Origin of the sequence: Hyphomicrobium sp. (assembly GCF_036780825.1) — a bacterium.
In the GTDB taxonomy this organism is placed as follows: Bacteria; Pseudomonadota; Alphaproteobacteria; order Rhizobiales; family Hyphomicrobiaceae; genus Hyphomicrobium_C.
Map to the genome: position 1 here is coordinate 160,762 of NZ_DAIQCD010000001.1, position 47,061 is coordinate 207,822.

31 protein-coding genes are annotated in these 47,061 nt (G+C 63.7%); 18 read left to right on the top strand and 13 right to left on the bottom strand.

What is annotated here, in order from left to right; genetic code table 11:
* Nucleotides 1–111: 111 nt before the first annotated feature.
* Complete coding sequence (locus V7P99_RS00705) at nucleotides 112–6,597, bottom strand: type I polyketide synthase (RefSeq protein ID WP_333792892.1); 6,486 nt, start codon at nucleotides 6,595–6,597, stop codon at nucleotides 112–114.
* Nucleotides 6,598–7,088: 491 nt separating this feature from the next.
* Here V7P99_RS00705 and V7P99_RS00710 point away from each other — a divergent pair, with 491 nt between their 5' ends.
* Complete coding sequence (locus tag V7P99_RS00710; RefSeq protein ID WP_333792893.1) at nucleotides 7,089–7,784, top strand: WecB/TagA/CpsF family glycosyltransferase; 696 nt, start codon at nucleotides 7,089–7,091, stop codon at nucleotides 7,782–7,784.
* Between the two features lie 51 nt (nucleotides 7,785–7,835).
* On the opposite strand, the gene V7P99_RS00715 is transcribed toward V7P99_RS00710, so the two are convergent.
* From V7P99_RS00715 to V7P99_RS00725, 3 genes are all read right to left on the bottom strand, one after another.
* Nucleotides 7,836–9,170: an undecaprenyl-phosphate glucose phosphotransferase gene (locus tag V7P99_RS00715; protein WP_333792894.1), complete on the bottom strand. Its 1,335-nt coding sequence runs from the start codon at nucleotides 9,168–9,170 to the stop codon at nucleotides 7,836–7,838.
* 379 nt (nucleotides 9,171–9,549) lie between these two features.
* Nucleotides 9,550–10,761: a glycosyltransferase family 2 protein gene (locus tag V7P99_RS00720; protein WP_333792895.1), complete on the bottom strand. Its 1,212-nt coding sequence runs from the start codon at nucleotides 10,759–10,761 to the stop codon at nucleotides 9,550–9,552.
* A 21-nt stretch (nucleotides 10,762–10,782) separates the two neighbouring features.
* Nucleotides 10,783–11,961 (bottom strand): hypothetical protein, encoded by a 1,179-nt coding sequence (locus V7P99_RS00725; RefSeq protein WP_333792896.1) that lies wholly within the window; start codon nucleotides 11,959–11,961, stop codon nucleotides 10,783–10,785.
* A gap of 252 nt (nucleotides 11,962–12,213) precedes the next feature.
* Between V7P99_RS00725 and V7P99_RS00730 the strand changes: the two genes are divergently transcribed.
* Entirely contained in the window at nucleotides 12,214–13,692 is a 1,479-nt protein-coding gene (locus V7P99_RS00730; RefSeq protein ID WP_333792897.1) for an O-antigen ligase family protein, read from the top strand.
* Nucleotides 13,689–15,059, top strand: a complete 1,371-nt coding sequence (locus V7P99_RS00735; RefSeq protein WP_333792898.1) for an oligosaccharide flippase family protein — start codon at nucleotides 13,689–13,691, stop codon at nucleotides 15,057–15,059. The genes V7P99_RS00730 and V7P99_RS00735 overlap by 4 nt, the downstream gene beginning before the upstream one ends.
* Nucleotides 15,060–15,106: 47 nt before the next feature.
* Here V7P99_RS00735 and V7P99_RS00740 read toward each other — a convergent pair whose 3' ends face one another.
* Nucleotides 15,107–16,174, bottom strand: coding sequence for a glycosyltransferase family 4 protein (locus tag V7P99_RS00740; RefSeq protein ID WP_333792899.1), 1,068 nt, complete (start codon nucleotides 16,172–16,174; stop codon nucleotides 15,107–15,109).
* Between the two features lie 226 nt (nucleotides 16,175–16,400).
* Nucleotides 16,401–17,870, bottom strand: a complete 1,470-nt coding sequence (locus tag V7P99_RS00745) for a polysaccharide biosynthesis/export family protein (RefSeq protein WP_333792900.1) — start codon at nucleotides 17,868–17,870, stop codon at nucleotides 16,401–16,403.
* A 515-nt stretch (nucleotides 17,871–18,385) separates the two neighbouring features.
* Here V7P99_RS00745 and V7P99_RS00750 point away from each other — a divergent pair.
* A complete protein-coding gene (locus V7P99_RS00750) occupies nucleotides 18,386–19,378 on the top strand; it encodes a glycosyltransferase family 2 protein (RefSeq protein WP_333792901.1) in 993 nt (330 codons plus the stop codon).
* Between the two features lie 18 nt (nucleotides 19,379–19,396).
* Nucleotides 19,397–20,422 (top strand): glycosyltransferase, encoded by a 1,026-nt coding sequence (locus V7P99_RS00755; RefSeq protein ID WP_333792902.1) that lies wholly within the window; start codon nucleotides 19,397–19,399, stop codon nucleotides 20,420–20,422.
* Between the two features lie 46 nt (nucleotides 20,423–20,468).
* On the opposite strand, the gene V7P99_RS00760 is transcribed toward V7P99_RS00755, so the two are convergent.
* The 4 genes from V7P99_RS00760 to V7P99_RS00775 form a co-directional block, all read right to left on the bottom strand.
* On the bottom strand, nucleotides 20,469–22,493 hold the full coding sequence (locus tag V7P99_RS00760) for a hypothetical protein (protein WP_333792903.1): 2,025 nt from the start codon (nucleotides 22,491–22,493) through the stop codon (nucleotides 20,469–20,471).
* Nucleotides 22,494–22,539: 46 nt separating this feature from the next.
* Nucleotides 22,540–23,685 (bottom strand): hypothetical protein, encoded by a 1,146-nt coding sequence (locus V7P99_RS00765; RefSeq protein WP_333792904.1) that lies wholly within the window; start codon nucleotides 23,683–23,685, stop codon nucleotides 22,540–22,542.
* A gap of 3 nt (nucleotides 23,686–23,688) precedes the next feature.
* Nucleotides 23,689–24,351: a hypothetical protein gene (locus V7P99_RS00770; protein ID WP_333792905.1), complete on the bottom strand. Its 663-nt coding sequence runs from the start codon at nucleotides 24,349–24,351 to the stop codon at nucleotides 23,689–23,691.
* 219 nt (nucleotides 24,352–24,570) lie between these two features.
* Complete coding sequence (locus tag V7P99_RS00775) at nucleotides 24,571–25,113, bottom strand: flavin reductase family protein (protein ID WP_333792906.1); 543 nt, start codon at nucleotides 25,111–25,113, stop codon at nucleotides 24,571–24,573.
* Between the two features lie 267 nt (nucleotides 25,114–25,380).
* Here V7P99_RS00775 and rfbC point away from each other — a divergent pair, with 267 nt between their 5' ends.
* The 7 genes from rfbC (at nucleotide 25,381) to aceF (ending at nucleotide 33,989) form a co-directional block, all read left to right on the top strand.
* Nucleotides 25,381–25,935, top strand: coding sequence for a dTDP-4-dehydrorhamnose 3,5-epimerase (gene rfbC, locus V7P99_RS00780; RefSeq protein WP_333792907.1), 555 nt, complete (start codon nucleotides 25,381–25,383; stop codon nucleotides 25,933–25,935).
* Nucleotides 25,936–25,962: 27 nt separating this feature from the next.
* Nucleotides 25,963–27,021, top strand: a complete 1,059-nt coding sequence (gene rfbB, locus V7P99_RS00785; protein WP_333792908.1) for a dTDP-glucose 4,6-dehydratase — start codon at nucleotides 25,963–25,965, stop codon at nucleotides 27,019–27,021.
* A gap of 12 nt (nucleotides 27,022–27,033) precedes the next feature.
* Nucleotides 27,034–27,912: a dTDP-4-dehydrorhamnose reductase gene (gene rfbD / locus V7P99_RS00790; RefSeq protein ID WP_333792909.1), complete on the top strand. Its 879-nt coding sequence runs from the start codon at nucleotides 27,034–27,036 to the stop codon at nucleotides 27,910–27,912.
* Nucleotides 27,913–27,949: 37 nt separating this feature from the next.
* Nucleotides 27,950–28,858 carry a glucose-1-phosphate thymidylyltransferase RfbA gene (gene rfbA / locus V7P99_RS00795; RefSeq protein ID WP_333792910.1) on the top strand — a complete coding sequence of 303 codons (909 nt, stop codon included), beginning with the start codon at nucleotides 27,950–27,952 and terminating at the stop codon, nucleotides 28,856–28,858.
* Nucleotides 28,859–28,922: 64 nt separating this feature from the next.
* Complete coding sequence (locus V7P99_RS00800; protein WP_333792911.1) at nucleotides 28,923–29,636, top strand: 4'-phosphopantetheinyl transferase family protein; 714 nt, start codon at nucleotides 28,923–28,925, stop codon at nucleotides 29,634–29,636.
* A gap of 351 nt (nucleotides 29,637–29,987) precedes the next feature.
* Nucleotides 29,988–32,678: a pyruvate dehydrogenase (acetyl-transferring), homodimeric type gene (aceE, locus tag V7P99_RS00805; RefSeq protein WP_333792912.1), complete on the top strand. Its 2,691-nt coding sequence runs from the start codon at nucleotides 29,988–29,990 to the stop codon at nucleotides 32,676–32,678.
* Nucleotides 32,679–32,690: 12 nt separating this feature from the next.
* Nucleotides 32,691–33,989, top strand: coding sequence for a dihydrolipoyllysine-residue acetyltransferase (gene aceF / locus V7P99_RS00810; protein ID WP_333792913.1), 1,299 nt, complete (start codon nucleotides 32,691–32,693; stop codon nucleotides 33,987–33,989).
* Nucleotides 33,990–34,113: 124 nt separating this feature from the next.
* On the opposite strand, the gene V7P99_RS00815 is transcribed toward aceF, so the two are convergent.
* Complete coding sequence (locus V7P99_RS00815) at nucleotides 34,114–34,638, bottom strand: PRC-barrel domain-containing protein (protein ID WP_333792914.1); 525 nt, start codon at nucleotides 34,636–34,638, stop codon at nucleotides 34,114–34,116.
* Between the two features lie 499 nt (nucleotides 34,639–35,137).
* Between V7P99_RS00815 and V7P99_RS00820 the strand changes: the two genes are divergently transcribed.
* The 6 genes from V7P99_RS00820 to V7P99_RS00845 all read left to right on the top strand — a co-directional run bounded on the left by V7P99_RS00820 (nucleotide 35,138) and on the right by V7P99_RS00845 (nucleotide 42,492).
* On the top strand, nucleotides 35,138–36,970 hold the full coding sequence (locus V7P99_RS00820) for a glycoside hydrolase family 15 protein (RefSeq protein ID WP_333792915.1): 1,833 nt from the start codon (nucleotides 35,138–35,140) through the stop codon (nucleotides 36,968–36,970).
* 107 nt (nucleotides 36,971–37,077) lie between these two features.
* Nucleotides 37,078–38,556 carry an alpha,alpha-trehalose-phosphate synthase (UDP-forming) gene (locus V7P99_RS00825; protein WP_333792916.1) on the top strand — a complete coding sequence of 493 codons (1,479 nt, stop codon included), beginning with the start codon at nucleotides 37,078–37,080 and terminating at the stop codon, nucleotides 38,554–38,556.
* Between the two features lie 83 nt (nucleotides 38,557–38,639).
* Nucleotides 38,640–39,707: a carbohydrate kinase family protein gene (locus V7P99_RS00830; RefSeq protein ID WP_333792917.1), complete on the top strand. Its 1,068-nt coding sequence runs from the start codon at nucleotides 38,640–38,642 to the stop codon at nucleotides 39,705–39,707.
* Between the two features lie 146 nt (nucleotides 39,708–39,853).
* Nucleotides 39,854–40,666: a trehalose-phosphatase gene (gene otsB / locus V7P99_RS00835; RefSeq protein WP_333792918.1), complete on the top strand. Its 813-nt coding sequence runs from the start codon at nucleotides 39,854–39,856 to the stop codon at nucleotides 40,664–40,666.
* 378 nt (nucleotides 40,667–41,044) lie between these two features.
* Nucleotides 41,045–41,818: a matrixin family metalloprotease gene (locus V7P99_RS00840; RefSeq protein WP_333792919.1), complete on the top strand. Its 774-nt coding sequence runs from the start codon at nucleotides 41,045–41,047 to the stop codon at nucleotides 41,816–41,818.
* Nucleotides 41,819–42,009: 191 nt separating this feature from the next.
* On the top strand, nucleotides 42,010–42,492 hold the full coding sequence (locus V7P99_RS00845; RefSeq protein WP_333792920.1) for a PRC-barrel domain-containing protein: 483 nt from the start codon (nucleotides 42,010–42,012) through the stop codon (nucleotides 42,490–42,492).
* A gap of 49 nt (nucleotides 42,493–42,541) precedes the next feature.
* On the opposite strand, the gene V7P99_RS00850 is transcribed toward V7P99_RS00845, so the two are convergent.
* The gene (locus V7P99_RS00850) at nucleotides 42,542–43,687 is read right to left on the bottom strand and encodes an HWE histidine kinase domain-containing protein (protein WP_333792921.1); all 1,146 of its coding nucleotides are present in this window, start codon (nucleotides 43,685–43,687) and stop codon (nucleotides 42,542–42,544) included.
* Between the two features lie 29 nt (nucleotides 43,688–43,716).
* On the bottom strand, nucleotides 43,717–47,061 hold a 3,345-nt coding region (locus tag V7P99_RS00855), incomplete at its 5' end, for a response regulator (RefSeq protein WP_333792922.1).

Sequence of the window (47,061 nt, forward strand, 5' to 3'; positions counted from 1 at the left end):
CTTTTTGGGAGCGTGCTTCTTATCGGAAAACCGGTACCCACTTTTCCGGAAGCGCTTTTTGGGAGGGTGCTTCTTATCGGAAAACCGGTACCCACTTTTCCGGAAGCACGCTTATTCCGCGGCAACCCGTCTCGTGCGCGCGGAGCCTTGGTCGGCCCGCGATAGCTCGGCGCGAAGGTATCCGGCTAGAACGCGGACGTCCGGCTCCAGCACCATGCTGTCATGGTCTCCGGGAACTTCGCGGATCGTGAGATCGGAGACGTACGGCGACCAGCCGTTGTCAGACCGCAACAGGCAGCGGTCGCGGTTGAGCTCACGTCCGCCCGTGATCCTGTAGGCCACGTCCAGCTTCGGACGCGTGAGGAGCACGGCGCCGTCATACGGCCGGCCACGATAGCGCGCAAGCGCACGGCGGAACGCGGCCTCGATCTTCTCATTATGAAACTGCTCGGCGGAGAGCGGCACATCGCCCTCACGGAACTGCCGCCGGTTGCGCTCCCAGGCGATGCGGTTGCGCACCCAGGTCTCGAAATAGGAAAGACCATCGCGGCGCAAATCCTCGATCTTCATCAGGGTGCGATCCTTGATGGAGAGGACGGGATTATCGGGATAAGGCGTATCGAGCAGGACGACGAGGGCCGTCTCTTCGCCATCGGCGCGGAGTTGCTGCGCCAGCTCGTAGGCCACGAGCCCGCCGCCTGAGAATCCGCCGAGCAGATAGGGGCCGTGCGGCTGCACCGTCCGCATTTCGGCGAGATAGGCGCGCGCCATCTCCTCGAAGGTCTCGTGCGGCTCCTCTCCGCCGTAGATGCCGCGAGCTTGCAGGCCGTAGACCGGCCGGTCGGCGCCGATCTGCACGGCGAGATGGCGCAGGTTCAGGATGTTGCCGAACATGCCCGCGCAGAGAAAGAACGGCGTGCGGCGCCGATCCTTGCCGCCATCCATACGCACCAGATGCCGGAGGCGCGGCCGATCGAGCGGCGTGATGGTCGCGCTTCCCGCCTCGGGTGCGCTGGCGGGTGCTGACGCTGCCGCCGCCTCTTCGATCAGCGCCGCGCACTGTGCGACGGTTGGCGCCTCGAACAGTGTCGATATGGGGAAGTCGACGGCATAGGCCGCCTTGATCATGCGGAAGAGGCGCACGGCGATCAGCGAATGACCGCCGAGATCGAAGAAGCTGTCGTGAATGCCGATCCGCTTGACGCCGAGCAGCTCGCTCCAGAAACCGGCAAGCGCGATCTCGTAGACTGTTTGAGGCTCGACGAAATCGACCTCGAGCTCCGGGCGCTCGAAGGCCGCCGTATCGGCTTGCGGCGCCTCGATCCGCGACGCGGTACGCTGAAGGGCGGAAAGATCCATGGAGCTCACGATGACCTGCGGCTTGCCGGCTCCCACGGCGCGCAGAAGCGCCTCGCATCCCTCCTCCGGAAGAATGCCCTGATCGACCTGCGCCGCGAGGCGCGCGAGTGCGGGCGATAACTCGGCCGCTCCCGCCGCAACGGAGCGCGCAGACGCCGTATCCCGCTCGCTCTCGGAAAGCGACGCGGCAAGATCGGCCCCCGCCGGGAGCTGCTTCAGGGTGAAGCCCTGCACTTCGAGCAGGACGCGGCCCGCTTCGTCGGCAATCGTGACGTCGAACGTCGCGTAGCCGGAGCCGAACCCTTTCGAGCGGTCGAGGCGCACATGGCTCCACACGCTCGCCGGCAACGGCGCATGAATGCGTAGCCGGGCATAGCTCATCGGCACCCACAGCCCGGCAGCGGGATCGTAGCCGCCGATAAGCTGCATGGCGTAGCCGGTGGCAATGTCGAGCAGCGCCGGATGCAGCCGGAAGCCGCTATCCACGTCTTGGGTGAACGCTTCCGCCAGCGTGAGCTTCGCCATTGCCTCGCCGTTGCCGAAGGCGGCGGAGCGCAGCACCTTCCAGCGCGGGCCGAACCGCAAGTGATCCTCTTGGGCTGATCGCAGCGGCTCGCAGCCGTTTTCGACAGTCGTATCGCGGCAGCGGGCGAGAATGCCTTTGATGTCGTAATCGTCTCGCCGGCCAGGACGCGCGGTTCGGACGGTCGCTTCCGCATGGCGGGATCGGCCCGCCGGCGTCTCGCTGTCGATGGCGACACGATAGCCTTCCTCGTCGGGCGCGAGTGTCACGCGCACGGCGCGCGCTTCGCCATCCGGGACATGGAGGGGGCGCAGAAAGGCCAGATCCTCGATCTCGTAGGAATGCTCGAAGCCCTCCTCCGCAAGCGCCTCGGCGATGAGCTCGATGTAGCCCGTCCCCGGCCAGATGGCGTGGCCCGATGCCAGGCGATGCTCGTCAAGCACCCAGTGGCGGGCGCTTTCCAGGCGCGTTTCGAGCCAGCTCTCTTTCTCGCCGCGCAGATAGCGGTCGAAGAGCGGCGTCCGGGCAGGCACGACTTCGCGAGGCGTGTCGCCGCGTTCGGCGCCGGCGATGGCGCGGGCGGCAAGGCCGACGTCTTTCCAAACGCCCCAGTGAACGGCGACGGTGCGCACCGGCGATCCGGTACGACTTTCCGCAAACGCATTAAGGAAGGCGTTGGCGGCGACATAATCGACCTGACCAGCAGGTGCGGTATCGGTGCTGGTCGAGGAGAACAGCACCAGGAGATCGAGCGCCTCTTCCGCGATCACATCCGCAAGCACCAGCGTGCCGAGAACTTTTGGCGCGAAAACCTCTTCGATATCCGACGGCGCCTTGAGCGCAATCAGGTCATCCCGGACCACGCCGGCTGCATGCAGGACACCATGGATGGTGCCGAAGCGGGCCTTGGCCGCATCGATTACCGAGCGCATCGCTTCGGAATTGGTGATGTCGGCCTCGACGAGCATGACCTCGCCGCCCGCTGCCTCGATCCTCAGCAGAGCGGCAATGGCGCGGCCGATGCGATCCTTATCTCCGTAGGCGGCAAGGTAGCCGTGCCACTCGACGCGCTCCGGAAGAGCCGTCCGGCCGACGAGCACAAGCCGCGCCTTGAAGCGGCGCGCCAGATCTTCGGCAATGGCCGTGGCCAGCTCGCCGAGGCCGCCGGTGATCAGGTAGACGCCGCGCTCGCGGAACGCCGCCTCGCCCTCGGCCGCTTTGTCCAAAGGCAGCGCCTCGTAGGCGCGGCTCCAGCGGCGGCCGTTCCGATAGGCGACGATCTCGCTGCCCGGCGTGGCGAGCAACTCGTCCCAAAGGCGGTCGAGGATCGGCTCCTCAGCATGCCCGGGGGCATTCTCGCCAAGCAGCTGATGCGCAAGTCGTATGCGCTGGCGCTCGAAGAACGTCCCGGCGGATCGCTGGTGCATCGGGATATCGACAACCCGCACCGACACGTTCGGCATCTCGCGCGGCAGCACCTGGGCAGGTCCCAGAACCGTGGCCTTCTCTGGATAGGGTAGCGGCTCATCGCCGACGCGCTGCATGCCGTTGGTCACAACGGTAATGTGCAGGGCCTCTGTGTGATCCGCTTCTGTAAGAGCCTGAGCAAGGAAGAAGAGGCTATTGAAGCCACGCTCCTGATTGCGGTGGAAGAAGCTCGATCCGGGGCGGAAGCTCTCGTCGTGCGTCGTGAGCCAGAGGTGCACGATGCGCTGCGGCATTCTCCCGTCGGCCGCCAGTTGCTTGATCAGCGCGTCGTAGCCATCGCGGCCGTGCTCCGGACACAGCACGTAAGCGTCAGGTCCGGCGGCGCCGAACGCATCGCCGAGCATGACTGTCGCAACGCTGTGGCCGCGCTCGCGAAGGCGCGCGACGATACTTTCTCCCATGGGGCTGCCGTCAAGAAAGATCAGCCAGGAGCGCGCCTCCTCATCGGCACCGAGGCGAACGTCAGCTGACGATTGCCGCCAGACCGGCTGCCAGCCCCAGCTTTCCATAGCGGGCAGCTTCGTCGGCGCGTCTTCCTCTTCATGGACGCCGGATGGCGCGATGCGATCGAGGAAATAGGGCTGGTGCTGGAACGCATACGTCGGGAGATTGACGCGGCGGGGATCCGCTGACTGATAGAGCCGCTCGAGCGGGACCGATAAGCCTGTTGCCCACGCCCGACCAAGCGACGTCAGAAAATGCAGCCTGTCGTCCACACGCTCGTCCGCGTGCGGCAGGCTGTTGATCACCTGATTTGTGGATATCTCGTGCGCCTTGGCAAGGGAGCCGAGGGCCCGGCCCGGCCCCACCTCGATGAAGACGTTCGACGGCGCGGCAAGACGGGCGATGCCGTCTGAAAAGCGAACCGTCGAGCGCAGGTGCGTCGTCCAATAGGCCGGATCGCGGGCCTCGGTGGAGGTGAGCCAGGTTCCGGTGAGATTGGAGACGATCGGAATGGTCGGCGCGGCGAGCGGCGCCGCGCGGAGGAACGCCTCGAACCGCTCAAGAATCGGATGCAGCATCCGCGAGTGAGCGGCAATATCGATCGGAATGCGGCTCGTCTCGATGCCATCGGCCTCGAGGGTGCGCCGGAAAGCGTCCAACGCTTCGTTGGAGCCGGAGACGACACACAGCTCTGGCGCGTTGACGGATGCTATATCGAGCGTCTCCGGTAGACGCGCTGCGAGCGCTTCGTGCGGAAGCGCGACGCTCAGCATGCCGCCCGGCGGAATCTCCTCGAACAACTCGCCCCTGAGGCGCACGAGATTGACCGCACGCTCGAAGCTCAAGACACCCGCGATGCAGGCGGCGGCGTTCTCGCCCATCGAATGGCCGATCAGCGCCTTCGGCGCGACGCCCCAGCTCATCCACAGCCGCGCGAGGGCGACCTCGACGATGAGGATCGCGGGAAGCTGGAGCGACGGGCGCAACAGGCGCTCTGCGGCATCGGAGCGTTCTTCACCCGCCGGAAGCCAGAGCTCGCGGATCTCCTCAGCGGCAGCGGCCGGCAGATAGGAAAGGCCCTCATCCACAATCTCCCGGAATGCAGGCTCGTCCCGGTAAAGACGGCGCGCCATGTGCGGATACTGCGCGCCTCCACCGGGGAAGAGAAAGACCGCCTCGGCCGTGCCGTCGACAGGCGCGTGCGTATAGGCGCGATGCGTGTCCGCTTCCGAAAGAAGCGTGATTGCGTCGTCGCGGCCCGCCACGGCCACGACACGCCGATGCTCGAAATGGCGCCGCCCCTCGAACAGCGTGCGGGCCACCTCGGCCAGGGACAGATCCGCGTCTGCCTCCATGTGCCGCGCAAGCTTACGCCCGGCGTCCTCCAGCGCCTTGCGGCTCTTGGCGGCGAGCACCAGAACCTGAGGGCCCGTGTCGGCCCGCCTGTCGGCCGTCTCGATGGCGGGCGGCTGCTCGATGACGGCATGGGCGTTGGTGCCGCCGACGCCGAGTGAGTTGACGCCAGCGCGTCGGGGCGTCGTCGTGGCGGGCCAGGGCGTCAGGCGATCGTTGACGACGAATGGGCTCGCGGCGAAATCGATCGCCGGGTTCGGCTTCTCGAACCCGAGTGTGGGCGGAATCTCGCCGTGCTTCACGGCGAGTGCAGCTTTGATCAAGCTGACGGCGCCCGCCGCCGTATCGAGATGGCCGATGTTCGATTTGACGGACCCCACACGGCAGAACCCGCGCTTATCGGTTGTCTGGCGAAAGGCCTGCGTCAGGGCTTCGATCTCGATCGGATCGCCGAGATAGGTTCCGGTGCCGTGGCATTCGACATAGCCGATGGTATCGGCCTCGATGCCCGCAAGCGTCTGCGCTTCGACGATGGCTTCCGCCTGACCGGTGACGCTCGGCGCCAGATAGCCCGCCTTGCTGGCGCCGTCGTTGTTGATCGCCGTCGCCTTGATGACGGCGTGGATGGGATCGCCGTCGGCCAGCGCATCGGCGAGGCGGCGCAGCACGACCACGCCCGCGCCGCTACCGAACACAGTGCCGGACGCGCGATGATCGAACGCGCGGCAGTGGCCATCCGTCGAAAGGATTTCGCCGTCCTGATAGAGGTAGCCTCGGCGGTGCGGCAGTTCGATGGTCACGCCTCCGGCAATGGCCATCTCGCATTCGCCGCTGAGCAGGCTCTGGCATGCGTAGTGGACCGCGACGAGCGAGGTGGAGCACGCCGTCTGCACGTTCACGCTCGGTCCGCGCAGATCGAAAGCATAGGAAACGCGCGTGGCGAGGAAGTCCTTGTCGTTGCCCGTATGGCGCAGCAGGAACACGCCGACCTGCTCTACGAGCGGACGGTGGCTCAGCACGTTGAAATAAAAATAGCTGCCCATGCCGCAGCCGGCGAATACCCCGACTGGACCGGAGACACGCTCGGGCGTGCGGGCCGCATCCTCCAACGCTTCCCAGGTGCATTCCAGGAACTGGCGATGCTGCGGATCCATGATGGCCGCTTCCTTGGGGCTCAGCCCGAAGAACTCGGCATCGAAATCTTCGAGGCCGGGAAGCTCCGCCGTGCGCGGAACATAGTTCTTGCGGTGGATGCGGTCCGCCTGCTCGCCAGCTGCAATCAACTGTTCGGGCGTTCGTGTCTCGATGGACTCTACGCCCTGGCGAAGGTTGCGCCAGAACTCCGCCACCGAGCGCGCGCCCGGAACACGCAGGGCCATACCTACGATCGCGATATCGCTTTGAGACACTCCGCTCTCAATGCTGGACATTCCTGTCGCGCCTTCCATCTAGGGAAGCACTCAAGGCCCCCGTGTATTCAAATGCGCTTCCGATCCCATCCCCGGAGGCGTTCCAGTCCTGCACGAAGCGGGCCATGCGCCCGCCTTTGCGCCACAAGGCATCGCCCGAGTCCGAATTGAATTCCCGTGCTGGACCCTTCAAGCGCAATGAGATTGAAAACACCTGCGTGATTTTAAATATAACAAGCTTTCCGCGAATGTACCCGTGACGCGGTGCCAACGTTAATCATGCCTGTAAACTCATCCATCGCTTGGCAGCAAATGCCATAGTCATTTCCAAAACGTCATATGCCCACGTGACAAATTATATACGCGCCTTTTCGGAGCGCGATGGATGGAGCTTCGATCACTGCGTGCCTGCCTTCCCAAGTCGAGATGAAACGAGCGGAACGCGTTTCTCTTCCTGCCTGACGCACCCGATTTCGGATCATTTCCCGCGTCGCCGCATTCTCGGTATTGACGTGATCGCAGCCACGGGTGCAGACGTGATTGCCGATCTGCTCGCGCGCCTGGCGGCTCGGAGCAAGACGGACGTCGCTTTTGCCAACGCGAACCTCCTCACCCACGCGAGCCGAAACACCGACGTGGCCCAAGCGCTCTCCCGCATGCTCGTCCTCAACGACGGCATCGCGCTCGACCTCGCGTCGCGCGCGCTCTACGGATGCGGTTTTCCGGAAAACCTCAACGGCACAGACTTCATGCCGCGGCTGATCGATGCCCTCCCCCGCGGCACCCGCATCTTCCTCTACGGTGCGCGGGCGCATGTCGTGGCAACGCTCGCCGGACAGCTTTCCGCCGAGGGCCGGCTCAACGTCTGCGGATGGTGCGATGGCTATACCCACTCCCCGTCCCTTCTCGACGAGATCAATGCGGCGCGTGCCGACGTGGTTCTCGTTGCCCTCGGAAATCCGCGGCAGGAGCTCTGGACGGCGGCGGCGCGCGAAGTCGTCTCCGCGCCTCTCGTCATCGGCGTGGGCGCCTTCTTCGATTTTGCAACCGGCCAGGTGCCTCGCGCCCCGCTCCTCATGCGCAAGCTGCGCATGGAATGGCTATTCCGCCTCGCAATGGAGCCGCGCCGGCTTTGGCGGCGCTATACATCGGACGCGGCGTGGTTCTTCTATCTCGTCGCCAAGCAAGCCGTTCGCACGCGAAAGTAAGCTGCGACAGGACACGGGGATCCGTTCCCGCGGAGCGACTTCCGCCTGCCTTCAATAGGCCCCTCGGAACAGCACGAACACCGTCCGCGTGATGATCTCGATATCGAGCCAGATCGACCAGTTCTCGATGTAGTAGAGATCGTGCTGCATCCGCTTTTTGACGTCCTCGGTGGTCTTCGTCTCGCCACGCCAGCCGTGGACCTGCGCCCAGCCCGTCATGCCGGGGCGTACGCGGCGGCGGCGCGAGAAGAGATCCAGCTTTCGTTCGAAGAGCTCGTCATGCGCCAAGGCATGAGGCCGAGGCCCGACGATCGACATGTCACCGGCCAGCACATTGAAAATCTGGGGCAGCTCGTCGAGGCTCGTGCGACGCAGGAAGCGCCCGACCCGCGTCACACGTGGGTCATTGCGTTCGGCCTGCTTGACGCTCGGTCCGTCCTCCGCAACCGCCATCGTGCGAAATTTGAAGATGCGAAACACACGGTTGTTGCGACCATAGCGACGCTGGCGGAAAAACACCGGGCCTGGGCTGTCGATCTTGATGGCGAGAGCCACCATCAGCAGGAGCGGCGCAAGCACGATCAGGCTCAGCACCGAAAGGACGTAGTCCAGGAGCATTTTCAGCAGGCCATGACTCTGCGAGTGCGGCACCGAGTTCACGACGCTCAACCGCACGGGGCCGAAGCTCCGGCTGCCGTGGATGGCGACCGAATGGGGATCGAGATCCGTGCACAAGAGAAGCTCGGTAGAATAGGAAGACAGCGCGTTGACGGCGGCCTGGATCCGATCTCTTTCCTCAGCCGGCATGGCGATGATAACGCTGTCGAACTCGCCAAGTCCGATGGCGTTCCTGAGATCAGAGAGCCCGCCGTAAATGGACGCGTCTTCGGCGGTGACGGCAGCCGGCTTCGCCAGATACTGCCCCGCAACCACGAACGTCGGATCGACCGTATCGATCTCTGCTCTTACGGCGGCGATGTACTGCCGGGTGCCATAAACGGCGACGCGACGGAAGAGACGGCCGGCTGATGCCATCTTCCGGATATGGCGCCTCGCCGTGACGCGAACGCCAATGAGGCCGACAGCGCTGAGTGCAAACCAGCTCAAGAACCAGCCACGGGAATACCCCTCGGCAACTTTGAAGATGTAGAGCATGCCGAGCACGATCAGCGCTGAAATGGCCAAGGCTCCCCACAGCGCGCCATAGCCTACGGCCGGCTCAAGAAACGCCCGCGGCTCATAATGGCCCGCCTGTTTCAGCAGCAAATAAAGAGTGAGGGCCAGAAGGGGAGCCGGAAGCAAATATGGCAGAATTGGCTGACCGGGGCTCAGGACGAGGTCAATATAAATGAACTTGGCCAACAATGCCGAAATAGCGACCGCCATCCCCTCGGCAATAGCGCATGCAATTATTCGGCTTTCGAATTTCGAGAGAAACGCAAGGCGGGTAGAAGATGGCCACTTTTTACTGCGCGTATCGAGATGACGCGCTTCTATGGCTGTACTGCCCAAAACCATGCTTCGACCCGACCACGCAAACGGACGATCAAGGAGGCTTCATGGATGGAATGGAAGATTTTTACCGGGTTACCCGATCGATTCCCCGGAGTCCCAAACGCCCCCGACCAAGGTGGTTGGACAATATTCCATTAGCTCATTGCTGAGTTATCTGTATCTTAAGAATTAGTTAACAGTCGTCCTCCGTTGAAGCTGATGTTTGGATGGGCCGGCCGGAGGCGAAGCCCTCCGCTCCGAGCGATCAGCCCTAATCCCGCGGCGACCTGATCCAACGGATGCGCTTGCCCCGCAAGGCGCGTGCATAAATTGGCAGCTTGGCAAGCGCATAGGCGGGCGCCATCAGCGCGAGGTCTCGGGCAGAGAGAATATCGCGGCCAACCTGGAACCAGGCCAATCCGATCGCTAGAGCGAACACGGTGGCTGCCAAGGTCGAGACGACAAGCGGCAGAACAAAGAGCGATGTCAGCAGCGCCATCCCACCGGACAGGACAATATTCGCCGCAATGGCCAGAGCGCCGAGCGCCAGCGGCGGCACCGCAGCATCAGCCGCCAGCGCCAGCAGCGCCACGTTCCGGCTGCGGATCGCCTCGACCAAGAAACCTGGGATCCGGCGCGCGATCGTCCTCAGATGGCCCGTCTCCCAGCGCTCGCGCTGCGTCTTCACGCCCTCGGCGCTTAGCGGGAACGGGCTCGTGACGCGCGCCGCGGGACAATACGAAGGAGCGTGCCCAGTGCGAGCAAGCTCGAGGCCCAAGACCAGATCCTCTGCCAGCTCGCCGGATGCGATCTCAACCTTCCGGATCGCCGGCCATGGAAAGGCCATGCCGGTGCCCATGAGCTGGCAGGGCAGCCCCATCCGCTTCAGCCCTTGCGAACGAACGTGGTTCTTGACCCTGACCGCAAACATCGCCACGCGCTGGCCAAGTGAAACAGGGCGATCGGTCGGAAGCAGGCTTTCGTTGCGTGCCTGCACGGGTCGTCCGCTCTCATGGGCGCGAAAGGCCATGGTCTCGAGGGAGCCTGGATCGAGCTTGCAGTCCGCGTCGATAACGATGAGGACATCGAACGGGTCCAAAGCCAAGTGACGAACTCCGAAATCGAGCGCGTAGCTTTTCCCCCGCCGCGCGGAATCGGTGCGGACGACGACCTCTGCACCTGCCGCTCGCGCGACCTCCGCAGTGGCATCCGTGCAATTATCCGCCACGACGACGAGACGATCCTGGGGTCCGAGCTGGCTCACAATGCCGCGCAGCGTATCCGCAATCAGGCGTTCCTCGTCATGAGCGGGAACCAGAACGGCCACGCGCGGGCGTGTCACCGGGTGCGTGCCGTCAAGCCGCTCCTGGCTCTTCCCGGCACCGATAGCAGCGAGAGCCTCGGCGAGCAGAAGCGCCGCCTGGAGCAGGGAAACCGTTCCGACGGCAGCAAGCCCGATGGCCGCGATGTCCAGAAGCACCATCCTTCGATCTCGCAATATCTGTCAGAGGCCGCAGCCGTCGGCCGTGCCCAGGACACCAGAGCGCGGATCTGCGACGACCGCCTTCCAGGCGAGGCACTGAAGCATCCCCGCAACGTCGTCGCCAATCGAGGCTGGCACCGGCAGGCCGACCGGCGACTGACGATAAAGCGTCGCAAAATGCACCAGCGATACGAAATAGATCCCGACGGCACTGAGATGGATATCATCGTGGGGGCGGCTCGGATCACGAAGCGTCAGGCCCGCTAGCACGTCTGCCGCATCTATGCTCGTCCCATCTTCTCGGGTGGGCCAGTGCACGGGCCAATCCAGATACGGATTGCCGAAGAGGTCCTTCATGGTGAGGGGTGATCCGCCCGGCAGCGACGGAACGTCGTCACGTTGCCGCGCAGCCAAGTGGTCGTGAAGAGCAACGAGCGCCTGCCCGGCCGGCACAATGAAGATGGGATCGTGGATGGTGCATCCGCCATCGCTCGTCGTCCCCCATCCAAACCGCTCGAGCCAGCCGGGCGCACGCACTTCGGGGCCTGCTGCGGCATCCGCGACCTCCTCCCAGGCCGGACGCTGAGCCAGCATCTCGTCGCGCCAGCTGAACTCGGAGAGCGGCGGAAACTTCGAATATGGGTCGTTGCCCTGGAAATTGACCCAGGTCTGGTAAAGGTACACGCGGGCCGACGGGTTAGCCTCTTTCAGAGCGCAGTAGAAGCGCCTCAGATAGTAGGCGCTGTACTCGCTTCGGGCCGCGCCTTGGATGGGCAGCGCATCCGTGGCGACGAGCGTATCGTATCGGCCGGCATTGGCCTGGAACTCTTCACGCTTGACCACCATCGCAGCGGCGTCCCGGCTGTATCCGTGTGGGCGGCCGCGCCAGAGGGCAGAAAGCGGCGATCCCCAGAGCGTATGATCGCCCATGCGATAGGCGAGCCCGCGGCTTTCCGCAAAGCGGCCGATCAGCGTCATCAAGCTGATCTCGCCCCATTCGGTGCGCGCCTTCTGCTCGACCAGGCTGTGGCCGACCCAATAGACGGCAAGATCTGACTTCGGACCGAGGCGGTCCTCAACGTTCTTGGTCTCGCTCACAACGTCCCGGTCCGGATTGGCCATGCTCTGCGTTGCCCAGACGAGGCAGAGCGGCATCGCCAGCCGTGTGACGAACCGCTTCAGCGCCGAAGACCTCTGCACTTGTGATGTCTTTCCTGCACCGGCCGCGCCCGGCCCTAAGATCGGCGGCAGCCTACCCGCGCTGCAAAAGCCGACAACGGGAGCCGAGCCTTGCAGTTAACGGCGCCGAGACGCGCCTGCGAGATTAACCAACGGACCAACGACAGCCCCGGAGAGGCCGGCGAAATCTATGCGGATGCCGGAAAATGGTATCTTTGTTGCGTGTCCGGCCGGTGACCAATCTCCGCAACGGACGATCCGAGGGAAACAACCATGGGGGCGCCTCTGGCGGCAATCGCCTACGTCTGGCTCGCACAGGCCATCGCATTCCTGCTCATGCCCTGGTCCACGCCGCTCGCCGTGCGCGTGATTAGCATCGCGTTCTGGGCGGTTGCCGCGCTGATTATCTTCACGGTTCCGAATCCGCTGACGGCCCTGTTTTTGGCGGCCGTAGCCCTGCTCGTGCTGGCGCCGCTCGCACCGGTGAAGCGCGCGGGCTTTTTCCTTGCTGTCGCTCCCGCCGTTCCCATCTTTATCTTCGCCCCCCTGCCTTTTCCGGGGATCAACTATTTAACCGACATCACCCACTACAAGCTGGCTGCGCTCATCGTCCTGGCACCGGTTCTTTTACGATCCGTGGCGCGCCCCTCGGGGGTCAGCATCACGGCTATTTTTCTCATCATCTATATTCTCTACACGGCGATCGTCATGGGCGCGGCGAGCAGCCTGACGGGAGGCCTGCGCTTTCTGGTCGATCAAATTCTGATTATCGGCGTGCCCTATTTCGCCTTTCACCGCATCATCCGCGATCAGGACGATATCGTCCTGCTCTTTCAATATTTCCTGGTTGCCTCACTGATGCTCGCCGTCGTTGCCATCGTCTCCTTCGTCGTCAACTCGGACATGTACGCGTCGTTCTCGGTCTTTCCATCGGAGTTCCGCGGCGGCCGCTTGCGGATCAACACGACCATCGGCACACACGCGCTCGCCTTCCATCTCGCGTGCGCCCTCGTGATCCTCGAATTCCTCAAACACCGCATCCGCATTTCCCGGCCGCATCTGATGGCAATCCGGCTCCTCCTGCTTGCCGGGATGGTGAGCGCGGATTCGCGCGGCGCGCTGCTCGGCCTCGCCGCAGGGGCATCCGTCTATCTGCTGATCATGATGAAAAGCGCCGCCGCCCGCACGCTTCTGCTCTCCGCCTTTTTGGCCGCGGGCGGGATCGGCGCCTGGTGGCTGCTGCAGGGCGACGTGTCCTCCTACGACGATTACGGCACGTTCTCCTACCGCCAGGAGCTGCTCCTGACGTCAGTCAAGTACATTCTCAGCCATCCCGTTTTCGGCGATCCGAATTTCGTCACGAGCGGCGCGTTCGGCCATCTGGTCCAGGGACAGGGGATCATCGACATCACAAACCTCTACCTTCAGATCGGACTGGCCTACGGCCTTCTTGGGTTGACCCTGTTCAGCATCGTTTTTGTTGTACCGTGCGTGGCCGGCGTGCTGCGGCTTCTCCGCACTGAGCGCGATGGAGACGCAGAGAGCGAAAGCTGGCGCAGCGCTCTGGCCGCAACCCTCTCCATAACGGTGGGCTGGCTGTTCCTCATCATGACGACGAGCGATGTCGGTATCACCCTGCATTTCGGTGTGGTCTTCGCGGCGCTCAGCAGCGCGCTCCGCGCCGCACAGCCGTCGACGGTCGACACCGCGTCGTCCTCTGCGCTCCTCGCGCGACGGCCCGCCGCTCCATGACCACCTTCATTCTCCGCGCCATGTCTGGAAACGGTCTCGTCGAGCGCCTCGCCCGCAGCATCGGCTGGACGGCGTTCGGGTTCCTCGGCATGCAGGCGCTCCGCCTTGTGTCGAACCTCATTCTCACCCGGCTGCTTTTCCCGGAAGCGTTCGGTCTGATGGCGCTGGTGTCCGTGTTCATGATCGGGCTCGCGATGTTCTCCGACATCGGGCTCGGCCCCTCCATCATGCAGAACCCGCGCGGCGACGAGCCCACCTTCCTAAATACGGCCTGGACCATCCAGGCCATACGCGGAGCTTGCCTATGGCTCGCCACGTGCGTGCTCGCGGGCCCTGTCGCGGCATTCTACGCGGAGCCGCAGCTGGCTCAGCTGCTTCCGGCGGCCGGACTGTCCCTTCTCATCGCGGGCTTCAACTCGACCAAGCTCGAAACCGCCAACCGGCATCTCGTTCTCGGCCGCGTCACCGCGCTTGATATCATCAGCCAGGTGGCCGGCCTGATCGTCATGATCGGTCTCGCCTGGGTGATGCGGTCGGTTTGGTCGCTGGTGATCGGCATCATCGTCACGGCGGCCGTGAAGCTCTGGCTAAGCCACGCGCTTCTTCCCGGCGCGCGCAATGCCTTCCTTATGGATCGTCTCGCCGCGGGCGAGCTTGTGCACTTCGGCAAATGGATCTTTCTGTCGACAGTGCTCGGATTTCTCATTGCGCAGGGCGACAAGATCATTTTCGGAAAGTTTCTCGAGCTCGGAATGTTCGGCGTCTACAATATCGGCTACTTTCTCGCGAGCTTTCCCATCCTGCTCGGCTCCGCCGTGATGACGCGCGTGCTCATCCCGCTCTACCGGGAGCGCCCGCCCGCTGCCTCTCAGGACAATTTTGCGAAGATCAGCCGGGCCCGATACGGGCTCTCCGCCTCTATTCTGCTGCTGCTCGCGTGCATGGCCCTGGTGGGGCCGACACTGGTCAACCTGCTCTACGATTCCCGGTTTGCCGCGGCGGGCGCCGTCGTCGTCGTCGTGTCCTGCGCGCACATCCCCTATGTGATCGGCATGACATACGAGCATGCGGCGCTCGCAGCCGGCGACTCCCGGAACGTGTTTGTCGTCATGGCGCTCAAGAGCGCCACCCAGCTCGGCCTCCTGCTCGCCGGGCTCGCATGGGGCGGGCTGGCTGGCGGCCTGGCAGGCCAGGCCCTGGCGCTCGCAATGATGCATCCGGCGCTGATACGTCTTGCGCGCCGCCACAAGGCCTGGGACCCGCGCCACGATATCGTCTTCTCTCTTGCCGGCATCGCGATTGGCGCGCTTGCCCTCACGGTCAATCAGGAGAGCCTTGCCGTGCTGAGCACATTCCACCGGCCATAGCGCGCACGCACTGTCTTCGAACGCGGAAATTTGGGTGCGCGAGCTTGCTAATGCTGGCTCAGCGCGCGTTCGAACAGGTTCGTCGCGGCGTCCCACGTGTAGGGTCCGACGCTCTCCAGAGCGGCATCGGACATGGCACGCCAGCGTCCACGCTCCAGGCCTAGGATCTGAATGAGCCTGTCTGCGATCGCCTCCGGGTTCTCCACATCGACGACGAACCCGTTGACACCATCCCGAATTACGTCCGACGCGCAGCCCGTTCTCGTGGCTACAACCGGGCAACGGCACGCTAGGGCTTCAATGATCGGCAGGCCGAAGCCTTCGGACCGGCTGCCCGTCAACCAAACGTCGCACATCGCATAGATGTCCTTCAGCCGCGTCTGATCCGGCCTTAGGAAGAACTGCGATCCGGCGGGCAGCCTCATCTGCCTGGAGACGGGCTCGGCGCCGAACGCGACAATGCGCACGGCCGGAACGCGCCGGCGCACGATCTCGAGCGCACGCAGACTTATGTCCGTTCCCTTGGGGTGCCCCCGGCCATACAGGAGACCGACCGTCGGAACGTCATTCTTCTCTCTCGGCTCGGCAAAGAACAGCTTCCGATCGACGGCATTCGGGACGAGATCGACATCAGAGTCGCCATAACGGTCTCTCATGATGTCCCTCAGCCATCCCGAGACCACGATCTTTCTCAGCGGGAGATAGTAGGTGCCGGCGGAGATGTGCACCGGCAGAAAGGGAAACACTTCGTGCCCTTGCACGAAATAGTACTTGCGGCCTTTGGCCGGCGACAGGTTCACGACCGAATAGGCCGTCTCCCACCATGTCGCGATCACCACGTCGGCGTCGGGGACATCCTGGTCGGTTATGGGCCCTCCATGATCGACGATCTTGAAGTCGGCTCGCATGCCGTCGAAGTGCGAGGTTGCGGCCGGTTTCTCGGGCCATTCCCCCCGCGCGAGGGACCTCAGCCTGGATTTCCAGCTTAGCGGGGCGTGCTTCGATGCAACCACGGTGACGCGATGCCCGCGACGCACAAGCCCGTCCGCGTGCATGGCGACCACCCGGCTGCCGCCCGAGAGATTGGCATTGGGTACGATAAACGTAATTCGCATCTTGCCGATTCTTATGACGGGGCGCCTCGCGAGCAGCATTCGATCGTCGACGCGAAGTCCACAGCCCGCTGCAGCCTGGAGCGAAGGATTAAGCGCATGATGCGCGCACGCCGGCTCGCAGTGACGCCCGTGAGCGATGCTCTCGACAAGCGATCAGGATTGTCGCTCCCATTCCCAAACGAGCGGCGCGGCTTTTCCAGCCGTGCCTCTCACGTGCTTCCGGCGATCAACGATAGCTGCCCTCGGACGTGCGATGGAGGACATGCCTGCCGGGGTCAATGGCGGCATCCTCGATCCGGCGCTGCGCCTCCTCTGCGCTCGCGTCCTTTTCTTCCCCAAGCGACGGTCGCTCCATGGCAGCGGATGCTTCGGCATCGAAGCCATCCAAATTTTCCGAAACGATCAAGACGTCGCCGGGCAGGATTTCCGTAAACACCGTCGCGGGGAACGTGCGGACCCCGGAAGCGCTCTCGCGCGAGATATGATAGCTGAGCCTCAGCACGTTCTCGGGATCGTCACCCGCAGCATGGGACGGAATGCGGGAAACCAGCTCGAGCTGGGCCACTTCGCGCTCGAGTGCGTCGATGCGCTCTCCCAGCTCGGCGCGCCGCTGCTGAGGCACCGCCACGAGTTGCTGGTCGATGCCGCTCAAACGCGCACGAGCCCGTTCGACGATCGACTTGATCTCGGAATAACGGATCTCGACCATGAGCAGATCCGACTTCTGCTGAAGATAGCGCGCATTGTTGACCAGCTTGCGCTCCTTCAGATCCTCGATGCTGGCGAGCTGAGCGCGGGTGATCTCGATCTGCTCGCGAACCGATTTCTCCTGGGCTTCCGCTCCCGCAAGCTCACGCTCCGCAGTTTCGCGTTCGCGGCGCAGGCCAACGATTTGCGCTTCCATGACGCGCCGCTGGTCGCTCAGGATATCGTTTTGCCTAGTGATGAGATTGGTCAGCGCCAACCGGCTCGTCTCAGGAACACTCTTGATCAAGGTGGTGATCCGATCGTTCGTGGCCACCACAGCGCCGCCCTCGCGCTCGGCCTTGAGGCGCGCCAGCTGGGCGAGGGCGAACGTGAGCTGAGTGCGAGACTGACGGTTCGCAACGAGGCCGGCGCCTTCGGTGCGTAGCACGCCACGTGCCAGCGAAATGGCCTGGATCACCTTGAGCCCCGGCCGCCATTCGATGGCGCCGGCTTCGGCAACGTGCCCCATGATGTAATAAGGACGGAAACGTGCGACCTCGACGGCCACGGTGATGTCCGTCCGCAACGCCGCACTGAGCTTCTCAGTGAGAATACCCTCAAGGCGGGAGAGCGTCATGCCGCCGATATCGATGCGCCCGATGCGCGGGATCGAAAGCGAATTGTCGGGATCGATCGCGTACTCGCCGCTGAGATCGCTCTGCCCCCACATGCGAACCCGGAGTCTCTCCACGCTCGACAGGTCGAACGCCGGCGGGTGACCGGCTTTCTCGGCGGCCGGTGCCTCGCTGGCGCTCACAGGCTGAAGGGCTTGCGGAGCGGCGGATGCGTCCACGCTCGCCGTCGCCAAAAATTCCGCCTTGGGCTCAAGGGCTCCCGCACTATCCGCCAGCAACGGCTCGGGAGCCATCAGCACGGCGCTGAGCGCCCCTACCACAGCGAATGCGCCACCGCGCTTCGCACGCCCAGGTTTGGCGATCCTACTCGTCACGAACTCTACCCCTCCGCGTCGATGCCTTGAGACGCATAAGCACACGGCATCGCCCGCTCCGTTGGCGGTCCAACAGCAGAAGTGTGTCAAACCGGTACGCCTAGAAACCAAAGGCTATGGAACGCCCTAGTTATGCGCAATACGAAAATTATCACTTTCTTAACGATGGTTAATTTGCTGGCGAGGATCGCAGGGCCGCCCTGAAGACGCCGGAGACAACAGGAACGCGACGGCGGATCGGAGAAGAGAAAACCTGTCGGCTAGCGGCGTGCGCGCTAGATGAGCGCTCATTCAGCCGAGAAGCGGCCTGCCCTTCCTACTGTTTGTTATTCTAGCCGACGGGCGTTTAAACCAAGCCGAGCCGAAGTTTCTCCACGCAATCCCGGGCATGCTAGAGCATCTGATGAGACTGACGGGCTACGCTTCTGACCAATGGCACGAAGCGATCATGGTCCGGGACGTCACACAACGAGCGGGCTTGCCGCGCCGAGCCTGCCGACCTCAAGGGACAGAGCATGTCTACCGATCTGAACCAGAAAGCGACCGTTTCGGTCGTTCTGGTCAACTACTGCACGCGCGATTTGACGCTCGCTTGCCTCAGCTCGCTCGCTGGCGAAATTGCAGCATGCCCCGGCTCCGAGGTGATCGTCGTCGACAACAACTCGCCGGATGGATCGGGCGCGGAGATCGCGGCTGGCATTGCGGCGAACGGCTGGGGCGGATGGGCGCGCCTTCTTGCCATGCCGCACAACGGCGGCTTCAGCTATGGCAACAACGGCGCGATCCGCGAGCTCTTGGCACGCGCCGCGCCGCCTGACTATGTCTGGCTCCTGAATACAGACACCATCGTCCGGCCTGGCGCGCTTGGCACGCTTGTCGATTTCCTGGACGCCCATCCGGATGTCGGGGCCGCGGGCAGCCGCCTTGAACATGAGGATGGCACGCGGCAATGCTCCGCCTTCCGCTTTCATTCCATCGCGGGCGAACTCGATTCCAGCCTGCGCCTCGGGATCGTCGCGAGATTGCTCAAGCGCTGGAAAGTCGCGCCTCCCCTTACCGATGAACCGTCGCGCTACGACTGGCTGTCGGGCGCGAGCCTGCTCATCCGGACGCAAGTTTTCCAGGATATCGGGCTCATGGATGAAGGATATTTCCTCTACTATGAGGAGACGGATTTCTGCCGCCGGGCGGTGCGCGCGGGCTGGTCGCACTGGTACGTGCCTCAGAGCCGCGTTGTGCATCTCGTCGGGCAAAGCACGGGCGTTACGCACGCTGGCAAACAACGCAACCGCCGCGCCAGCTACTGGTTTCAATCGCGGCGGCGCTACTTCATCAAACATCATGGGGTCGCATACGCCATGCTCGCCGATGCCGCGCTCGCGGTTGGAACGGCGCTTTCCATGGTCGCGGATTCGATCCGGGGACGTGCTCCATCAAATCCGGAACGGTTTCTTCGCGACCTCGCGCGCGAGAGCGTCGTCTTCAATCACAAAATCGACCCCGTATGACATCGACTCTGGGCCGTCATGACCACACGTGATCATACCGTCAGCTCAAACTCGAATCAGGATGTCGGGGCCGTCGTCATCGGGCGCAATGAAGGGGAGCGGCTCGACCGCTGCCTCCGGTCGCTTGCAAGAGACGTGCGCGCGCTCGTTTATGTCGATTCCGGATCAACCGACGGCTCAACCGACCTTGCCGAGCGCCTTGGCGTGCACGTGATCCGGCTTGACGCCACGCAGCCCTTTACAGCTGCGCGGGCCCGCAATAGCGGCTTTCGCTATCTCACCCAGTACGAACGCGGGCTTGCCGCTGTTCAGTTCGTGGATGGTGACTGCGAGGTGGAGGCTGGCTGGATCGAAGCTGCTCGCGCCCATCTCCTCGCGCACCCCAGAACGGCGGTGGTTTTCGGGCGGCGGCGCGAGCGGTTTCCGGAGCACTCGATCTACAATCGCCTCTTCGACTACGAATGGAGCATTCCACCGGGCGAAGCCACAAGCTGCGGCGGCGACGCTATGATGCGCTTCGATGCCCTCTGCGAGGCAGGCGGCTATCGCGATGATCTCATTGCCGGAGAAGAGCCGGAGCTCTGCGTGAGGCTGCGCCGGGCAGGTTGGAAGATCGTCTGCATCGATCATCCGATGACGCTGCATGACGCGGCAATGACGCGCTTCTCTCAATGGTGGCGCCGCACGACACGCACGGGCTACGGCTTCGCCGAGGGCTCTCACATCCATGGCGGCCCACCGGATTATCATTGGGTCATCGAAACGCGGCGGGCGCAGATCTGGGGGCTCGTCGTTCCCGCCGTGATTGCTGCCAGCGTCCTGGCGTTCGGCCCCTGGGCGCTTTTGATGGCGCTCGTCTACCCGGCGCAGGTTCTCCGGCTCTATCTCAAGCGCAGGAGAACCGAGCCGATCCCGCTCGCCTCCTCCTTCTTTCATGTGCTCGGACGATTTCCGGAAGCCGTGGGGCAGATCCGGTTTTTCCGAAACCGAATCATGGGCCGCGCGGGATCGCTGATCGAGTATAAATCGGTGGCGGACCGCTGAGGCGTTCGTTTCCCTCGGGCTCCGAGCAAGACAGACGATCGACGCCTCATTCTTGCAGAAACAGCCAGTGCGATCTGAGATCAGGCGTGAGCCGCAGCAGATATCCATCGGAGCTCACAGCCATCGGCGTGGGATGCAGCGCGCCGTCCCGATCGGCAAAGTACGCTTTGAGCCCACTCCTTGCACGTATCCTGAGCTCGCCTTCCACGGGCTCCGCCCGATAGGGCAGGCGATCGCCGGTCGGTAGCGAACGAGCCGAGAGGGAGATCATGATCCGCCCGGACCGATCCAGCGGCTCACCATCAAGACTTTGCACAGCGAGGCTGGCGTTCGGCGTCGAGAGGGCGATCGATACGTTGCGGAGGGAGATCTGACGCCCGCCGAGCCAGCCGCTCGCCACTTGCGATTTCTCAGTGTCGACCGTGAAGATGCCTTGCTTCCAATCGCGACAGAGCTCGCCGGTGTCCGAACAGACCCTGGTCGCCGCCTCCCCAATTGCATCGAAATCAGGGTCCGAGATGCGCGTGGCGTTCGGAGTGGATGGCGCTTCATTGATCCAGCCGAGCGCATCGATCTTGGGGATACGAAGACGAAGCTTCGACGTTTCCGTGAGCGTGCGGATAGCCCGCGAGGTGCGCGCGTTGATCTCCTGACCGGTGAAAACCTTCTCCGGAAGCGCCAACTCGTAGGTCTCCTTCGCGCCGCCCACATGCCCTGCGCGATAGAGCAGCGCGGCCGCGGGAAGCGTGGCGATAAGCGCGGGATCAGTCATCGCCTCCCAGTTTCCGGCGGACGCTTCTCCCAGCGGCAACTGGGAATAGGCATAGTGCACCATGGCATCCCACGCCTGCAGGCGCGCGATCGATGCCACGTAAAGAGGAAACTGGAAGCGATCGAAGACCGGGAACGGCTCGACGTTCCATTCGCTGACGGAAAACGGCTTCCCGGCTACCGCGCCACCCGCCATCCAGCTCGCGATATTCGGCTCGAGGCGCGGGTTGCTCTCGACCTCGTTGGGACGCCCATAGCTGTGTGCATCGACGATATCCCCTTCTCCGAGTGCCATGAGCCCAGCAGCGCTCATCTCGCCCCAGTAGCTCGTTGGAATGATCGGAATCCTGACGCCGAGGCCGCGCAGATAGCCGCTCATATCATCGAAATAGGCGTGCTCAGCGTCCGCCAGAAAGATCTTAGACGGCCCGAACTCCCAGCTCCGCCACACCTTGTCGAAATCAAGCGCCGATCTTGAAGCAAACTGCCGCGCAAGCGCCATGTAGCGGGCCGAATGCCAAGGGACGTTCTTGTCGGGAAGCAGCCAGTTTCCGAAGTGATGCGTGAGGTCGTTCTCGTTCGTGATGAGGACGGCGACGACAGCGGGATCGTCCTTATAGGCGAGGCCGGTGTGCGAGTTGACGTGCGTGAGGTATGCCTTCGCGAACTCCTTCGACCGCGCCTTGAGGCTGTCGTTCACGAACAGGTAGCCCTGCATGGTGGCGGAGCGGCTTTCCTCGTCGGCAATCTCCGCGAAGGCGTCGATGCCGTCCTGCTCCGTCAATCGGCGGCCGACGTGAAGGTCCAGCCAGACGTAGATGCCCTCATCGCGAAGACATTTGATCCACCAGTCGATCTTTTCGAGAGCAGCGGCATCGAGCTCTTTCGTGGTCTTGGCACGGGTGCCAAAGATATTGGGCTCCACCCAGTCGGAATCGTGATGGTGGATGCGGGCGAGGTTGAACCCGAGCTTGGACAGCCGCTTGGCCTGATTGCATACGAGCTTGGGCGTGGTTGCGTGATAGAGCACATATGCCGAGAGGTTGGTGCCCCAGAACCGCGCCTTCGTGCCATCCTCGAACACCAGTTCGCCGCCTGAGGCGCGAAGAAAACCGCGCTTGCCTGCCGGTTTTTCGTTTTCGTTAAGGAAGCTCAGGTCGACCGGCGCGCGATTCCAGTGGAGATCGTCCGTCCACCAAGCGTCGCTCACAGGCGGCAACCGCTCAGAGACCGTGTCGGCACTGGCTTTGCTCGCACATGCGGCGACGGCAAGCGCTGCGAGCGCACAGCGCATCGCCATCGATGCCCTGCCCACAACCTGCGCCGCGTATATCATGACCATCGCGTCACAATGCGCGACCGGGGCGGCTCAGCCCCGGAATCCGTGCCACCACCGGGAGGCCGGATGCTTCCTCATACTGCCGCCGCATGCGGAGCACGCCACCCATCAACTCGGCAACGACCACCAGCCCACATCCGAGCAGCACGCTCAGCAACACGCCGGCAATGGCATATTTCCGGGCAGCACTTTCCCCCGCGATCGGATCCTTGGGGCGACCGATGACGAGAAGATCGTCGGGAGAGCTGAAAATGCTGACATAGTTGCTGCGCGATGGAACGGGCTGCATCTTCGATGCCGCCTGCCGGTCGGCAGCATCCTGATAGGCTGCATAAAGCCGCTCGAGCTCGGCAACCTTTGCAGGCGTTGCGCCGATCGATTGACGGAGGCGCTCGGCCGTCTCTGCGGCTTGCGCACTGAGGCCCGATACCTGTTTATCGGTCTGCAAGATGGTTGAGGCAGAGCCCCCGCGACTGTTTCGCTTCAGCGTCCAAAGCTGATGGAGCTCGGCGCGGATCTGAAGCGGCGCCTGGAAGCCCTCCGCCTCAATGGCGCGCATCAGCTCCGCCTCGGCTGCCGCGGCCTCCTCCGTGCGCTTTATCTGAACGAACTGGGGAGCGCTGAATATGCTCCGCTCCGGTCCGGTCAAGCCTTCCAGAAGGCGGGCAATCACGATCTCCAGATCCCGGCCGAGATCAGTCGGACTGGCACCCATCATCTTGATCTCGAGGACGGAGTTGTTGACCACCTCAAGAGACACAGAGGCCGCAAGCCGCCGCATCTGGGCGATCTTTGCGGCTTGCGTCTCGGGCGGCTTGTACCCTGTCATCTGCGGCAGCAGCTCGGCGAGGACCTGATCGCTCTTTAACCAAGTCTCAATGGCCTCGACCTGACTCTTCAACCACGCCTCGGCGGCCTTGACCTGCTCGAACGTGTTGACATAGGGGGCGCCGCCAGCCCCGCCAGGCGCACGGTTCGCCGCCTGCAACATGATCAGGGAGCTTGATGTGTACTTGGTCGGCGCCAGCTTGATCGCGACTGCGGACAGCACACACGCCACCAGAATGGGCCCGACGAAAAGGCGCCAGCGCTTGCGCGCCACATCGAGGCAAAAGACGAACTGCTCCCGGAGAAACTCAGATCCCGAACTCATGACTCACGTCTCTCCGATCCTTGCTCGCGCCTCGTGCATCGATGCGAGATGCGAAGGGTGCTCGGGCGGCCTCGTCCGGGTCAGCTTCCAAATCAGGTGGCTAGCGGGCATGCGCCAGTCATTCAATATCAAGCCGCCGACATTCAATCCGGCAATGCGGCAGGTCTCTATGCATGCCACCAGCTCCTTCTGATCCGTCTCGCCGCTGAGGCATACGAGGAACGTGACATCGAGGGCCGGCTGCGCGGCGGCGATCGTAGGCTCTAAAATTCCCGACGCCTGGATGACCGGCGGCAGGTCGACGATGACCGTGAAGCCCGCCTCAGCCGCATCGGCAAGAGCCGATCGCAACACATCCGCCGACAGGGTAAGCAACTCCGCGCCGAGGGGCTCAGCCAAGAACAGGGCGCGCTGGATCTCAACCGCGGAGGATACAAACGATATCTTCCCGCCCAGTTGTTCCGACGTCGAAATCCTGGCCCGGCTCAGATCCACAAGCAGCGTTTTGGTGCCGAAACTCGAAAAGGCGCCAGCAAGCTCGCGGGCTGTGAGGCTGACACCGACACCCCGCCGCGAGCCGGTGATGCCGATGACGCGCGCCGACTGCGCATTGGCCGCGGCGATGACCCCCGTGAGGCGCCGCGCGCGAGCGGGATCACCCGACAAAATGGCTTTTCCCTCGTCGGGATGCTCAGACGGCCGTTGCGCGGTTGCGTCAAACTCAGGCTCCCGAGCCTCCACGATTGCCTCTGCTCTTCGCTCCACGGCCGTCATCTCTGCCGGTTTCCTTGCGGTTCCAGAGATCGCTTTTCCAAGCTCACCTCAAAGCACCGTCCCGATCTGGCACAGGGCTGCGCGGCGACAACCTCAAATGGAGCGATCTCGCTATTTACGCCCCACCTTTGCGAGAGGCATGCCAATCTCCTCTTGCTCGGCAAGGCTCACATAAGACCCACGCAAATAAAGAAGAGGGCTTGCCTCGTGGGAGGCTGAGCCGGCGACCACTTCGCCGAAAAACATCGTGTGCGACGAGGCCGCGCGATATTCCGAAAGGCGGCACTCGAGACGGCATACGGCCGAAGGCAGGACCGGCGCACCTGTCACGCCCGCGATCCAGCTCCCGGTCCGGAAGCGCTCCTCGCCGCTAATGCCGGCTGTCCCTGAGAAAACGCGGGCAATTTCCTCCTGACCGACGGCGAGGGTGTTGATGCTGAAAAAGCCACTCTCGATAATCAGGTCGTGGGCTCCTGCCGACTGGTTGACGCACACGATCACGGTCGGCGGCAAATCGGTGAGCGAGCAGACGGCGCTGGCCGTGAGGCCGTTACGCCGGCCGTTGGCGTCGGAGGCGGCAATGACGGAGACTTGGCCGGGAATGTTTCGCATCAGGCCGCGGAACGCGTGGCCGTCGATCGGTTCGGTTTTCATGATTGTTCTTGAACCCAGGGCTTCTTCAGGCAGCGACCCGCCTATCTCTCCAAAACGAACCAGCCATGGGCTGGGCGGACTGTGCCAACATAGGCCGGTGATTTATAGGTCCGGAGACGTTTACAGTTAAGGCAACGGAGTTAGCCTCGGCCAGACATTCCAGCAAGGCCGATCCGCCAATAAACCCAATTGCCCGAAGTTTCTTGCTGGCTCTTCGCGGCGCGGCGTAAGCCTCAGCCGTAAAGCCGGAGCAAGGAATTCTCTTACGTGAAGTTCACTCGCACACTCATTCCCGACGTCATCGAGATTTCGCCGAGGCGGCATGCCGACGATAGGGGCCATTTCGTGGAGCTGTTCCGCGCGGACCTGTTCCGAAAGAACGTAGCGGATGTGCGGCTCGTCCAACACAACCAGTCGCTGTCCCGGCGGGAAGGTACCGTGCGGGGGCTGCATTACCAGGCCTCGCCGGCGGCACAGGGCAAGCTCGTGCGCTGTGTGCGGGGCGCGATCTTCGATGTAGCGGTCGACCTTCGCCGCTCGTCGCCCACGTTCGGCCGGCACGTGACAATGGAGCTTTCCGCCGATACCGACGCCCAGCTCTGGATCCCAGCCGGCTTCGCCCATGGCTTCTGCACGCTGACACCCGATACCGAGGTCTGGTACGGCGTAACCCACACGTACAGTCCATCTCATGATCGTGGGGTTCTCTGGAACGATGCGGAGCTCGGCATTCCCTGGCCGGCCATCGCGGCGGCCGCAACCGTATCGGAGCGCGACGCCAAGCTGCCGAGACTGCGGGATGCCTTGGATCTTTTCGAATAGACACCCTGGGATTTGCCGGAGAACGTCATGCGCATCTTGGTGACTGGAGGAGCGGGGTTCATAGGCTCGGCGCTGGTGCGCCATCTCGTCAACGATGCCGGCGCCGAGGTCCTCACCCTCGACAAGCTGACCTACGCTGGCACGCTCACCAGCCTGCGGACTATCGAAGGCGCAGCCAACCATCGCTTCGTCCAAGCGGACATCTGCGACGGACGGACCGTCTCGGCCGTGCTGGCCGAGTTCCAGCCGGACCGGATCTACCATCTGGCGGCCGAAAGCCATGTGGACCGCTCGCTCGACGGACCGGCCGACTTCATCGCCACCAACATTGTCGGCACCTACACGCTCCTCGACTGCGCGCGTCAATACTGGCTCGGCCTCGACGGCGCGCGCAGGGACGGCTTCCGGTTTCTTCACGTGTCGACGGATGAAGTCTACGGCTCGCTCGGCGCGGACGGTCTTTTCACGGAGGCCACGGCCTACGACCCAAGCTCTCCCTATTCGGCATCGAAGGCCGCCTCCGATCATCTCGTGACGGCGTGGCAGCGGAGCTACGGCCTTCCAGCCCTCATCTCGAACTGCTCGAACAATTACGGGCCCTATCACTTCCCCGAAAAGCTCATCCCGCTCATCATCCTCAACGCACTCCATGGGGAGCCGCTTCCGATCTACGGCGACGGGGCGAACGTGCGCGACTGGCTCTACGTGGACGACCACGCCCGTGCGCTGCATCTCATCGCGAGCCGAGGCCGGCTTGGCGAGAAATACAACGTCGGCGGGCGCAACGAGCGGCGCAACATCGATGTCGTGACCGCCATTTGCCGTATCCTCGACCGCGTGCGGCCGCGCGCGGGAGGATACGAAACGCTCATCACCTACGTGGCGGACCGGCCGGGCCACGATTTCCGATATGCCATCGACGCCTCGCGGCTCGAGCGCGAGCTTGGCTGGAAGGCGCACGAAACCTTCGAGAGCGGCATCGAGAAAACGGTGCTCTGGTATCTCGAGAACGAATGGTGGTGGCGGCCGCTCAGAGACACCGTCTACACCGGCACGCGGCTCGGCACCGCGGCCGGCGTGGCATAGACGAGGCGCCCAATGCGGATCGTCGTGACAGGAAAAACGGGGCAGATTGCGCGATCGCTTCTCGAGCGCGCCGGGGCGTTCGGCGCGACCGTCATTACGCTGGGCCGGCCGGAGCTGGATCTCACCGCACCGGGCGACCCCACAGCATTGCTTGCCGCGGGCAAGCCGGACCTCATCGTCTCAGCGGCGGCCTACACGGCCGTGGATAAGGCGGAAAGCGAGCACGAAGCGGCTTTCGCCGTCAACGCAGGCGGCCCACGCGCGCTCGCGGAAAGCGCCGGCAAGCTCGGCGTGCCTCTGCTCCACATCTCGACCGATTACGTCTTCGACGGCACGAAGCCCGAGCCCTGGACTGAGGACGATGCCCCGCGTCCGCTTTCCATCTATGGCGCTTCGAAGCTCGCGGGCGATGAGGCCGTGCTGGGTACAGCGAACGGCAACATCGTCGTGCGCGTGGGATGGGTCTACAGCCCGTTCGGAGCGAACTTCGTGAAAGCGATCCTGCGGCTCGCCGGCGAGCGGGACACACTGCGGGTGGTTGCGGATCAGATCGGCGGGCCGACGTCGGCGCTCGACATTGCCGATGGCATCCTCGCCATGGCGCGCAACGTGCTGGCAGAGCCGAAAAAGGCCGAACTGCGCGGGCTCTTCCACATGGCGCCGGACGGTACGGCGAGTTGGGCCGATCTCGCGGAAGCGGTCTGTGGCTGGTTGGAGGCAAACCGCGATCGAAGCGTGACGGTGGAGCGGATCACCACGCAGGATTATCCGACAGCCGCCCGGCGGCCAGCCAACTCGCGCCTCAACGCCGACAGGCTTGCATTCCGGCACGGCATCCGCCTGCCGCCCTGGCGCACGTCGCTTCCTTCAGTGCTCGACCGGCTCGCCTGAGCGCGCTGGCTTCGTCTCCATATCGTCGAGGATATTCATGAAAGGCATCATTCTGGCAGGCGGGAGCGGAACGCGGCTGCACCCCATGACGCACGTCACGTCGAAGCAGCTCTTGCCGGTCTACGACAAGCCGATGATCTACTACCCGCTGACGACGCTGATGCTGGCGGGCATCCGAGAGATCCTCATCATCTCGACGCCGCATGATCTGCCGAGCTTCCAGCGCCTGCTCGGCGATGGCGCACAGTGGGGGCTCTCGATCAGCTACGCTGAGCAACCTCATCCAGGAGGCCTTGCGCAAGCCTATCTCATCGGCGCCGACTTCGTGGCAGGCGAGCCCTCCTGCCTCATCCTCGGAGACAACATCTTCTATGGCCACGGGCTGCCAAAGCTGCTGCAGCTGGCTCGCTCGCGTCCCCAAGGCGCGACGATCTTCGCCTATCATGTGACGGATCCGGAGCGGTACGGCGTCGTGACCTTCGACGCCGAGATGCGGGCCATCTCGATCGACGAGAAGCCAGTGCGGCCGAAATCGAACTGGGCCGTGACCGGCCTTTACTTCTACGACGGGCGCGCGCCCGAAATCGCCCGGGATCTTAAGCCATCGGCGCGCGGCGAGCTCGAGATCACCGATCTCAACCGCGCCTATCTCGATGCCGGACAGCTTTCCGTGGAGCTGATGGGGCGCGGCTATGCCTGGCTCGATACCGGCACACCCGATAGCCTCATCGAGGCGGCGGAGTTCGTGCGAACACTCGAAAAACGGCAGGGCTTCAAGATTGCCTGCCCCGAGGAGGTGGCCTGGCGCCTCTCCTTCATAGATACGGCAATGCTGGAGGCCGCAGCCAAAGAACACGGAAAGAGCGCGTACGGAGGCTATCTAGCCCGACTGCTCTCGTCGGAGCGCGGTGACCCGGCTCGGGCCAGCCCGCAAATCGTAGTATAGACGCACGCGCGGCTTGCCCCATCCGCAAGCGAAGACCGCCACGGGCGTGAGCGCGGAGAAAGACATGCCACCCGCAGACGAGCGCGCCTTGGAGATCTGGATCTTCGACCTCGATCTATCCACGACCGAGGCATCCCGCCTAGTGCCGCTTCTCTCGGATGACGAACGGCGGCGCGCAGACCGGCGCGTACGGCCGGAGGATGGGCAACGCTTTCGGGTTGCACATGGGCGTTTGCGCGAAATCCTCGCCCCTCACCTCGGCGTGCCGCCACAGGCAATCGCATTTGGGGAGGGCCAATACGGCAAGCCCTACATTACGGCGCCGGACACATCGCTTCGCTTCAATCTCACCCACTCGGACGCGCTCGGGGGCGTGGCCCTCTCCCATGCCGCCGACGTGGGCATTGACATCGAGCGGATCCGGGCGCTAGACGGCACAGGGCTCGAGACGGCGCTCTCCGCACACGAACAATGCGCTTTGGCAGCGCTTGACGGCAACGAGCGGCGCGAAGCCTTCTTCCGATGCTGGACGCGCAAGGAAGCCGTGCTCAAGGCTCACGGATGCGGACTTGCCGTGCCACTCGAAAGCTTCGACGTGCCGGTGGGGCCCGAGCCGGAAAGCATCGTTCGCCTCCCCGCAACGGGAGCAAACAAAATGCAATCCTGGCGCATCGTCTCCTTCGTGCCCGCGCCGGGATACGCTGGCGCCGTCGCTGCCCCTACCGGCGGCGAATACAGTGCGGCATTACGCTACCGGACGTGGCCCAGGTCGGCCTAGTGTCCTGATTCCGAAGTTCGCTCGTGTTCGCGACGAGGCTCGGGGGCAACTTTCGAAATCATAAAAGGACACTGGAAACAGAGATTTGCTAGGATGATGATCCAAAAATTTGCTTGGAGGCACGCTGCACGAGGCGGCGAATTTTTCGATCATCACCTGGCCCGCAATCCCAGCTTGTGCTGGCTCTTGTCTTCGCGCCAAGAGCGTCACGGAGATGAAAAGTGGCGCGCATAAATTTCGATGACTTGTCAGATTCGCAGTTTCGACCCGAGCCTTGCTGGTAACATCTTAAACGCTAAGCTCTGACATGCTGGATACAAATGTGAACGCTCAATCAAGGAAGTCCGCCGGATGAACAGGATCGTGCTCGAAATCAAAGACGGGGACCGCGAGCCGGACGCGGAGGCCCGCGAGTGGATCGAAGCCGTCAGCTCGGTGATGGCTTTCGAGGGCAGCGAGCGTGCCGACTACCTGCTTGGCCGCGCCGTCGACATGGCGCGCCGGCAGGGCGCGCGGCTGCCGTTTGCCGCGAACACCGCCTACATCAACACCATTCCGCCGCACAAGGAGGCACCCCATCCTGGCGACCGCGCCATCGAGCGGCGCATCCGCTCGGCGATTCGCTGGAATGCGCTGGCCATGGTGCTGCGCGCCAACAAGGATTCGAGCGAGCTCGGCGGGCACATCGCGAGCTTCCAATCGGCGGCGACGCTCTACGACACGGGGTTCACGCACTTTTGGCACGGCGCCACGGAGAACCACGGCGGCGATCTCCTTTTCATCCAGGGACACTCCTCGCCTGGCATCTATGCGCGCGCCTTCCTCGAAGGACGGCTGACGGAGGAACAGCTCGACAACTTCCGCCAGGAGACCGCCGGGAAGGGGCTGCCGTCCTATCCCCACCCATGGCTGATGCCGGACTTCTGGCAGTTCCCGACAGTCTCGATGGGCCTCGGGCCGATTATGGCCATCTACCAGGCGCGCTTCCTCAAGTATCTCGACGATCGCGGGCTCGCCAACACCAAGGATCGGCACGTCTGGGTCTTTTGCGGCGACGGCGAGATGGACGAGCCCGAGAGCCTCGGCGCTATCTCGCTCGCGGGCCGCGAGAAGCTCGACAACCTGATCTTCGTCGTGAACTGCAACCTGCAGCGTCTCGATGGTCCCGTGCGGGGCAACGGCAAGATCATCCAGGAGCTCGAGGGCAGCTTCCGCGGCGCCGGCTGGAACGTGATCAAGGTGATCTGGGGCTCGAACTGGGATCCCCTGCTCGCCCGCGACACCACGGGCCGGCTGCGCCAGCTCATGGAAGAATGCAACGACGGCCAGTACCAGGATTTCAAGTCCAAGGATGGCGCCTACATCCGCGAGCACTTTTTCGGCCGCTATCCGGAGACGGCGGCGCTGGTGGCCGACTGGTCGGATGAGAAGATCTGGACACTGACGCGCGGAGGGCACGACCCGCGCAAGGTCTATGCCGCCTATGCGGCCGCGGTCGGCCATAAGGACCAGCCAACGGTGATCCTGGCCAAGACCGTCAAAGGCTACGGCATGGGAACGGCGGGCGAAGGCCAGATGATCGCCCACCAGCAGAAGAAGATGGAAAGCGAGGCGCTGGAGCGCTTCCGCGATCGCTTCGGCGTCGAGCTTCCCCCGGGCGTCGATCCGGAAACTTTGCCGTACATCCGCTTTGCGGAGGGCAGCGAAGAACTCGCCTATCTGCGCGCACAGCGAGAAGCGCTCGGCGGCGTCCTGCCTCGCCGACGCGCCAAGACCACATTCAAGCTCCCGGCCCCGCCTCTCTCCCTCTTTGACGCGCAGCTCAAGGGCTCGGGCGAACGCGAGATCTCCACGACGATGGTGTTCGTGCAGCTTCTCACCAAGCTCCTGCGCGACAAGGCGGTCGGGCGGCACATCGTGCCGATCGTACCCGATGAAAGCCGCACCTTCGGCATGGAAGGCATGTTCCGCACCTTCGGCATCTACAGCCAGGTGGGACAGCTCTACCGTCCGGAAGACGCCGAGCAGCTCATGTTCTACAAGGAGGACCGTACCGGGCAGATGCTGCAGGAAGGCATCACGGAAGCCGGCGGCATGGCGTCCTGGATGTCGGCGGCAACGTCCTATTCGTCCTCGAACGTGCCCATGGTGCCGTTCTTCATCTACTACTCGATGTTTGGATTCCAGCGCTTCGGCGATCTCGCCTGGGCGGCGGGCGACATGCGGGCGCGCGGCTTCCTGATCGGCGGTACGAGCGGCCGTACCACGCTCAACGGCGAAGGGCTCCAGCATCAGGACGGCCACAGCCACATCCTGGCGTCGTCTATTCCGAACTGCATCTCCTACGATCCGGCGTTCGGCTATGAGCTGGCCGTCATCGTGCAGGACGGGCTTCGCCGCATGCTCGACGAGCAGGAGGACGTCTACTATTACATCACGGCCCTGAACGAGAACTACGCTCACCCGGCCATGCCGGAGGGTGCCGAAGAAGGCATCGTGCGGGGCATGTATCTGCTGAAGAGCACCAGCGCGCGCCGGGGCGCGCCTAAGGTGCAGCTCATGGGCTGCGGAGCGATCCTCAACGAGGTGATCGCCGGAGCCGAGCTTCTCGCCAAGGATTTCGGCGTCGCGGCCGACATCTGGAGCGTGACGAGCTTCACCGAGCTCAGGCGCGAGGCGGAAGAGGTCGAACGCTGGAACATGCTGCATCCGGCGGAGACACCCCGCGTGCCCTACGTCACCCAGTGCCTCGCCTCGCGCGGCGACACGCCGACGGTGGCCTCGACGGACTACGTGAAGCTCTTTGCCGATCAGATCCGTCCCTTCGTGCGCTCGCCGTATATCGTGCTCGGCACCGACGGTTTCGGACGCTCGGACTACCGTCGTCAGCTCAGGCACCATTTCGAGGTGGACCGCCACTTCGTGGCCGTGGCAGCGCTCAAGGCGCTGGCCGATGACAACAAACTGCCGTCGTCGAAGGTCGTTGAAGCGATCGCCCGCTACGGTATTGATCCAGAAAAAGCCGATCCGGCGCGCGCATAACGAGGTAATTCAATGTCCGTCATCGACGTTAAGGTTCCAGACATCGGCGATTACAAGGACGTGCCCATCATCGAGGTGCACGTCAAAGCGGGCGACAGCATCAATCCGGAAGATCCAATCGTTACGCTCGAAAGCGACAAGGCCGCCATGGAGGTGCCGGCTCCGAAAAGCGGCAAGATCGCCGAGGTGCTGGTCAAGGTGGGCGACAAGGTGAGCCAAGGCTCGTCCCTCATTCGCCTTATGGCCGAAGGCGGTGCCGCGGAGGCGAAGCAGGACGATGCCGCACCAGCCGCCGCCGAGAAGCCGGCGCCTCAGCCAGCACAACCGGCTCCCGCTGCGGCCGCCGCTCCCACGGCAGCCGAGCCGGCGGACGCGCAATCCGGCACGCCCGCGCGCGTGCCGCTGCCCCTCGGCGTAGACTTCGGCAGCGTGCACGCAGGTCCAGCCGTGCGGCGGCTGGCCCGGGAACTCGACATCGATCTCACGCAGATCAAGGGGACCGGCGAAAAGGGGCGGATCACCAAGGAGGACGTCAAGCGCGCGCTCGGCAGCGGCGGAGAAGGCGGCGGCGGCGGCGGCATCCCCGAGATCCCGGCGCAGGACTTCTCCAAGTTCGGTCCTGTCGAAACCCAGCCGCTCACGCGTCTCAAAAGGATTGGCGGCCCGCACCTGCACAGAGCGTGGCTCAACATTCCCCGCGTCACGCACAATGACGAGGCGGACATCACCGAGCTCGAAGCCTATCGCAAGCCGCTCGATGCGGCGGCCAAGGAGAAGGGCTTCCGGGTCACGCTCGTCTCCTTCATCATGAAGGCGTGCGTGGTGGTGCTGAAGGAGTTTCCCGAGTTCAACGCCTCGCTCGCGCCCGACAAGCAGAACCTGATCCTCAAGCGCTACTACCATCTCGGCGTCGCCGTCGACACCGAGGACGGCCTCGTCGTGCCGGTGATCCGGGACGTCGACCGCAAGGGCATCATGGAGCTGTCGCGGGAGATCGGCAGCATGTCGCTCAAAATGCGCGACGGCAAAATCACGCCTGCAGATATCGAGGGCGGCACGTTCTCCATCTCGAGCCTCGGCGGCATCGGGGGCACAGGCTTCACGCCCATCGTCAACGCGCCGGAGGTGGCAATACTCGGCGTGTCGCGCTCCGACACGAAGCCGAGATGGGACGGGACGCAATTCCAGCCGCGCCTCATGCTGCCGCTGTCGCTCAGCTACGATCATCGCGTGATCGACGGGGCACAGGCGGCCCGCTTCACGCGCCGCCTTGCGGTGATCCTCGAGGACGTGCGCCAGCTGGTCCTTTAAAAGGGGCGCCGGCAGCCGGTGCCAAGGCGGATACGCTATAGGAAAAAGGCAGGGAGCGAGGCCATCGCTCCCTGCCTTAAATTTTAGCTCTGCAGTTTCTGAGCCGTCAGCTTCCCGAAGCGCCTTAATCGGTGCGGGTCGACGACTTCATGTCGTGATATTTGTAATCCGGCGCGTTCTCGAGCGCCTCCTTCGTGCTGTCCACGATCACGTGCGTCTTGCCGTCCGTATCGCGGTTGAGCTGCAGGTCGGTGAATGAAATGCCGACCAGCTTTTCGCCCATACCGAGGAAGCCGCCGACGCCGATCACGGCATGACTGATCTTGCCGTCAGGCCCCATGACGAGATCGTTGATGCTTCCGATCTTGTCGTTGGCTTTGTTGTAGACGGCCATGCCCACGAGCTTGCTCGAACGCCACTCGTCCGCGGCCTGGTTCGATGCGAAGGTTCCGCTCGAGCGGGCCGAGGGGGCCGGATCCGTTACCGACGGCGTCGGAGCCGGTGACGGCGTTGCCTCAGGCATCCGCTGCTCGGTTGGGGCTGGCGTCGTCGGCGACGGCGAGGGAGACGTCTCCTGCGCGAACGCGGACGATCCGCCGAAAGCCAGGAGCGCGGACAGCGCAACAGCAGACATCAATTTTGTCTTCATCTGATGATCTCCATTGTGACTATTTGAGAATGGCTTGATGGCTTTGCAGCCGGCGCCGCGTCACGGCACACTCATGCTTGTCTCCGCATGTTCCGCATAAATGCTTCAGTGCGAGTGGCTGGCTCTCAACCTGCCTCTGCCTCAAACGTCGAAACGGGGCGTTGGTTCCTCGGGAACCCGTCCGCCCTCGCCCATCCGTTCGCCCCTGGCGCATGGTTTCCACTGGGGGAATTTTCTCTGCCGCCGGGAGCCGGCCCGGAAAACGGCGCCATAATCCTGATTGTCTTCCATGTGATCCTGGTCAAAATAACCCCGAGCGCTCACTGGCCGGCGCGGCCGCAAACAAGCGAATCTCGAGGCGGCGGATGCAGCCAGTGGCAGGCGCCGCTGTTCACGAGATCGTCCCGGCGAGCCAGGCGATTGACCCGATGAACCATATCAAGCTCACTGGAGCCTTCTCGGATTGACCCTTCCCCTTACTCTGACAGAGCAGGTGACCATGACTGCCGAACAGCGCCCTGCTCAACCGCTCGACTTTGCCGTGATCGGCAACGGACGCGTTGCAGCATTGCTCGACCGCTCGGCCCGCATCGTCTGGTGGTGCTTCCCGCGCTTCGATGGCGACCCGATCTTCTCGCGCCTTCTCGCGGGCGATGAGGAAAAGGGCTTCTGCGACGTCGTGGTCGAAGGCGCCGTGCGCACGTCGTCCGCGTACATGCGCAACACTGCCATCCTCGAAACGGTCATCGAGGACGAGCACGGCAACGGCGTGCGCATCATCGATTTCGCACCCCGCTACCCACGCTTCGAGCGCATGCTGCATCCGGCTCAGATCATCCGCCGTATCGAGCCTATCGGGCTGCCGCGCATCCGCATCCGCGTGCGGCCCACGTTCAATTACGGGCAGCCGCGCGCGGCTCAGGTCGTCGGGTCGAACCACGTCCGCTACAGCGGCGGCGATCTGACGGTGCGCCTGACCACGGACGCGCCGCTTTCCTACATTCTGCACGAAACGACATTTGCTCTATCGCGGCCGGTGACGCTGCTTTTTGGGCCAGACGAATCCCTGGAAGCGGCCGCCGACACCGTATCGCGCGAGGCTCTCGAGCGGACCCGCGATTACTGGATGGAATGGGTTCGCGGGCTCGCCGTGCCGCTCGACCGGCAGACGGACGTGATCCGGGCTGCCATCACGCTGCAGCTCTGCACCTTCGACGAGACGGGCGCCATCGTCGCGGCGCATACGACCTCTTTGCCGGAGGCGCCGCATACGCAGCGCACCTGGGATTACCGCTACTGCTGGCTCCGAGACGCTTACTTCGTCATCATGGCGCTCAACCGGCTTGGCGCGACGCAGACGATGGAGTCGTATCTCGACTACATCACGACGCTTGCGATCCAGTCCAAGGGCGCGCTGAGGCCGGTGTATGGCATCGTGCACGACCAGCCGCTCGACGAAAGTGTAGCCGAGCATCTGCCAGGCTTCATGGGCATGGGCCCGGTGCGCATCGGGAATGCGGCGGCGGATCAGCTCCAGCACGATTCCTGCGGCAGCATCATTCTCGGTGTGTCGCAGATGTTCATCGATCAGCGCCTGCCGCGCATGGGTGACGAAGCCCTTTACCGGCGTCTCGAGCTGCTTGGCTATCACGCGCTGCGCGTCTTCCGCGAGCCGGACGCCGGCATCTGGGAATATCGCGGGCGCCAGCGCGTGCACACGCATTCGGCGACCATGTGCTGGGTCTCGCTCGACCGGCTGGCGAGAATTGCGAACCTTCTCGGCCTGACGAACGACGCCGAGCAATGGCGCCAGAATGCGGACGCGGTGCGGCGCGAGATCCTCTCGCGGGCCTGGAGCTCCCGGATCGGCGCTTTCGCCGGTGCGCTCGACGGCGACGAGCTCGACGCGAGCGTGCTGCTGCTGGCGGAGCTGGGGCTCATCTCCGGCACGGACCCGCGTTTCATCAAAACCCTTGACGTGATCGGGCGCGAGCTCGGGCGCAACGGCTTCATGCTGCGCTATACGAACGACGATTTCGGCGCGCCGGAAACGTCGTTCCTCGCCTGTCAATTCTGGTACATCGATGCGCTCTGGGCCGCGGGCCGGATCGGAGAGGCGCGAGAGTTGCTCGACGATCTTCTCAGCCGGCGCAATGCGTTCGGCATATTGTCCGAGGACATCCATCCAACGACGGGGCAGCTGTGGGGAAACCTGCCGCAAACCTACTCGATGGCGGGAATCGTGAACTCGTGCATGCATCTTTCGCGCAACTGGTCGGAAGCTTGGCCGCACTCGCCTCCGCCGGAACCTGGAGTGATCTCAAACGTTTGATCTCCGAACCCCATCATTCGCCCGCGTCCCGTCCTGCACGAGTGGCGCGGGCCGCGCATAGGGAGATCGCTCACTTGAGACGGGTCGTCGTTGTATCTAATCGGGTCATGGAGTTACGCAAGGCCGCGCAGGCGGGAGGTGTCGCGGTTGCGGTCGCCGATCTCCTGCGCACCCGGCCGGGACTCTGGTTCGGGTGGAACGGAAAAATTGCGGACGACGCCGAGAAGATCGACACGCCCGGCATCACAGGCAGCAAGGTTGCAGGCGGGAACATGCTCGCCACGCTGCCCCTCTCGCCGGACGAGCACCGCGATTATTATCTCGGCTACTCCAATTCCGTGCTCTGGCCGGTGTTTCACAACAGGCTCGACCTTGCCCGCTTCGAGGCCGGCTTCTATACTCGCTACAAGGGCGTGAACAAACGCTTCGCGCGCGCTCTCAAGACGCTCATCAGGCCGGACGACATCGTTTGGATCCATGACTATCATTTGATCCCGCTCGGCGCCGAGCTGAGGCGCGCCGGGATCAGCAATCCGATTGGCTTCTACCTGCACATTCCCGTGCCACCGTCACAGGCTTTCCTTGCCATACCGGAGCACCGGGAACTCGCCCGCGCGCTCGCAGCTTACGACCTCATCGGATTGCAGACACATGGCGATGTTGCCAACCTGATCCAGTTTCTCGAGGACAGCGTTTCGGGACGCATCCTGCAGGACGGCCGCATCTCGGCGTTCGACCAGCGCCTCGCCATCGAGAGCTTCCCCGTCGGAATCAATGCCGAAAGCTTCGCCAGCGCCAGCCCGGCGGCCTCGCTCGTGCAGTCCACGGACGGAGCGCAGCGTATCATCGGTGTCGACCGTCTCGATTACAGCAAAGGGCTGCCGCAGAAATTCCGCGCTTTCGGGAAGTTCCTGGAGAAGTATCCCGAATACCGGCGCAACGTGGTGTTGACGCAGATCGCGCCGCCCACGCGCGAGAGCGTCGAAGCGTATACCGATATCCGCCAAACCCTCGAGGCGCTCTCGGGCAAGATCAACGGCATGTTCGGAGAGCTCGACTGGGTGCCAATCCACTACATCTACCGCTCGGCACCGCGCGACAAGCTGCGCGACATCTACCGCGCGTCGCGCATCGGCCTCTTCACGCCGCTACGCGATGGCATGAATCTCGTCGCCAAGGAGTATGTGGCGGCGCAGGATCCCGCCGATCCGGGCGTGCCGATCCTGTCGCGTTTTGCGGGCGCGGCCGAGCAACTCGTCGATGCGCTCATCGTCAACCCCTACGACATCGAGGAAATGGCCGAGGCGATCCGTACCGCTCTCCTCATGGAGCAACCGGAGCGGATCGATCGCTATCAGCGCATGATGGCCGTCATCCGCGCTTACGATAGCGCCACGTGGTCGGCTTCCTTCCTGGCCACGCTCGAGGCCGCCGCCAACGAGCGCTCGCGAGAGGCGCCACCGCTGACGCCGGCCATCCGCGCCTCCATGGCGAGACTTGCGCGCGGTCCGCTGCCGGCGGCCAGACACAAGCACGGCTCGCATGGGCGCAATGGCACAGGGAAACGCCTGAGCATTGCCAAATGAGCCGCAATCCTGCGCCACAGCACGGCCGAGCCCCCTCCCCCGAGGCGAGAGACCCGCTCAAGGTCCTTACTGTCGGCGGAGCGATGATCGACACCATAGCGATCATCGCCAATTCGGCCATTGAGCGCATGACGCTGCTCAACGCAGACGCCTCATACCTGCTGCTCGAAGAAGGACGCAAAACGGAAGCCCTCGAGATCTCGACGCATTGCGGAGGCGGCGCCGTCAACTGCGCCGTCGCGTTCGCGCGTCTCGGCCTCGATTGCAGCGCGCTGATCAAGCTCGGTCAGGATCGGCGCGCCAAGCAGCTAATCGCCTGCCTCGAGGCCGAGGGCATCTCGCCGCGGTGGGCTATCCGCGATGCGCGGGCACCCACGGGCTCATCGGTTCTCGTCTCTTCTCATGACCGCAACGCGGCCGTGTTCACATTTCGTGGCGCCAACACGCTGCTCACCGCCGACGATCTGCCGAACGGCGCCTTCGACGTCGATCTCGTCCATATCGCCAATCTCTCCAACCAGGCGGCGCACTGCTTTCCCGTGATCATCGAGAAGGCCATGTCGGCAGGCGCGCGCGTCTCCGCTAATCCGGGCATTCGACAGTTGCACGGCCATGGCGACGCCTTCCTGGCTTCGCTCCCATCGCTGCACATCCTCTCTCTCAACCGGCGCGAGGCGGATGAAGTCGTCTCGCTTCTCGACCCCAGCCTTGCCGCCGGAGATCCAGCGCTCGACTTTTCAGAGCATCAACCCCCGCCCTCGCTCGCTTTGCGCGGACTCAGGCACGAAAGCCGGCGCATGAGCGTATCCGCGTTCTGCCAGGCACTCATGGCCCGGGGGGTCGAACACGTCGTGCTCACCGATGGTCGGGAGGGGGCCTTTGCGGCGACAGACGGACGGCTGTTTTACTGCGCTGCCGAGGAAGCCCATGTCGCAGGGACGGCGGGAGCGGGCGATGCATTCGTCGCCACGTTCGCCGCGTTCGTGGCAGATGGAAGCTCGCCCGACCAGGCTCTCAAGGCCGCGGCAATCAATGCAGCGTCCGTGCTTGGCCACGTGGATACGCAAACCGGTCTGTTGCGCCACGCGGATCTCGAAGCCCGCCTTGCGAGTAAAAAACAGACACCAAATGTGATGGAATGGACGCTGTAAATGCGAGCGGACAGCCATATCGAGGCCATCGCGGGTGGCCATGATGCTTTCAGGCCGCTATGCTTGCCTTTGATGTCACGCGCGAAAGCGGCTCCGGGGGCTGCTTCTACGGCGCTCAAACGTAAAGCGAGGTGCAGGAAAACTCGATGACTGCCGAGACGACCCATCAATTCAGTCCGCGCCTTGGCGCCTGCACGTCATCCATACTTGCAAACCCCCGCGCGTGTGCTCTTTTCCTCGATGTCGACGGGACGCTGCTCGATCTGGCCGCAACGCCCAAGAGCGTGCGCGTGCCGGAGGGCCTGATCGGCATTCTCCAGCGCCTCTTTCTGGCGTTCGATGGCGCGGTGGCCATCATCACCGGCCGCCTCATCTCGGAGATCGATCTGCTGCTCTCGCCGCTCAAGCTCACGGCGTCTGGCGTGCATGGCGCCGAGATGCGCCGGGCGCCCGACTGCGAGATCGAGCGCATCACCGCGCAGCTTCCGAGCGATGTGATCAAGTCCATGCGCAAGCTCGCGCACGACATTCCAGGCGTTATTGCAGAGCCCAAGGGCGCAGGGCTTGCCATCCATTACCGGCTGGCCCCTAGCGCCGAGCGCGACATTCACGCCGCGATCGAGGTTTCGCTCGCAAAGCATGCGGGCGCGTTCGAACTGCTGCCTGGCAAAAGGCTGTTCGAAATCATCCCGGCCGGTCTTTCGAAAGGCACCGCGCTCGCCGCGCTGGCTGCGCTGCCCGCATTTCGCGGCCGCACTCCCGTGATGATCGGCGACGATATCGGTGACGAGACCGCCTTCGCCCAGGCAGAAGGCATGCACGGCTTCGCTCTCCGTGTCGCAGGCGAATATTATGGCGCTGAGATTTCGGACTTTACGGGCCCGCGTTCCGTCGTTGCCTGGCTCGACAATCTTTCGCGCCGTCTGAAGCCCGGGGACGCGCTCCAGCCACTGGCCTGAGTTTCCTTCCGGGGCTTCTCTGAGTGCGGGCCTGTGGCGTCCTGTCGCCCCATGGGCGAGGCGTGTGGCAAGCCTGGGTAAGCTACGAGATCCTCACGTATAAATCCAAACCCGTGACAAAGCGGGCTTGGTATGGGCGTTGACCGCCATAATTCCGCGCCATAGAAGGGTTGTAGCTTCACTCGAGCGCCGCACCGCTGCGCGGCGCTCGGATCATCTTCATCCAGGATCTAGTGCAGCCACGCTTGATGGATCCATTGGTGTAGCGCGCGCTAGATCTTTGCGGGAGACTGGTTAGCCTTCTAGGTGGGTGTGCGTCGATCACGCATTGGGGGACTCTTGAGGGGACTTCTTCTGTCCGTTTTGATGGCGTTGGCCATGATGCCCGCCTTCGGCCACGCCGAGGACGGAAAAAGCGATGCCGGCCGCGCCGACGCCGAGTTCCGACTCCTTGAGCTTGGAGGACGCAATGTGCGTTGGAAGCTGCCGGAGAACGGCTTGCCGGCAACCATCACCTATGCCTTCCTGACCGAGCCCGCAGCATTTCCAGATGCCCGCAATTGCGACGCGATGCTTCCGCCCGCGGCCGCGCTCGGGCCTTCGAGCATTGCAGACGAGGATTTCCGCCGGGAGGTGCGTGCTGCCTTCGCAGTCTGGGAAGAGGCCGCCAATATCGTGTTTCGTGAGACGGCGCCGAACGCCAACGCCGGCATTCTCATCGGCGCGGACGCCAAGGCACGGGGTCGCGCGTTTACAAACGTGGCCCTTGAGGAGCAGAGCGCAACGGATCAAACAGTCTCCGCCGGACCCGGCGCCATCCGCCAATCCCTCATCTGCCTCAATCCGAAGCGACGCTGGAAGATCGGCTTCGACGGGGATCTCGACATCTATGATCTGCGCTTCACGATGATGCACGAGATCGGGCATGCGATCGGCCTTGACCATCCAGGCCCGGAAGGTCCGCTCATGGGCTTTCGCTATGTCGAGAAGGCGCGGACGCTGCAAACGGGAGATGTTGCCGGTGCGATGGCGCTCTATGGACGGCCGGGCGCACCGGCGCCGGCCCTGAGTATCGCCGCTTCGCCGGCGCCATCCGCCGCCGATCAAGACGCCGCGTTCGGCCTTGGAGAGGCACCCGCCGCTGCTCCGTAAAGTATCAACCAAACGAAACGATAGTCGTCCTGCGCCTGAAGCAGCCCTCGCCGGCCGCGCATGTGGGGACGCCCTTTCCCATGGGGAACCATCAGGCGCGAAACCTGTTTTGTTCTTATGCAACAGGGTAGCCGGCGGTGAGGACTTGATCCTTCGCTCAGATCCCACGCCGGCCGTGGGAGGAAGCCGCCATGAACAGCAACGCAATCCTGACACTCGCCACCGCGGCTGGTGCAGGGCTCGTCTTGAGCCTGCCTTTCTCTGCGGCGTTGGGCCAGATGAAAGCTCCTCACGCCCCGCCTCATGCCTCTCCTCCGAACTCCCGCGAGCAGCCGGTGCCTGATGTCGCCCCTCTACAAACGGAAGGGACGCCCGGCAACTGGCATGCGAGCCAGCTCATCGGTACGACGATGACGAACGTGCTCGGTGAAACCATCGGACGCGTCGAGGATGTCGTCATAGATGGAGACGGCAAGGTCGTGGCTGTCATGGTGGGGGTCGGAGGCTTTCTCGGCCTCGGCGAAACATCGGTGGCGATCGGATTGCGCCACTTGGCTATCACGCAGCGCGACGATCAGCACCTCGACGTGCAAACCTCGCTATCGCGCCGCGCCGTCGAGCAGGCGGCGAGCCTCGACCCTGCGGACAGCCAGCCGCAGCCGCCGGCCCCTTGAGCCACAGCTTGAAGCGCTGAGCTTTTCACGTAGCTGCTGTCGATAGATCTCAGCCCGCCAGCGCCGCAGCGCTGCGCGGAAGATCGAAATCTTCCGTATCAGCGGCGGTAATGACACCGAGGGGCACGCGGAGCAGGCATTCGAGTCCGTCGCGAGCGAACTCTATGGCGGGCTCGGACGTCAGGGTGCTCGCCATGGTGCCGATCAAGGTCAACCCAAATCCCTTACGGCTCGTCGGCACGACCGGGGGCCCGCCTCGCTCCTTCCAGCGGAATTCGAGATACGGCTCGTCGTGCGCGTCGACGATGCTCCATTTGATCGCGATGCTGCCCTCGGCATTGAGCAGCGCGCCATACTTGGCCGCGTTGGTCGCAAGCTCGTGGACGATGAGCGCGAACGTCTGCACGGCGGAGGCGGTGAGCAAAAGCTCGGGCCCGGATATTCTCACGCGATCGGAGAAACCCGCGACCTCGGCATTGACGATGTGCGATAGATCGGCACCTTTCCAGCAGGCCTCGGTCAGAAGCTCGTGGGCGCGCGCAAGAGCGTGCAGACGGCCGACCAGGATATGGCGCGCATCCGCAACGTCGCGGCTGTCGCTCAAGGTGCGAACCGCGATGGATTGCAGAACCGCCAGCAGGTTCTTCACGCGGTGCGTCAGCTCGTTAACGAGGAGAGACAGGCGCTCCTCGGCGCGCTTGCGCTCCGCGACCTCGACCTTCAGGATCTCGGCAGTGCGCTCGAGCTCGGCGGTGCGCTCCTCGACGCGCTTCTCGAGCAGGGCGTGCGAGCATGCGAGCTCGCTGCGCATTTGATAGAGGTCGACGAACACCTTCACCTTGGCGCGCAGCACCTCCGGCACGACCGGCGACAGGATGTAATCCACCGCGCCCAGCGCGTAGCCTTCGGCCGCTTGCACATCGTCGGCGAACGCGGTGATGAAGATGATCGGCGTATGCCGCGATTTCTTGCGTTTCCGGATCAGCGCAGCCGTCTCATGGCCGCACATGTCCGGCATGTTCACGTCGAGCAGAATAACGGCGAAATCCCGCTCGAGCAGCAGACGCAGAGCCTCCGCGCCCGAGGTCACGGTGACGACGTTCTGATTGAGCTCCTCGAGGCTCGCGCGATAGGCGACGTGCTTCTCCTCGAGATCGTCAACGATCAGGATATCAGCAGGCACTAGCTGGCTCATGGGCAAGGATCCCGATCAACGTCCGACCATCATCGATAGAGCCATGAGCGCATGACGGACAGCAGCGCGTCAACATCGACGGGCTTGGCGAGATAATCCCAGGCTCCGGCCTCAATGCAGCGCTCACGATCTCCCTTCAAGGCCTTGGCGGTGACCGCGATGAACGGCACCTCACGGCATGCAGGAATCTCCCGCGCCGCCCGAATGGTGGCCACGCCATCCATGTCCGGCATCATGATGTCCATAAGAACAATATCGACTTCGGGCTGGCTGTTGAGAATTCTCAGCGCCTCGCGGCCGCTGGCAGCGGAAATCACATGCATCCCATGATCCTCCAGCAACGTCGCCAGAGCGAATATATTGCGCACGTCGTCGTCGACGACCAGCACCTTCTTTCCAGCCAGCGCCGAAGCCGTATCATACACGCGATTGAGCATAACTGCATGCGGCTGCGGAAGCTGCTCGATTGGCCAATTGAGAACCTGAGAGACAAGGTCAACCAAGCGCTCGGGGGACTGCACGCTCCGCATTGCGAGCACGCCGGCCGCTGGCTCGAGCGGGCGGGAAACGCCATTCACGCCAGCCCCGCGTTCGGACCATATGATCACCGGTAGCGGCGACGCGCCGCTCGTGCGCACCGGATCGCTCAACGCGTCCGCGCAGGCGGAGAGCGGTACGTCGAGCCGGCTGTCGATCACCATGCAATCGACCAGTGTGTCGGAGAGGATGCGGGGAACGGATGCTCCATCGTTTGTCTCCACGATGCGAATACCGCCGGACGCAAGGGCGCGCACGATGCCGAGATCACGGGTGCCCTCAGGCGCTGCTACGAGAAGGCTGCGCTCTTTACGCCGCAAGCCAGCGAGGAGCGCGGCCAAGCCACTTTCGAGATCGGACCTGGACAGCAGCGGCTTGGTGATGAAGCCTTGCGCACCGACTTCGAAGGCGCGCTCCCGCGCATCCTCGGCCGTGACGACCCAGATCGGAATATGCCGGGTTGCAATATCAGACTTAAGGCTGTCGATGATGCGCCAGCCATCGATGCCGGGCATCACCATGTCGAGCGTCATGGCATGCGGGCGCCTCTCCCGGGCGAGCGATAGCGCGGCCAGCCCGTTCGAAGCGACAATGCCCTTGCAGCCCATCTCGCGCACGGCATCGAGGAGGACGCCCGCGAAGGCCGCATCGTTCTCAACGATGAGTATGACCGTATCTTCGGGCTCGATCTCCTCGCGATCATCTGCGATGTCGATATCCTCCGCGGCATCCACGGCGGTGCGCACATCGGCCTGGCCGAAGCCGCTGCCTGCGGCTTCCAATGCCAGCGCCCCCGCCGGCCCCCCGGCCGATATCCGCTCGGACGCGCGACGGCCAGAGGTGCGCGCGGGACCATAGTCGAGGGGAAGATACAGAACGAAGCTCGACCCCTTGCCCACCGTCGATGCCAGCTTGATCTCGCCGGAAAGCACATGAGACAGCTCGCGGCTGATGGCGAGGCCAAGACCCGTGCCGCCATACTTGCGGCTCGTCGAGCCATCGGCCTGCTGGAAGGCTTCAAAGATGATGCCTTGCTTCTCCGGCAGGATTCCGATCCCCGTGTCGGAAACCGAAAACGCAACGACGCTTGCCGCGCGGTTTAGCCGTTCGTTGTCGGGCCATCCATCGCTAACGGGCTCTATGCTCAACGACACCCGGCCGCGATGGGTGAACTTGAATGCGTTGGAGAGAAGGTTCTTAAGGATCTGCTGAAGACGCTTCGAATCCGTCACCATGGACGTCGGCAGGCGCGGATCGATATGAACATCGAACGACAAGGCCTTCTGCTCGGCCACGGGACCGAAGGTGCGTTGTACGTAGTGGCAGAGATCGTCGAAGCGCAGCTCGCCGATATCGACCGCAACCGTGCCGGATTCAATTTTTGCAAGATCCAGGATGTCGTTGATCAGCGTCAGCAAATCCTTGCCGGAGGCGTGGATCGTCTTCGAGAACTCGACCTGGCGCTCCGTGAGGTTGCCGTCCCGGTTCTGGCAGAGCTGATCAGACAAGATGAGCAGGCTGTTCAGCGGCGTTCTCAGCTCGTGGGACATGTTGGCCAGGAACTCGGACTTGTACTTCGACGTGCGCGCGAGCTGATCCGCCTTCTCCTCGAGCGCCTGGCGGGCCTGCTCGACCTCCGAGTTCTTCCGCTCTACCTCGTGGTTCTGATAGGCGAGCAGGCGGGCTTTCTCCTGCAGCTCCTCGTTCGTGCGCTGCAGCTCGAGCTGGCGGCTCTGCAGCTCCTTCGCGAGCGACTGGGACTGCTCGAGCAAATCCTCGGTACGCATGTTGGCTTCGATCGTATTGATGACGATGCCGATCGATTCCGTGAGCTGATCCAGGAAGTCGTGATGGACAGGATCGAAGCGGTCGAGAGAGGCGAGCTCCAGCACGCCCTTCACCATCCCTTCGAAGACGATCGGCAGCACCAGGATGTTGGCCGGCAACGCCTCGGCAAGCCCCGTGGCGATGCGGATCGGCTCCGCTGGTACACGTTCGAGCACGATACGCCGCTTGTCCTGCGCGCACTGGCCCACGAGGCCAGCGCCAACACCAACGATCTTGCCATGCGCGGCCTGACCGTCCGACGCATAGCTGGCGAGCAGCTTGAGGCGCGGATCATCCGACGCATGGTCCCATACATAAACCTCCCCCTGATGCGCGCCGACGACGGGCGCGAGCTCCGACAGGATCATCTGCCCGACGGCGACGAGGTCCTTCTCTCCCTGCAGCATGCGGGAGAACTTGGCGAGGTTCGTCTTGAGCCAGTTCTGCGCCGTATTCTTCTGCGTGGTATCGCGCAGATTACGGATCATCTCGTTGATGGTGTCCTTGAGAACCGCCACCTCGCCTTCAGCGCCGACGTTGATCTCGCGCGTCAGATCACCCTTGGTCACGGCGGTGGCCACCTCGGCGATGGCGCGCACCTGCGTCGTCAGGTTCGCCGCGAGCTGGTTCACGTTCTCGGTCAACGCCTTCCACGTGCCGGCTGCACCCGGCACCTTAGCCTGGCCCCCGAGCTTGCCTTCGACGCCGACCTCGCGCGCCACCGTCGTCACCTGATCGGCGAAGGTGGCAAGCGTCTCCGTCATGCTGTTGATGGTGTCGGCCAGGGCCGCGATCTCGCCCATCGCCTCGACGGTCAGCTTGTGCTTGAGGTCGCCGCCGGCAACCGCGGTCACGACGCGCGCGATGCCGCGCACCTGCGCCGTCAGGTTGCCCGCCATGGAGTTCACGCTGTCGGTCAGGTCCTTCCAGGTGCCGGCAACGCCCGGCACGTCGGCCTGGCCGCCGAGCTTGCCTTCGGTACCCACCTCGCGCGCCACACGCGTCACCTC

Excerpts from the sequence above, each read along its gene's own strand:
- V7P99_RS00830 (WP_333792917.1), top strand. The coding sequence starts at position 38,640 with ATGATCGACACCATAGCGATCATCGCCAATTCGGCCATTGAGCGCATG.
- V7P99_RS00815 (WP_333792914.1), bottom strand. The coding sequence starts at position 34,638 with ATGAAGACAAAATTGATGTCTGCTGTTGCGCTGTCCGCGCTCCTGGCT.
- V7P99_RS00760 (WP_333792903.1), bottom strand. The coding sequence starts at position 22,493 with ATGGCGATGCGCTGTGCGCTCGCAGCGCTTGCCGTCGCCGCATGTGCG.
- V7P99_RS00720 (WP_333792895.1), bottom strand. The coding sequence starts at position 10,761 with ATGGTGCTTCTGGACATCGCGGCCATCGGGCTTGCTGCCGTCGGAACG.
- V7P99_RS00850 (WP_333792921.1), bottom strand. The coding sequence starts at position 43,687 with ATGAGCCAGCTAGTGCCTGCTGATATCCTGATCGTTGACGATCTCGAG.
- V7P99_RS00825 (WP_333792916.1), top strand. The coding sequence starts at position 37,078 with ATGGAGTTACGCAAGGCCGCGCAGGCGGGAGGTGTCGCGGTTGCGGTC.
- V7P99_RS00715 (WP_333792894.1), bottom strand. The coding sequence starts at position 9,170 with ATGGCGGTCGCTATTTCGGCATTGTTGGCCAAGTTCATTTATATTGAC.
- V7P99_RS00800 (WP_333792911.1), top strand. The coding sequence starts at position 28,923 with ATGCCACCCGCAGACGAGCGCGCCTTGGAGATCTGGATCTTCGACCTC.
- V7P99_RS00820 (WP_333792915.1), top strand. The coding sequence starts at position 35,138 with ATGACTGCCGAACAGCGCCCTGCTCAACCGCTCGACTTTGCCGTGATC.
- V7P99_RS00840 (WP_333792919.1), top strand. The coding sequence starts at position 41,045 with ATGATGCCCGCCTTCGGCCACGCCGAGGACGGAAAAAGCGATGCCGGC.
- V7P99_RS00705 (WP_333792892.1), bottom strand. The coding sequence starts at position 6,597 with ATGTCCAGCATTGAGAGCGGAGTGTCTCAAAGCGATATCGCGATCGTA.
- aceE (WP_333792912.1), top strand. The coding sequence starts at position 29,988 with ATGAACAGGATCGTGCTCGAAATCAAAGACGGGGACCGCGAGCCGGAC.
- V7P99_RS00775 (WP_333792906.1), bottom strand. The coding sequence starts at position 25,113 with ATGAAAACCGAACCGATCGACGGCCACGCGTTCCGCGGCCTGATGCGA.
- rfbB (WP_333792908.1), top strand. The coding sequence starts at position 25,963 with ATGCGCATCTTGGTGACTGGAGGAGCGGGGTTCATAGGCTCGGCGCTG.
- V7P99_RS00730 (WP_333792897.1), top strand. The coding sequence starts at position 12,214 with ATGGGGGCGCCTCTGGCGGCAATCGCCTACGTCTGGCTCGCACAGGCC.
- rfbD (WP_333792909.1), top strand. The coding sequence starts at position 27,034 with ATGCGGATCGTCGTGACAGGAAAAACGGGGCAGATTGCGCGATCGCTT.
- V7P99_RS00765 (WP_333792904.1), bottom strand. The coding sequence starts at position 23,685 with ATGAGTTCGGGATCTGAGTTTCTCCGGGAGCAGTTCGTCTTTTGCCTC.
- V7P99_RS00755 (WP_333792902.1), top strand. The coding sequence starts at position 19,397 with ATGACCACACGTGATCATACCGTCAGCTCAAACTCGAATCAGGATGTC.
- V7P99_RS00740 (WP_333792899.1), bottom strand. The coding sequence starts at position 16,174 with ATGCGAATTACGTTTATCGTACCCAATGCCAATCTCTCGGGCGGCAGC.
- otsB (WP_333792918.1), top strand. The coding sequence starts at position 39,854 with ATGACTGCCGAGACGACCCATCAATTCAGTCCGCGCCTTGGCGCCTGC.
- V7P99_RS00750 (WP_333792901.1), top strand. The coding sequence starts at position 18,386 with ATGTCTACCGATCTGAACCAGAAAGCGACCGTTTCGGTCGTTCTGGTC.
- V7P99_RS00845 (WP_333792920.1), top strand. The coding sequence starts at position 42,010 with ATGAACAGCAACGCAATCCTGACACTCGCCACCGCGGCTGGTGCAGGG.
- V7P99_RS00735 (WP_333792898.1), top strand. The coding sequence starts at position 13,689 with ATGACCACCTTCATTCTCCGCGCCATGTCTGGAAACGGTCTCGTCGAG.
- rfbA (WP_333792910.1), top strand. The coding sequence starts at position 27,950 with ATGAAAGGCATCATTCTGGCAGGCGGGAGCGGAACGCGGCTGCACCCC.
- aceF (WP_333792913.1), top strand. The coding sequence starts at position 32,691 with ATGTCCGTCATCGACGTTAAGGTTCCAGACATCGGCGATTACAAGGAC.